At 51.5% G+C, this 57,671-nt stretch carries 54 protein-coding genes and 1 other RNA gene (1 of these 55 cut by a window edge); 25 read left to right on the forward strand and 30 right to left on the reverse strand.

What is annotated here, in order from left to right; translation table 11 throughout:
- Positions 1–98, forward strand: a non-coding RNA gene (locus tag JSN25_RS17315) — RtT sRNA.
- A gap of 196 nt (positions 99–294) precedes the next feature.
- Here the strand turns inward: JSN25_RS17315 and narI are convergent.
- The 5 genes from narI to JSN25_RS17340 form a co-directional block, all read right to left on the reverse strand.
- Entirely contained in the window at positions 295–972 is a 678-nt protein-coding gene (narI, locus tag JSN25_RS17320) for a respiratory nitrate reductase subunit gamma (RefSeq protein ID WP_038641116.1), read from the reverse strand.
- Positions 972–1,682 carry a nitrate reductase molybdenum cofactor assembly chaperone gene (gene narJ / locus JSN25_RS17325; RefSeq protein ID WP_087856119.1) on the reverse strand — a complete coding sequence of 237 codons (711 nt, stop codon included), beginning with the start codon at positions 1,680–1,682 and terminating at the stop codon, positions 972–974. The genes narI and narJ overlap by 1 nt, the downstream gene beginning before the upstream one ends.
- Positions 1,679–3,217 carry a nitrate reductase subunit beta gene (gene narH, locus JSN25_RS17330; protein WP_038641118.1) on the reverse strand — a complete coding sequence of 513 codons (1,539 nt, stop codon included), beginning with the start codon at positions 3,215–3,217 and terminating at the stop codon, positions 1,679–1,681. The genes narJ and narH overlap by 4 nt, the downstream gene beginning before the upstream one ends.
- Complete coding sequence (locus JSN25_RS17335) at positions 3,214–6,957, reverse strand: nitrate reductase subunit alpha (RefSeq protein ID WP_137347843.1); 3,744 nt, start codon at positions 6,955–6,957, stop codon at positions 3,214–3,216. The genes narH and JSN25_RS17335 overlap by 4 nt, the downstream gene beginning before the upstream one ends.
- A gap of 514 nt (positions 6,958–7,471) precedes the next feature.
- Positions 7,472–8,863: a NarK family nitrate/nitrite MFS transporter gene (locus tag JSN25_RS17340; protein WP_038641122.1), complete on the reverse strand. Its 1,392-nt coding sequence runs from the start codon at positions 8,861–8,863 to the stop codon at positions 7,472–7,474.
- A 339-nt stretch (positions 8,864–9,202) separates the two neighbouring features.
- On the opposite strand from JSN25_RS17340, the gene narX reads away from it, so the two are divergent.
- A complete protein-coding gene (gene narX / locus JSN25_RS17345; RefSeq protein WP_204525177.1) occupies positions 9,203–10,999 on the forward strand; it encodes a nitrate/nitrite two-component system sensor histidine kinase NarX in 1,797 nt (598 codons plus the stop codon).
- Positions 10,992–11,642: a two-component system response regulator NarL gene (narL, locus tag JSN25_RS17350; protein WP_038641125.1), complete on the forward strand. Its 651-nt coding sequence runs from the start codon at positions 10,992–10,994 to the stop codon at positions 11,640–11,642. The genes narX and narL overlap by 8 nt, the downstream gene beginning before the upstream one ends.
- A gap of 21 nt (positions 11,643–11,663) precedes the next feature.
- On the opposite strand, the gene JSN25_RS17355 is transcribed toward narL, so the two are convergent.
- Positions 11,664–13,049 carry a YchO/YchP family invasin gene (locus JSN25_RS17355; protein ID WP_204525178.1) on the reverse strand — a complete coding sequence of 462 codons (1,386 nt, stop codon included), beginning with the start codon at positions 13,047–13,049 and terminating at the stop codon, positions 11,664–11,666.
- Positions 13,050–13,257: 208 nt separating this feature from the next.
- On the opposite strand from JSN25_RS17355, the gene JSN25_RS17360 reads away from it, so the two are divergent.
- Both JSN25_RS17360 and JSN25_RS17365 read left to right on the forward strand, forming a co-directional pair.
- Positions 13,258–13,611 (forward strand): DsrE/DsrF/TusD sulfur relay family protein, encoded by a 354-nt coding sequence (locus tag JSN25_RS17360; protein WP_038641128.1) that lies wholly within the window; start codon positions 13,258–13,260, stop codon positions 13,609–13,611.
- A gap of 261 nt (positions 13,612–13,872) precedes the next feature.
- Complete coding sequence (locus JSN25_RS17365) at positions 13,873–14,118, forward strand: DUF1883 domain-containing protein (RefSeq protein WP_038641131.1); 246 nt, start codon at positions 13,873–13,875, stop codon at positions 14,116–14,118.
- 53 nt (positions 14,119–14,171) lie between these two features.
- Here JSN25_RS17365 and JSN25_RS17370 read toward each other — a convergent pair whose 3' ends face one another.
- On the reverse strand, positions 14,172–14,867 hold the full coding sequence (locus tag JSN25_RS17370; protein WP_038641133.1) for a gamma-glutamylcyclotransferase: 696 nt from the start codon (positions 14,865–14,867) through the stop codon (positions 14,172–14,174).
- A 196-nt stretch (positions 14,868–15,063) separates the two neighbouring features.
- Positions 15,064–15,294 carry a putative cation transport regulator ChaB gene (chaB, locus tag JSN25_RS17375; RefSeq protein ID WP_038641135.1) on the reverse strand — a complete coding sequence of 77 codons (231 nt, stop codon included), beginning with the start codon at positions 15,292–15,294 and terminating at the stop codon, positions 15,064–15,066.
- Positions 15,295–15,568: 274 nt separating this feature from the next.
- Here chaB and chaA point away from each other — a divergent pair, with 274 nt between their 5' ends.
- Positions 15,569–16,669, forward strand: coding sequence for a sodium-potassium/proton antiporter ChaA (gene chaA, locus JSN25_RS17380; protein ID WP_204525179.1), 1,101 nt, complete (start codon positions 15,569–15,571; stop codon positions 16,667–16,669).
- 55 nt (positions 16,670–16,724) lie between these two features.
- Here the strand turns inward: chaA and JSN25_RS17385 are convergent, their stop codons facing one another.
- Together JSN25_RS17385 and JSN25_RS17390 are read right to left on the reverse strand one after the other, a co-directional pair.
- A complete protein-coding gene (locus JSN25_RS17385) occupies positions 16,725–18,416 on the reverse strand; it encodes an amidohydrolase (protein ID WP_204525180.1) in 1,692 nt (563 codons plus the stop codon).
- Between the two features lie 28 nt (positions 18,417–18,444).
- Complete coding sequence (locus JSN25_RS17390) at positions 18,445–19,035, reverse strand: TetR/AcrR family transcriptional regulator (RefSeq protein WP_038641141.1); 591 nt, start codon at positions 19,033–19,035, stop codon at positions 18,445–18,447.
- Positions 19,036–19,107: 72 nt separating this feature from the next.
- Between JSN25_RS17390 and bdcA the strand changes: the two genes are divergently transcribed.
- The gene (bdcA, locus tag JSN25_RS17395) at positions 19,108–19,821 is read left to right on the forward strand and encodes an SDR family oxidoreductase (RefSeq protein WP_085048084.1); all 714 of its coding nucleotides are present in this window, start codon (positions 19,108–19,110) and stop codon (positions 19,819–19,821) included.
- Between the two features lie 46 nt (positions 19,822–19,867).
- Here bdcA and kdsA read toward each other — a convergent pair whose 3' ends face one another.
- The 6 genes from kdsA to hemA are packed head-to-tail and all read right to left on the reverse strand — an operon-like array spanning position 19,868 to position 25,172.
- The gene (gene kdsA / locus JSN25_RS17400; protein WP_038641145.1) at positions 19,868–20,722 is read right to left on the reverse strand and encodes a 3-deoxy-8-phosphooctulonate synthase; all 855 of its coding nucleotides are present in this window, start codon (positions 20,720–20,722) and stop codon (positions 19,868–19,870) included.
- 35 nt (positions 20,723–20,757) lie between these two features.
- The gene (gene sirB1, locus JSN25_RS17405; protein ID WP_006684256.1) at positions 20,758–21,567 is read right to left on the reverse strand and encodes an invasion regulator SirB1; all 810 of its coding nucleotides are present in this window, start codon (positions 21,565–21,567) and stop codon (positions 20,758–20,760) included.
- A gap of 3 nt (positions 21,568–21,570) precedes the next feature.
- Positions 21,571–21,963 (reverse strand): invasion regulator SirB2, encoded by a 393-nt coding sequence (gene sirB2 / locus JSN25_RS17410; protein ID WP_121529128.1) that lies wholly within the window; start codon positions 21,961–21,963, stop codon positions 21,571–21,573.
- Entirely contained in the window at positions 21,960–22,793 is an 834-nt protein-coding gene (gene prmC, locus JSN25_RS17415) for a peptide chain release factor N(5)-glutamine methyltransferase (protein WP_121529129.1), read from the reverse strand. The genes sirB2 and prmC overlap by 4 nt, the downstream gene beginning before the upstream one ends.
- Positions 22,793–23,875 (reverse strand): peptide chain release factor 1, encoded by a 1,083-nt coding sequence (prfA, locus tag JSN25_RS17420; protein ID WP_038641152.1) that lies wholly within the window; start codon positions 23,873–23,875, stop codon positions 22,793–22,795. The genes prmC and prfA overlap by 1 nt, the downstream gene beginning before the upstream one ends.
- A 40-nt stretch (positions 23,876–23,915) precedes the next feature.
- A complete protein-coding gene (hemA, locus tag JSN25_RS17425) occupies positions 23,916–25,172 on the reverse strand; it encodes a glutamyl-tRNA reductase (protein ID WP_121529130.1) in 1,257 nt (418 codons plus the stop codon).
- Positions 25,173–25,383: 211 nt separating this feature from the next.
- Between hemA and lolB the strand changes: the two genes are divergently transcribed.
- From lolB to dauA, 4 genes are all read left to right on the forward strand, one after another.
- The gene (lolB, locus tag JSN25_RS17430) at positions 25,384–26,007 is read left to right on the forward strand and encodes a lipoprotein insertase outer membrane protein LolB (protein WP_003020792.1); all 624 of its coding nucleotides are present in this window, start codon (positions 25,384–25,386) and stop codon (positions 26,005–26,007) included.
- Positions 26,004–26,855: a 4-(cytidine 5'-diphospho)-2-C-methyl-D-erythritol kinase gene (gene ispE / locus JSN25_RS17435; RefSeq protein WP_204525181.1), complete on the forward strand. Its 852-nt coding sequence runs from the start codon at positions 26,004–26,006 to the stop codon at positions 26,853–26,855. The genes lolB and ispE overlap by 4 nt, the downstream gene beginning before the upstream one ends.
- A gap of 265 nt (positions 26,856–27,120) precedes the next feature.
- Complete coding sequence (prs, locus tag JSN25_RS17440) at positions 27,121–28,068, forward strand: ribose-phosphate diphosphokinase (RefSeq protein WP_001518537.1); 948 nt, start codon at positions 27,121–27,123, stop codon at positions 28,066–28,068.
- Positions 28,069–28,192: 124 nt separating this feature from the next.
- Positions 28,193–29,875, forward strand: coding sequence for a C4-dicarboxylic acid transporter DauA (gene dauA / locus JSN25_RS17445; protein ID WP_204525182.1), 1,683 nt, complete (start codon positions 28,193–28,195; stop codon positions 29,873–29,875).
- A gap of 77 nt (positions 29,876–29,952) precedes the next feature.
- Here dauA and JSN25_RS17450 read toward each other — a convergent pair whose 3' ends face one another.
- Together JSN25_RS17450 and JSN25_RS17455 are read right to left on the reverse strand one after the other, a co-directional pair.
- The gene (locus tag JSN25_RS17450) at positions 29,953–31,416 is read right to left on the reverse strand and encodes a pyridoxal phosphate-dependent decarboxylase family protein (RefSeq protein ID WP_038641161.1); all 1,464 of its coding nucleotides are present in this window, start codon (positions 31,414–31,416) and stop codon (positions 29,953–29,955) included.
- A gap of 15 nt (positions 31,417–31,431) precedes the next feature.
- Positions 31,432–32,817: a diaminobutyrate--2-oxoglutarate transaminase gene (locus tag JSN25_RS17455; protein WP_204525183.1), complete on the reverse strand. Its 1,386-nt coding sequence runs from the start codon at positions 32,815–32,817 to the stop codon at positions 31,432–31,434.
- Between the two features lie 611 nt (positions 32,818–33,428).
- Here JSN25_RS17455 and lysC point away from each other — a divergent pair.
- Complete coding sequence (lysC, locus tag JSN25_RS17460) at positions 33,429–34,790, forward strand: lysine-sensitive aspartokinase 3 (protein ID WP_204525184.1); 1,362 nt, start codon at positions 33,429–33,431, stop codon at positions 34,788–34,790.
- Between the two features lie 121 nt (positions 34,791–34,911).
- On the opposite strand, the gene ychH is transcribed toward lysC, so the two are convergent.
- A complete protein-coding gene (gene ychH / locus JSN25_RS17465; RefSeq protein ID WP_003833480.1) occupies positions 34,912–35,193 on the reverse strand; it encodes a stress-induced protein YchH in 282 nt (93 codons plus the stop codon).
- Between the two features lie 274 nt (positions 35,194–35,467).
- Between ychH and pth the strand changes: the two genes are divergently transcribed.
- Together pth and ychF are read left to right on the forward strand one after the other, a co-directional pair.
- Positions 35,468–36,052 (forward strand): aminoacyl-tRNA hydrolase, encoded by a 585-nt coding sequence (pth, locus tag JSN25_RS17470; RefSeq protein ID WP_038641167.1) that lies wholly within the window; start codon positions 35,468–35,470, stop codon positions 36,050–36,052.
- A 115-nt stretch (positions 36,053–36,167) separates the two neighbouring features.
- Positions 36,168–37,262, forward strand: coding sequence for a redox-regulated ATPase YchF (gene ychF, locus JSN25_RS17475; RefSeq protein WP_038641169.1), 1,095 nt, complete (start codon positions 36,168–36,170; stop codon positions 37,260–37,262).
- Positions 37,263–37,348: 86 nt separating this feature from the next.
- On the opposite strand, the gene JSN25_RS17480 is transcribed toward ychF, so the two are convergent.
- The 5 genes from JSN25_RS17480 to ycgZ form a co-directional block, all read right to left on the reverse strand.
- A complete protein-coding gene (locus JSN25_RS17480) occupies positions 37,349–37,900 on the reverse strand; it encodes a LuxR C-terminal-related transcriptional regulator (RefSeq protein ID WP_204525185.1) in 552 nt (183 codons plus the stop codon).
- On the reverse strand, positions 37,851–38,144 hold the full coding sequence (locus JSN25_RS17485; protein ID WP_204525186.1) for a hypothetical protein: 294 nt from the start codon (positions 38,142–38,144) through the stop codon (positions 37,851–37,853). The genes JSN25_RS17480 and JSN25_RS17485 overlap by 50 nt, the downstream gene beginning before the upstream one ends.
- 122 nt (positions 38,145–38,266) lie before the next feature.
- Positions 38,267–38,533: a biofilm/acid-resistance regulator YmgB/AriR gene (locus tag JSN25_RS17490; RefSeq protein ID WP_038641176.1), complete on the reverse strand. Its 267-nt coding sequence runs from the start codon at positions 38,531–38,533 to the stop codon at positions 38,267–38,269.
- Positions 38,534–38,567: 34 nt separating this feature from the next.
- A complete protein-coding gene (locus JSN25_RS17495; RefSeq protein WP_038641178.1) occupies positions 38,568–38,840 on the reverse strand; it encodes a hypothetical protein in 273 nt (90 codons plus the stop codon).
- A gap of 45 nt (positions 38,841–38,885) precedes the next feature.
- Positions 38,886–39,122, reverse strand: a complete 237-nt coding sequence (gene ycgZ / locus JSN25_RS17500) for a regulatory protein YcgZ (RefSeq protein WP_038641180.1) — start codon at positions 39,120–39,122, stop codon at positions 38,886–38,888.
- A 318-nt stretch (positions 39,123–39,440) separates the two neighbouring features.
- Here ycgZ and JSN25_RS17505 point away from each other — a divergent pair, with 318 nt between their 5' ends.
- From JSN25_RS17505 to JSN25_RS17535, 7 genes are all read left to right on the forward strand, one after another.
- Positions 39,441–40,652, forward strand: coding sequence for a diguanylate phosphodiesterase (locus tag JSN25_RS17505; protein ID WP_204525187.1), 1,212 nt, complete (start codon positions 39,441–39,443; stop codon positions 40,650–40,652).
- 222 nt (positions 40,653–40,874) lie between these two features.
- The gene (locus JSN25_RS17510) at positions 40,875–41,606 is read left to right on the forward strand and encodes a MerR family transcriptional regulator (protein WP_038641185.1); all 732 of its coding nucleotides are present in this window, start codon (positions 40,875–40,877) and stop codon (positions 41,604–41,606) included.
- Between the two features lie 309 nt (positions 41,607–41,915).
- Positions 41,916–42,446: a Csu type fimbrial protein gene (locus JSN25_RS17515; RefSeq protein WP_038641187.1), complete on the forward strand. Its 531-nt coding sequence runs from the start codon at positions 41,916–41,918 to the stop codon at positions 42,444–42,446.
- A gap of 14 nt (positions 42,447–42,460) precedes the next feature.
- Positions 42,461–43,183, forward strand: coding sequence for a fimbrial biogenesis chaperone (locus JSN25_RS17520; protein WP_199965863.1), 723 nt, complete (start codon positions 42,461–42,463; stop codon positions 43,181–43,183).
- Positions 43,184–43,238: 55 nt separating this feature from the next.
- On the forward strand, positions 43,239–45,524 hold the full coding sequence (locus JSN25_RS17525; protein WP_204525188.1) for a fimbria/pilus outer membrane usher protein: 2,286 nt from the start codon (positions 43,239–43,241) through the stop codon (positions 45,522–45,524).
- A 13-nt stretch (positions 45,525–45,537) separates the two neighbouring features.
- Entirely contained in the window at positions 45,538–46,506 is a 969-nt protein-coding gene (locus tag JSN25_RS17530) for a Csu type fimbrial protein (protein ID WP_204525189.1), read from the forward strand.
- A gap of 322 nt (positions 46,507–46,828) precedes the next feature.
- Positions 46,829–48,103 carry a Glu/Leu/Phe/Val family dehydrogenase gene (locus tag JSN25_RS17535; protein WP_038641196.1) on the forward strand — a complete coding sequence of 425 codons (1,275 nt, stop codon included), beginning with the start codon at positions 46,829–46,831 and terminating at the stop codon, positions 48,101–48,103.
- 49 nt (positions 48,104–48,152) lie between these two features.
- Here JSN25_RS17535 and JSN25_RS17540 read toward each other — a convergent pair whose 3' ends face one another.
- Genes JSN25_RS17540 through JSN25_RS17565 form a run of 6 tightly spaced genes read right to left on the reverse strand, consistent with a single transcriptional unit; the run spans position 48,153 to position 54,152 of the window.
- The gene (locus JSN25_RS17540) at positions 48,153–48,848 is read right to left on the reverse strand and encodes a helix-turn-helix transcriptional regulator (protein ID WP_160955569.1); all 696 of its coding nucleotides are present in this window, start codon (positions 48,846–48,848) and stop codon (positions 48,153–48,155) included.
- A gap of 18 nt (positions 48,849–48,866) precedes the next feature.
- Complete coding sequence (locus JSN25_RS17545) at positions 48,867–49,382, reverse strand: fimbrial protein (RefSeq protein WP_121529142.1); 516 nt, start codon at positions 49,380–49,382, stop codon at positions 48,867–48,869.
- A 13-nt stretch (positions 49,383–49,395) separates the two neighbouring features.
- Positions 49,396–50,325 (reverse strand): fimbrial protein, encoded by a 930-nt coding sequence (locus tag JSN25_RS17550; RefSeq protein ID WP_160955568.1) that lies wholly within the window; start codon positions 50,323–50,325, stop codon positions 49,396–49,398.
- Positions 50,326–50,352: 27 nt separating this feature from the next.
- Complete coding sequence (locus tag JSN25_RS17555; protein WP_204525744.1) at positions 50,353–52,863, reverse strand: fimbria/pilus outer membrane usher protein; 2,511 nt, start codon at positions 52,861–52,863, stop codon at positions 50,353–50,355.
- Between the two features lie 29 nt (positions 52,864–52,892).
- On the reverse strand, positions 52,893–53,570 hold the full coding sequence (locus JSN25_RS17560; RefSeq protein ID WP_160955576.1) for a fimbrial biogenesis chaperone: 678 nt from the start codon (positions 53,568–53,570) through the stop codon (positions 52,893–52,895).
- A 51-nt stretch (positions 53,571–53,621) separates the two neighbouring features.
- A complete protein-coding gene (locus JSN25_RS17565; protein WP_087856082.1) occupies positions 53,622–54,152 on the reverse strand; it encodes a fimbrial protein in 531 nt (176 codons plus the stop codon).
- A 357-nt stretch (positions 54,153–54,509) separates the two neighbouring features.
- Here JSN25_RS17565 and JSN25_RS17570 point away from each other — a divergent pair, with 357 nt between their 5' ends.
- The 4 genes from JSN25_RS17570 to dhaL form a co-directional block, all read left to right on the forward strand.
- Positions 54,510–55,172 (forward strand): winged helix-turn-helix transcriptional regulator, encoded by a 663-nt coding sequence (locus JSN25_RS17570; RefSeq protein WP_170973261.1) that lies wholly within the window; start codon positions 54,510–54,512, stop codon positions 55,170–55,172.
- A 39-nt stretch (positions 55,173–55,211) separates the two neighbouring features.
- Positions 55,212–55,862, forward strand: a complete 651-nt coding sequence (locus tag JSN25_RS17575; RefSeq protein ID WP_226809226.1) for a winged helix-turn-helix transcriptional regulator — start codon at positions 55,212–55,214, stop codon at positions 55,860–55,862.
- A 319-nt stretch (positions 55,863–56,181) separates the two neighbouring features.
- On the forward strand, positions 56,182–57,252 hold the full coding sequence (gene dhaK / locus JSN25_RS17580; protein ID WP_160955567.1) for a dihydroxyacetone kinase subunit DhaK: 1,071 nt from the start codon (positions 56,182–56,184) through the stop codon (positions 57,250–57,252).
- Between the two features lie 11 nt (positions 57,253–57,263).
- On the forward strand, positions 57,264–57,671 hold the 5' portion of the coding sequence (dhaL, locus tag JSN25_RS17585) for a dihydroxyacetone kinase subunit DhaL (RefSeq protein WP_038641211.1). The gene runs 225 nt beyond the window's last position; the window shows 408 of its 633 coding nt (coding positions 1–408); its start codon is at positions 57,264–57,266; its stop codon lies off the right edge, out of view.

Below are 57,671 nucleotides of genomic sequence, written 5' to 3' on the forward strand. Positions count from 1 at the left end.
ACTAAGGTTCGATTCGAGCGTCAGCGAGAAAGCGTTGCCGCAGGCAACGACCCGAAGGGCGAAGCGCGCAGCGCGGAGTCATCCTTCCCCCACCACCATCATTTCATAAAGCATCGACACCCAATCCAACTGCAATGCCCTATCGTGCCCGCAATATGCCTGATGCGCTGCGCTTATCAGGCCTACAGAGAGTTGACGTCTGCGTAGGCCGGATAAGGCGGTTACGCCGCCATCCGGCAAACAGGCATAAAAAAACCCCGCCGGAGCAGGGTCTTATCTTACACAGATAACCGATTAGTGACGCGCGCGTACAATCTGGTATTTACGGGTCAGATACTCGACCGGAACGCTCCAGATGTGCACCAGGCGCGAGAACGGGAACAGCAGGAACAGCGTCATACCCAGCACCAGATGCATACGGAAGATAAACGCCACGCCATCCAGATATTCAGACGCGCCGCCGTGGAAGGTCACCACCGTTTGCGCCCAGTTCACCAGTTTCATCATCTCGCTACCGTCCATATGCTGAGCGGAGAACGGAATGGTCAGCAGGCCAAGGGCACACTGGATAACCAGAATGGACAGCACCAGAATATCCGCACCAGTGGTGGTGGCCCGCACGCGTGGGCTGAACAGACGACGTTTCAGCAGCAGCACGCCGCCGACCAGACACATCACGCCTGAGGCGCCGCCCGCAAACATAGCCATCTTTTGTTTCACTTCCAGCGGTAGCCACGCTTCGTACATCCAGTGCGGCGTCAACATGCCCAGAAAGTGCCCGGCAAAAATGCCCAGGATCCCGATATGAAACAGGTTTGACGCCAGGTTCATCCCTTTGCGATCCAGCATCTGGCTGGACGCCGCGCGCCAGGTATATTGTCCATAGTCATAACGCAGCCAGCTGCCGATCAGAAAGACAGAACCCGCGATGTACGGATAGATGTCAAAGAAGAACGTATTCAGGAAGTGCATTATTGCTGTCCTCCGGTGGTGATATTCAGATACTGCGGCGCAACGGCCCCGGCAAAACGACGCTGGTGAGCGGAGATTTCCGACTCACCACACCCCTGATCGGCGAAGAATTTCACCTGCTCTTCTTCCCAGACCGCATCAAGCGCTTGTGGTGTATCATCACGCGCTTCATCCGCAATTTTTTCAGCCACTTTGTCGCTGTCGATAACGGTATTCGCCAGTTTTAGCAGCAGATCAAACAGCACCGCATAACGGCTGTCACGCTGTTGCAAGCGAGCGCTGAGCAAAGCCAGAATCGGCGCGATATCCTGTAAACCACCTAACGCTTCGCTTTTCGGCAACTGCGCAAGGTATTCCAGATACAGCGGCAGATGATCGGGAAGTTCACGGCTGTCGAGCTGCAAACCGTGCTGCTCATACTGTGCCATCAGGTCAACCATCGCCTGACCGCGATCGCGAGACTCCCCGTGAACATGTTCAAACAGCAGCAGCGATGTGGCGCGGCCCCGGTCAAACAGTTCGCTGTAGGCGGCCTGTACATCCAGCATGTCCTGCGCGGTTAAATCGCGCAGGAAAACGCCCAGGGTCTGGGCATCCTCTTTATCCAGGTTCTCAGATGACGCGAGTGCATCGAAAAGCTCCTGCTGATGCTGCCATAAGGCAGCATCCGGGTACTCGAGCAGACGCGAAACAATGACGAGTTCAATCATTGGTGCGGCTCCGTTTTGCTGGTCACATCAACAGCGTCGATGCGGCGGCTGTTGAACAGATTGAATTTGGTATCAGAACCGTGGCAACCATCGCCGAAGGTAAAGCCACAACCGCTTTTCTCCGGGAATGCCTCACGCGCCAATTCACGATGGCTGCTTGGCACCACGAAACGATCTTCATAATTAGCAATCGCCAGGTAACGATACATTTCCTGTGCCTGCGCTTCGCTTAATCCCACCTCTTCCAGCGCACGGGTATCAACTTTTCCGTCAACAGTTTCCGCACGTTTGTAGTGACGCATTGCCAGCATACGTTTCAGCGCCAACAGTACCGGCTGAGTGTCGCCAGCGGTCAACAGGTTCGCCAGGTACTGAACCGGGATACGCAGACTGTCTACATCAGGCAGAATGCCGTTGCTGCCAAGCTCGCCCGCATCGGCGGCAGATTGAATCGGTGACAAAGGCGGCACGTACCAGACCATCGGCAGCGTGCGGTATTCCGGATGCAGCGGCAGCGCCAGCTTCCAGTCCATCGCCATTTTGTAAACCGGAGACTGTTGTGCAGCATCGATGACGCTCAGTGGAATACCATCTTTTAGCGCCTGTTCAATGACAGCCGGATCGTTCGGATCGAGGAACACGTCCAGTTGACGCTGGTACAGATCTTTTTCGTGCTCAGTGCTGGCCGCGCTTTCGATCGCATCTGCGTCATACAGCAGTACGCCGAGATAACGGATACGGCCAACACAGGTTTCGGAGCAAACGGTCGGTTGACCCGCTTCGATACGCGGGTAGCAGAAAATGCACTTCTCGGACTTCCCGCTCTTCCAGTTGAAGTAAATCTTCTTGTACGGGCAGCCGGTGATGCACATACGCCAGCCGCGGCACTTGTCCTGGTCGATCAGCACGATGCCATCTTCTTCACGCTTGTAGATAGCACCACTCGGGCAGGTCGCCACACACGCCGGGTTAAGGCAGTGCTCGCACAGGCGCGGCAGGTACATCATGAAGGTGTTTTCGAACTGGCCGTACATCGCCTTCTGCATGTTTTCGAAGTTCTGGTCCTTGGCGCGTTTTTCGAATTCGCCGCCCAGAATTTCTTCCCAGTTCGGACCGCTGGTGATTTTGTCCATCCGCTGACCGGTAATCAACGAGCGCGGACGGGCAATCGGCTGCGCTTTGCTGCCTTCCGGCGCGGTGTGCAGATTCTGATAGTCGAAATCAAACGGCTCGTAGTAGTCATCCATACCCGGTAGATGCGGGTTAGCAAAGATTTTACCCAGCAGCAGCGCACGGTTACCCATGCGCGGTTGCAGTTTACCGTTGATTTTACGGATCCAGCCGCCCTTCCATTTTTCCTGATTTTCCCAGTCATTGGGGAAACCGACGCCAGGCTTACTTTCCACGTTATTGAACCAGGCGTACTCCATACCTTCACGGCTGGTCCAGACGTTTTTACAGGTCACTGAACAGGTGTGGCAGCCGATGCACTTATCAAGATTCAGCACCATGCCGACTTGTGAACGAATTTTCATTTTACGCTCTCCTGTACCTGGTCATTGCCTTCGCCATCCAACCAGTTAATGTTCTTCATCTTACGTACAACGACGAACTCATCGCGGTTTGAACCGACGGTGCCGTAGTAGTTAAAGCCGTAGGCCAACTGTGCATAGCCGCCGATCATATGGGTCGGTTTCGGCGTAATACGGGTCACCGAGTTGTGGATCCCGCCGCGCTGCTGGGTGATTTCTGAACCCGGCAGGTTAACAATACGTTCCTGCGCGTGGTACATCATGGTCATCCCGGCCGGCACACGCTGGCTGACAACAGCGCGGGCAGTTAATGCACCGTTGCTGTTGAAGACCTCGATCCAGTCGTTATCTTCGATACCCAGGTCTTTCGCATCCGTTTCACTCATCCAGACGATCGGACCACCGCGTGACAATGTCAGCATCAGCAGATTGTCGCTGTAGGTGGAGTGGATACCCCATTTCTGGTGCGGCGTCAGGAAGTTGAGCGCTTTTTCCGGGTTACCGTTAGACTTCTCGCCGATCACCGCTTTCACTGAACGGGTATCGATTGGCGGACGATAAACCAGCAGGCTTTCACCGAAATCACGCATCCACTGGTGATCCTGATACAACTGCTGGCGACCAGACAGTGTACGCCATGGGATCAGCTCATGAACGTTGGTATAACCGGCGTTATAAGACACATGTTCATCTTCCAGGCCTGACCATGTCGGGCTGGAGATAATTTTGCGCGGCTGCGCCTGTATATCGCGGAAACGAATTTTTTCGTCTTCTTTATTTAGCGCCAGATGCGTATGGTCACGACCGGTAAATTCACTCAGCGCAGCCCAGGCTTTAACGGCTACCTGACCGTTAGTTTCCGGCGCCAGGGTGAGGATCATCTCGGCGGCATCAATGGCGGTATTAAGCCAGGGCTGGCCTTTCGCCGGGCCTTCAGCCTTGGTGTAGTTGAGCTTACGCAGCAGATCCATTTCGCTCTGGGTATTCCAGGCAATCCCTTTCCCGCCGTTACCGATTTTTTCCATCAGCGGGCCGATGGAGGTAAAGCGTTCATAGGTTGCCGGATAATCACGCTCTACGGTCATGATGTGCGGCGCGGTAACGCCAGGAATCAGGTCGCACTCACCTTTTTTCCAGTCCTTCACGTCCAGCGGCTGCGCCAGCTCAGCGGCGGAATCGTGCTGAATCGGCAGCGTAACAACGTCGGTTTCTTTACCGAGGTGGCCCACGCACACTTCAGAGAATTTCTTCGCGATGGCTTTATAGATTTCCCAGTCGCTCTTCGATTCCCAGGCCGGGTCAACGGCGGCAGACAACGGATGAATAAACGGATGCATATCCGAGGTATTCATATCGTCTTTTTCATACCAGGTTGCGGTCGGCAGCACGATATCGGAATACAGACAGGTACTCGACAGACGGAAGTCCAGCGTCACCACCAGATCCAGCTTGCCGTCCAGTCCGTTGTCCTGCCATTCCACTTCTTCTGGCTTCACGCCGCTCTGCTGGCCGAGATCTTTCCCCTGAATACCGTGTTCAGTACCCAGCAGGTACTTCAGCATGTACTCGTGGCCCTTACCGGAAGATCCGAGCAGGTTGGAACGCCAGATAAACAGGTTACGCGGATGGTTTTTGCCGTTTTCCGGCTGTTCCGCCGCAAAGCGAAGAGAACCGTCTTTCAGGGCGTTAACGGTGTAATCCACCGGCGTCATGCCGGCTTTCTGCGCTTCTTCAGCGATACGCAGCGGGTTAGTCCCTAACTGCGGTGCAGACGGTAACCACCCCATTCGTTCAGCGCGAACGTTGAAGTCAATCAAATGACCGCTATAACGGGATTTGTCTGCCATCGGGGACAGCAATTCCTGTGCGGTAACCGTCTCATAGCGCCATTGGCTGGAGTGGTTATAGAAGTAAGAGGTGCTGTTCATATGACGAGGCGGACGCTGCCAGTCCAGCGCAAACGCCAGCGGCTGCCAGCCGGTTTGCGGGCGCAGTTTTTCCTGCCCGACATAGTGGGCCCAACCGCCGCCGCTCTGGCCGATACAGCCGCAGAACACCAGCATATTGATCAGGCCGCGATAGTTCATATCGAGGTGGTACCAGTGGTTCAGACCTGCACCGACGATAATCATCGAACGACCGTGCGTTTTATCGGCGTTATCCGCAAATTCGCGGGCGATGCGCACGATTTGAGCGCGCGATACACCGGTAATTTTCTCTGCCCATGCCGGCGTATACGCTTTCAGGTCATCGTAGCTGGTTGCACAGTTTTCATCGTTCAGACCGCGTTCCAGACCGTAGTTGGCCATGGTCAGATCGTAAACGGTCGTCACCAGCGCGGTAGAACCGTCAGCCAGTTGCAGACGTTTAACCGGCAATTTGTGCAGCAGAATGTTTTCCAGTTCAACTTTATTGAAGTGTTCGGTACCTTCGCCGCCAAAATAGGGGAAGCCGACTTCAGCGATGTCATCCTGGCTACCGAGCAGACTGAGTTGCAGTTCGGTTTCATCGCCCGATGTACCGTCGCGCTGCTCGAGGTTCCATTTACCCTTTTCGCCCCAACGGAAACCAATTGAACCGTTTGGCGCAACCATTTCACCGTTGCTGTTGATAGCGACGGTTTTCCATTCCGGGTTATTTTCCTGGCCCAGAGAGTCAACCAGATCCGCTGCACGCAGCATACGACCAGCAGCATAATAGCCGTCGCGCTCTTCGAGCATCACCAGCATTGGCATGTCAGTATAACGACGAACGTAGTCGGTGAAGTACTGGCTCGGGTTATCGAGGTGGAACTCGCGCAACATGACGTGGCCCATCGCCATTGCCATCGCCGCATCGGTCCCCTGCTTCGGCGCCAGCCACAGGTCGCACAGTTTGGCGATTTCTGCGTAGTCCGGCGTAATCGCTACCGTTTTGGTGCCTTTATAGCGAACTTCAGTAAAGAAGTGCGCATCCGGAGTACGGGTCTGCGGGACGTTAGAACCCCATGCAAGAATGTAGCTGGAGTTGTACCAGTCAGCGGATTCAGGGACGTCGGTCTGTTCGCCCCAGGTTTGCGGAGAAGCCGGCGGCAGGTCGCAGTACCAGTCATAGAAGCTCAGGCAGGTACCGCCAATCAGCGACATATAGCGTGCGCCGGATGCGTAAGAAACCATCGACATCGCCGGGATCGGCGAGAAGCCTGCGACGCGGTCAGGACCATAGGTTTTGATGGTGTACACGTTAGAAGCGGCAATCAGTTCATTGACTTCCTGCCAGGAGGAGCGAACGAAGCCGCCACGACCACGCGCTTGTTTGAAGCTTTTTGCTTTGTCGGCGTCTTCGATAATGGATGCCCAGGCATCTACCGGATCGCTGTGCAGTTTTTTGGCTTCACGCCACATCTTCATCAGACGTTTGCGCATCAGCGGGTATTTCAGACGGTTAGCGCTGTAGAGATACCAGGAATAGCTCGCACCACGCGGGCAGCCGCGAGGCTCGTGGTTTGGCATATCTGGACGGGTGCGTGGGTAGTCAGTTTGCTGGGTTTCCCAGGTCACCAGACCATTTTTCACATAGATTTTCCAGCTGCATGAACCGGTGCAGTTTACGCCGTGGGTTGAACGCACGACTTTGTCATGCTGCCAACGCTGGCGATATCCGTCCTCCCAGTCCCTGTTGGTATTGAGAAGCTGGCCGTGCCCATCGGCAAAGGTTTCGCCCTTCTGCTTGAAGTAGCGAAACCGGTCCAGGAATTTACTCATCGGTTTTCTCCTGTAGGAGCCTGACGGCTCTCTGATAAATCGACATTGCTTATTTGCCAGCGAAGGTAACGCTCTGAAAGGGCGTGAGAATTGATAACGATCAAGGCAGACAGGGATGAAAAATGAGGGGCGTTTTTCACATACCCCCTAAGTGGGATATCACTGAATTAATTAAATCATTGAATTTAAATAACTTTTTAAAATCCACTTATCATGTAAATGTTAAATTCTTTATAAGTGGGTATTAAGGGGTATCCCCCTGCCAGGCATATTGCGAGCACCGTTCTCATAGGATGTTGTCATGTCACAACACAAGAGTATGTTGTAACTAATGGCAGGCAAAAAAAAGCGCGGTCTAACGCCGCGCAATGGATAATCAACCTACACTTCATCCTTCAAACTGCCTCTGCGTTGGCTGCGCTCGTTCTCCCCAGTCACTTACTACAGTAAGCTCCTGGGGATTTCTCACTTGCCGCCTTGACGCAATTCGAATGATTTTGTGTATACCACTTTTTTACTTTTTAGAATGACGTCCGTACACCGCCCAGGTGATAACCACGCAGGCGACATAGAAGATCACAAAGACTTTCATCGCATCAACAGGTGAGCCCGTTAACGCCAGGGAAGTACCAAATGCTTTGGGGATAAAGAAGCCGCCAATCGCGCCAATGGCAGAGATAAAACCGAGCGCAGCCGCAGTGTCGGTTGCCGCTTCACGCATCGCCTTCTCTTCTGACCCGCCTTCCGCTTTCACTCTGTCCATCGTCAGTTTGCGGAAGATAACGGAGATCATCTGGAAGGTTGAACCACTGCCCAGACCGGCCGTCAGGAACAGCGCCAGGAACACCGCGAAGAAAGCGGTAAAGTTGCCCCCTACGCCATTGGTTGGCAGCGTCAGGAACAGCAAGGCACTGAAGAGAGCCATCAGCACGAAGTTCACCAGCGTCACGCGAGTTCCGCCCAGACGGTCAGAAATTGCACCGCCAGCTGAGCGCGCCAGCGCGCCAATCAGCGGGCCAAAGAAGGCGTAATGCAGGATCTGTACCTCAGGAAACTGCGTTTTTGACAGCATCGCGAAACCGGCTGAGAAGCCGATAAATGACCCGAAGGTTGCCAGATACAACAGGCTCATGATCCACAGGTGCCCGCGCTTTAGCACCGGCAATTGCGCTTTCAATGACGCTTTTGAGGTTGCCAGTTCGTTCATACCAAACCATGCAGCCAGCGTCAGCACAGCGAGGAACGGAACCCAAATCCATGCGGCGTTTGCCAGATACAATTGCGTGCCATCCGGTTGCTCAACGCCCTGGCTACCAAATGCAGCGAAGATTGACAGTGAGACCACCAGCGGAGCAACCAACTGCATTACGCTGACGCCCATGTTGCCCAGACCACCGTTCAGACCCAGCGCACCGCCTTGCTTTTGTTTTGGAAAGAAGAAGCTGATATTCGCCATGCTTGATGCAAAGTTCGCACCGGCAAAACCGCACAGTAAGGAGATAATAATAAAGGTACTAAATGGCGTGGTGGTATCCTGCACCGCAAAACCTAACCATACGCATGGGACGATCAGGATACCGGTGCTGAATGCCGTCCAGCGGCGTCCGCCAAACAGGGGAACCATAAAGGAGTACGGCACACGCAGCAGCGCGCCGGAAACCGATGGCAACGCCGTCAACATGAACAATTGCTCCGTGGTGAAATTAAAGCCGACTTTCGGTAAGTTCACCGCTACGGCGCTAAATAACATCCACACGCAAAACGCCAGCAGTAAGCAAGGGACGGAAATCCACAGGTTACGGCTGGCGATTCGTTGACCACGCTGTTGCCAGAAGACAGGATCTTCCGGCCGCCATTCTGTAATTACAGCTCCAGATGCCCTTTCCGGGGCAGATGAGTGACTCATAGACACCTCTGATACTTGTTTCGATGCCTGCAACCTTAGGGTTTACAGCTGGAGGTAAGTTGATATAAATCAAAGGAAAAGGTGTCATTATTCATGCCTAAAATTTATTATCACCCTAAATGAGTACATTACTTCGGTAAAAAAGATGTGGTTTTTCACGCTTCTGTCGTCTTCTACTCCCCCCGACCCATGACCTCCCCCTTGGCTGGCAATTAAGAGGTAGCCCGTTTGAGGTATGGGTATACTCCAGTGTATCGCCGAGAATAACGCCACTGCCTGCAGCAGAACCGTTATTCAAAAGGGTTTCTGTTCTACGAAGACCCGAAGGAACAAGTCACCATGTTTAAACGTTGTCTCTCCCCGCTTACGCTGGTCAACCAGGTGGCGCTGATTGTTTTATTGTCTACTGCCATCGGCGTGGCAGGTATGGCTGTCTCCGGTTGGCTGGTTCAGGGCGTTCAGGGTAGCGCCCATGCAATTAACAAAGCCGGCTCGCTGCGTATGCAGAGTTATCGTCTGCTGGCGGCGGTACCCCTGGAAGCCGACGATCAACAGCTACTGGATGAAATGGAGAAAACGGCGTTTAGTCCAGAGTTAACGCGAGCCGCACAGCGCGATGGACAACAGGCGCAGTTAAAAGCATTACAGGATTACTGGCACACTGAGCTGGCGCCAGGGCTTGCCCACGCGCAAACGCCTGATGCGGTAGCGCAAGATGTAACGCGCTTTGTCGTTGGGCTGGATAAGCTGGTTACCGCCTTCGACCATACCACCGAATTACGCATTGAACGCGTCGTCCTGCTACATCGCCTGATGGCAGCATTTATGGCCTTACTGCTGGTCTTCACCATTATCTGGCTACGCGTACGTCTGCTGGAACCATGGAAACAGCTATTGGCGATGGCGCGAGCCGTCAGCCAACGTGATTTTACCCAACGTGCGCATATCAGCGGGCGTAATGAGATGGCGGCTCTGGGCTCGGCGCTGAATAATATGTCGGAAGAGCTGGCTGAAAGTTATGCGGTACTGGAACAGCGGGTGCAAGAGAAAACGGCCGGGCTGGAGCATAAAAATCAGATCCTCTCTTTTCTGTGGCAAGCCAACCGCCGCCTGCATTCTCAGGTGCCGTTGTGTGAACGACTCTCTCCGGTGCTGAACGGCCTGCAGAATTTGACCCTGCTACATGATATTGAGCTGCGGGTTTATGATCTGGAGGATGAAGATAATCATCAGGAATTTACCTGTCAGTCCAATGTCAGTTGCGATGAGAAAGGATGTCATCTGTGCCCACGCGGTACGTTGCCCGCGATAGACGGTGGTATCACGCTGAAATGGCGGCTGACCGACGCGCATACCCAGTATGGTATCCTGCTCGCTACGTTGCCGAACGGACGCCATCTCAGCCACGATCAGCAACAACTGGTCGATACCCTGGTTGAGCAACTGACCGCGACGCTGGCGCTCGACAGACATCAGGAGCGCCAGCAGCAGTTGATCGTGATGGAAGAGCGTGCCACCATTGCGCGCGAACTCCATGATTCTATTGCACAATCGCTTTCATGTATGAAGATGCAGGTTAGCTGTTTGCAGATGCAGGGCGATGCGCTGCCCGAGAATAGCCGCGAACTGCTTAGCCAGATTCGTAATGAACTGAACGCCTCGTGGGCGCAACTGCGTGAGCTGTTAACGACCTTCCGTTTACAGCTCACCGAACCCGGATTGCGACCCGCGCTGGAAGCCAGCTGTCAGGAATACAGCGCCCGCTTTGGTTTTGCGGTTAAGCTGGACTATCAGTTGCCGCCGCGCCTGGTCCCTTCGCATCAGGCGATTCACTTATTACAAATTGCTCGTGAAGCCCTGAGCAACGCCCTGAAGCATTCCCATGCCGATGAAGTCGTCGTGACGGTGGTGCAAAATGGCAAACAGATCAAACTCACAGTACAAGATAACGGCTGCGGCGTACCGGAAAACGCCGAACGCAGTAACCACTACGGCATGATAATAATGCGCGACCGTGCGCAGAGCTTGCGCGGCGATTGCCGAGTACGCCGTCGTGAGACAGGCGGTACTGAAGTTACTGTCACTTTTATTCCCGAAACAAACTTCACAGAAGTCCAAGGAGATACCCATGAGTAATCTGGAACCGGCAACCATCCTGTTGATCGACGATCATCCGATGCTGCGAACCGGTGTAAAACAGCTTGTCAGCATGGCGCAGGATATCACCGTTGTCGGTGAAGCCAGCAATGGCGAACAGGGTATCGAGCTGGCTGAATCTCTTGATCCCGATCTGATCCTGCTTGATCTCAACATGCCCGGCATGAACGGTCTGGAAACCCTCGACAAGCTGCGTGAAAAGTCCCTGTCTGGCCGCATCGTGGTGTTTAGCGTATCCAATCATGAAGAAGATGTCGTTACCGCACTGAAACGCGGCGCGGATGGTTACCTGCTGAAAGATATGGAGCCGGAAGATTTACTGAAAGCATTACAGCAGGCCGCCGCCGGTGAAATGGTACTGAGCGAAGCCTTAACGCCGGTTCTGGCCGCCAGCCTGCGCGCCAACCGCGCAACGTCTGACCGTGATGTCACCCAGTTGACGCCGCGCGAGCGCGATATTCTCAAACTTATTGCCCAGGGCCTGCCCAACAAGATGATTGCCCGCCGTCTGGACATCACCGAAAGCACGGTTAAAGTTCATGTGAAGCATATGCTGAAGAAAATGAAGCTCAAATCACGCGTAGAAGCGGCGGTTTGGGTGCATCAGGAACGCATTTTCTGATAACGAAGTCGTGCATCATGGTTAACGAGGATCATTTGCCGAAACGCTGATAAACGGTTCGGTCAGTGATAGCGTGATCTCATTGGAAGAGACACGCTGGCCCAGTTCATCCTCTACCACTACCGACAGCCGCCAGCGGTTTGTCGCCCCTTCTCTACTGTCCCACTTCGGCATAATAATCGTCCAGCCCTGTGCGCTTCGTGTACTGCTGCCAGCGGTTAAGCTCAGCGCCTGAGTATCGCCCTGCCATGCAAGGTGGCGAATCCCATGCAGGCTGCGCACTTGTACCTTCAGCGCCACCGTGTCTCCCGGCTTGAGATCCCAGGGCGGCGTGGCCAAAAATACCGACAGGGTTTTACGCTGGCGATACTCCAGCGTCGGCAAACTATTCCGCTGCGGATCGTCATAACGACTGCCGCGCAGCGAGCGGCTGTTCGCCACTTCGCTAACCATCAGCTGTTTTTTTAACGGAACGCCGAAACGATAATTCAGCGTTAATCCGAGGTTATTCTGACTGACGCCATTTTCACCCTGCTTATGCTGCGCAGTCATCGTAATCAGCGGCACCGGCGTATAGCTCAACCCGAGGTTCACCGCCACCGGATTGTGATACCCGGTTCCTGAATGAAACAGATCCACCCGGTCGCCAAAATACTGTTCAACACTGACGCTGGTATTGAGATGTTGATAGAACGGCATCCGCATTTGCGCGGTCAGGTCGTAGCCGCGGGCCATCCGTTGTTCCTGTGTGGTGGAACGATTCTGCCAGGAGGAAAACGGCTGGTAGTAGTTAGCAGATAAACGTAAATACTCGCCCCACGCTTCTGCACCTAAGCCGCCCCGGGGCAGATTTTCATCCAACAGATTGTCATAAAACGTGTTGTAACCCAGTAGCCAGCCGTCATGTACCCAGCGCTGCCCAATTCCCGCATTGCTGACTAAGCCCTCATCCTGTTGCGTTAAGCCTAACTGGCTCCAGGTAAGATAGCGCTGATTGTCCTGCCACGGAATAAACCAACTTCCCCGGCTGCCGGTAAAGCTGCCCTCTTTATCAACCTGCAACCCGACGCTGGCATTTCCCCAGGGAGAGAGCCAGGATTCCAGTTGTTGATTCACCTGTTCGCTGACCGTGTCACGTACCTGACCAAACGCGAACTGCTTCGCCTGCTCGCCGGTATCAAGGCCGTTATCGGTCATACTGGCTTCACCGAATGCTTTCACCATTTCGGCGAAATGCTTTTCGCCTGCCCGCGATTCCGGCGCCATACCGAGATCGGACAAGCCATCGCTATTGTTATCGAATGGGTTTTCAGCCTGGTGAATAAAAGAGGATTGTGCGCTGGCAGTACCCCCTGCCAGTGGCAAGAGTGCAAATACGGCGAGAGGGAAATAAATAATACGGCTCAAATCGTTAGTTATTTCTTAAATCAATTAATCAGGCACACTTAACCTAAACCATAACGTCTTCAGCAATTAATTGCAGCCTTTATCCCCGTTTTCGGGATTTTCTGACCCGAATAATCAGGGGTAGCCACATGCTTTCTTTTCGATATCTGGTACAGGGAGTACCATACACGCCAGGAATTATCCCTCCCATCCGACAACAGGAGTCAAAATGCAAAAGATAGTGATCGTCGCGAACGGTGCGGCCTATGGAAGCGAATCGTTATTTAACAGCCTGCGTCTGGCCATCGCCTTGCGTGAACAAGAAGCCTGTCTCGATCTGCGTCTGTTTTTAATGTCGGATGCGGTTACGGCGGGATTACGCGGTCAGAAACCGGCGGAAGGATACAATATTCAGCAAATGCTGGAGATCCTGACAGCGCAAAACGTTCCGGTAAAACTGTGCAAAACCTGCACTGATGGCCGTGGGATCACCGACCTGCCTTTAATTGATGGCGTCGCCGTGGGCACGCTGCCAGAACTGGCGCAATGGACGCTGGATGCAGATAAAGTATTGACCTTCTGACAGCGCCTTACAGGCACGCGCACTGAAAGTGCCGGAAATTTCCGGATTTTATCTTAGATGGGCGCGGTTTCGTTGAACGTTAGCACGCCCTTTCAACCGTCTTGAGGAATTTTGTCACTTTTGTTTAATCGTTATGCCATTTTTTGATCAAAATCAGCATCCTGTTGCTCCCCCTTTGGTGTTATGCAATGAGTGAAATGTGAACAACATCACGCAGCACTTTCGACAGAAAGTACGTTGTTTTCAAGAACGGGGTGAAAAATGGCATTAGTGAAGGCGAGTTTAAAGTTATTTGGTGGCGATACGGTGGTTGTGCGCTGTTCCGAGCGCTGTCACATCCATCTGATGAGCGAGAAAAATCACGTCAAAGACACGCAGTCCGACATCTTAAGCGTGCAGGACCGTGATAACGCATGGTTGACCGTACCTTATACCGGCGTCTGGAACGTGCTGATCGACAGCCACAGTCAGTCGCTTGAGCATTCGATAAGTTTTATTGCAGCGTAATCGTGAAATGCCCGATAAGCACCAACTGTCGGGCACACAACACTCCGCCGACGCTATGCAAAACCTGGTCGTATAATCCCTTCCGGCAGGTTCTCTCCCAACAATCGTTTGACCGTAATCACCAGATCGTTAAGACAATCATCCTGCATTCCCAGCTTCACCAGTTCTTGTTCCAGCGAGAACAGATACTGGGCATTAGTGCCTAAAGGTCCGCTGGCCGCAGCGATAAGCGGCGCGATCACCTGCGCGCGTGTATCCGACTCAAACAGCGGATGGCGCGGATCCATAATAAAGACCAGCGCGTTTACCGTCCGTCCGTCATCCAGCGCCAACTGACACCAGGTCGGCAGGTAGCAACCGGTGATCATTTCACGCTTCCACAGCAGAGAAAGCTCTTGCTCCAGCGATGCGTCTGGTAAGCGATAAGCCACACCGGTAGTGCGTCCACCCTCTTTCAGGGCCAGCATCCGTCCCGGTTGACAGGCCGTTCCTCGCCCCGCCGTCAGACGCAGGCAAAATGCACGGTGCCAACCGACCAATGTTCCGGTACAGGACTCTTCAAATTCTAAGGCCGGGTTCCACATCAACGATCCATAACCGAAGATCCACACCGGTCCATCATCTGGTCGGCAAGCAAGCGTGGCGGCCAGTGAGGCTGCCCGTTGTTCCGCTGACCAGAGTAGTGATTCTTCAATAGCGCCAAACGCCGTCTTACAGTCGGCATTCAATAAAAAATCACGCGTTAACACCTTACACCTCCGCCACTGCAGCTTCCCTGCGACAACTTTTTTGACGCCTTCCGGGCATTTTTACTGCTCATTTTGAAACCAATAGCTGGACAATAGGCAATTCACCGCTCGCTTGCAAGCCAGTAACGGCGCGGCGTAGCACGATTCGCTAACGGATGACTCAGGCTAGTTTATAAAGGCATTATAATTGATACCGTTACGTCTTTTTATGCCATTTATCATCATCACCTTTTTGATAATCATTTTTCACCGCCGCCCACGCCACCTTGTGCGCTGTCTCTTCGCGAGTGGCATCATCGCGACGGTCAGATTTATCTTTATACTGTTCCCAGGCGCTGTTAAAGGCTTCTTTATAGATGTCCTGAGCATGGGATGGCAGAACATGCTGTACGCTGTCAGGCAGATCGCTTTTAGATTTATAGGGCATTGTGAACTCCTCTTTTTGGGCTAAACCTTAAGTGTGGTTAACAATGCTGCGATGCGCCAATAATGAACATTTTTAAATTACTTCTTCATCTAACCTTCTGTTAATTAAATACTCTATAAACAAGACGTTTGTTTTTGGCCACTTAGAGATGGAAAATAAGCGATGCGGTAAAATTTCGTAAAATGTCACCTACAAAACCGCTTTTTCTGTTATTTTTTACATTCTTTAATACTTTTATAATTATAAATACCTGCAGAGATGGAGAATTAACTTAATGACACAACTACATGAGGCGGTAAAAACCCGCCACAAGGAGACCTCTCTCGTCTTCCCGATTTTGGCGCTGGTAGTACTGTTCTTATGGGGGAGCAGTCAGTCACTACCAGTGGTCATCGGCATTAATGCGCTTGCCCTTATTGGTATATTAAGCAGCGCATTCAGCGTTGTCCGTCATGCGGACGTATTAGCACATCGACTTGGCGAACCCTACGGCTCGCTGATTCTCAGTCTGTCAGTTGTTATTCTTGAAGTCAGTTTAATTTCCGCATTAATGGCGACCGGCGATGCCGCGCCTACGCTAATGCGCGACACGCTGTATTCGATCATTATGATCGTCACCGGCGGTTTAGTCGGTTTTTCATTACTGCTGGGCGGCCGCAAATTTGCCACTCAGTATATGAACCTGTTTGGTATTAAGCAGTATTTAATCGCCCTGTTTCCACTGGCCATTATTGTGCTGGTGTTTCCAATGGCGTTACCGGGAGCCAATTTTACTACTGCGCAGGCGCTACTGGTGGCGCTCATTTCTGCGGCAATGTACGGCGTCTTCTTGTTGATTCAAACAAAAACGCACCAGAGCCTGTTCATTTACGAGCATGAAGATGAGGGTGACGACGACGATCCGCATCACGGTAAGCCGTCAGCGCACAGCAATATATGGCACGCCGCCTGGCTCATCATTCACCTGATGGCTGTTATCGCCGTCACCAAGATGAACGCCAGTCCACTGGAAACCTTGCTGACTGAACTCAATGCGCCCGTGGCATTTACCGGTTTCCTGGTGGCGCTGTTGATCCTCTCGCCTGAAGGGCTGGGGGCGCTGAAAGCGGTGCTGAACAATCAGGTACAGCGGGCGATGAATTTGTTCTTCGGTTCAGTATTAGCCACTATTTCACTCACCGTACCGGTAGTGACGCTGATAGCGTGGGCAACAGGAAATGATTTGGTGTTTGCTTTGGGCGCGCCAGAGATGATTGTCATGGTCTCGTCGCTGGTACTGTGCCACATCTCTTTCTCCACCGGACGAACCAATGTGCTTAACGGCGCCGCGCATCTGGCGCTATTTGTCGCCTATCTGATGACGATATTTGCCTGATAACTTGTTTGGCGGGATCCACGGCCCTTTGCAGGGCCGTTTTCTTTTAGCGCGTTTATTGCTCCGGATAAACCTGTTGGCCATCGACAAACGTTAATAACGATTCCGTTTGATGCAGCTTGTCTGGCGCAATAGCCATAATATCTTGATTCAGCACCGCAAAATCGGCGAGCTTACCTGCTTGCAAACTTCCTCTTTGCTGCTCAGCAAAAGCCAGCCAGGCGGCATTTCGGGTATACATTTTTAACGCATCTTCCCGACTTAACTGGCGGGTGTTATGGCGTACTGAGCCGTCGAGCGCTTTACCTGTGACATGATATTCAATGGCATGCCACACTCCCGCAACGCCAATCCGCGTCGCATCTGTACCGCCGGCAACGATTACCCCCTGCTCTAACGCGGGTTGCACTGGCGATGATAGCGCCGCCACCGTTTTACCATTTGCGCGTTCAATGGCAGGAGATTCAAAATATGGCCCCATCTGAACAGAGTAGGCTAAACCGAGTTTCTTCATGCGGGCAATCGTTTCGGGCGTACCGGTATTAAGATGCGCAATCGACCAGCGCAACGGCGCAATATCATGCGATTTAGCCACCTCGCTAATGACATCTAAAATCGCATCCGCACTGTCATCGGTATAAGCATGTATTTCAACGGCAACACCTTCTTTGGCGGCAAGCTGAAGCACCTTTAATTGTTCTTGTTGGGACTCTGCTGGGGATGTGAACCCAGATGACATCCGCACGCCATCATTCATTGCCATCACCAGGCTTTCACCGAAGCCCAGAAAGGCTATTCTGCCGTCATCATGCATTGCCGGGCGAAACGCCAGGCGTTGTTTAAACCATTCCGTTTCATTACCAGGCGGTGCGGATAAACGATATCCAACGCGTATCCTGAGAGGTTGCTGCTGCTGAAGTTTAAAGAAATCACGATAAGCTTGCTCATGCCCGGCAGAAGGATCGATAAACCCGACCACGCCGCGTTTATTTAAATAACGTACAAAGGCGTTAAGGTTCTTTTCCACATCGCCAGTCTGGCTAATCTGGGCGAAAAGCTGGTTAAAACTGCCAATGGTCCCGCGCAATTTCCCCGTTGCCAGCCCTTTATCATCGCGTTCTATCACGATCCCTGCCGGAACATCCGGCTGTGGACTATTAAGTTTTAGGGTCTCGATAGCCTTTTGATTTAACAGCGCATAGTCATAAAGGCTTTGTATATATGCAGGATGATGGGGCAGCGCCTGATTCAGTTCCTGAACCGTCGGATCCCGCTTTTCAGCAAATTGTTCAGGTATCCATGAACCCACCACCGCCACCCATTGCTCAGCGTCTTTCTTTGCCGCAGATTGCGACAGTTTATTTAACGCATCGGGTAAATTTTTAGTATCAAACCAGTAGGTTTCAAATAAAAATGTCCTTCCCCCCCGAATGCCATGCAGATGCGCATCAATTAACCCCGGAATAACAGTTTGCCCCGTAAGATTAATTTCCTTCGTGTTCGGTCCGGACCATTTTTTCACCGTTTCATTATTACCCACCGCAATAATATGCCGCCCTTTTACCGCCAGCGCCTGCGCATTGGGTTGTTGTTCATCCATGGTAATCAACTTGCCGTTATACAAAATAACGTCGGCCTTGTCCTGAGAATGCGCCAGAAATGAAATTCCTATCAGAATTGCGGCCAACGCTACGTTGCGCATAGCCGGAGGGGGAGTATTAAAGCAAAGTCCCAGTTTACCCATCATATTTATCTACCTTTTCATGTGATGAAAATCAGGAAAGCTGATGCAACACCGCCTGGCTGGCGATGTGTGCGCTGGATAGCAAACGTTCGAGCGTATGCCCACAACGGGCTTTTCCCGACAGACCAAGCATCGTGGTACTGATGTAATCGGTCAGGCTATCAGCCACTTCGGGATGGCGCTGTGCAATAAAGTCATGAATTTTATGTTCTGCAACCGAGTAGAAAGCCCGGGCCACCTGCCGCGCCTGCGGATCGTTGCTATGCGTGCCCTCCAGAACCAAACAACCAGGCGCATGCGGATCCGCGGCATAGCGTCGCGCCGCCTCTTCAAGCAACGCAGCAAGGCTTTCGGCAACCGGTCTGTCAGAACGCAAAATGTCATCAAACGGGATCGCATCAGTTTGTACATAGCGACCAAGCACACGTTCATAAAGACCGATTTTGTTCCCAAAAGCGGCATAAAAACTGGGGGGTTTGATGTTCAGGGCCTGCGTAACATCCGCTACGCTCACAGCGTCGTATCCATGTGCGTGAAATAAGGGCTGTACTTTGGCAACAGCCAGTTCCGGATCAAAATTACGTGGTCGGCCTGGGGCGCGCGAACATTTTGTAGTGCTCATTACAAATCCATTGACAGAAAACCATGCACCCATTATATATCGATCACTACATAATTGTTCAAGGAGTATCTCATGTCCCCATTTAACGGCAAATCAGTTCTGGTTCTTGGCGGAAGTCGGGGGATTGGCGCGGCTATTGTGCGCCGTTTCGCCGCAGATGGCGCAGCGGTTACCTTTACCTATTCAGGCTCCGCAGACGCTGCAAAAGCGCTTGCGGATGAAACAGGTTCCCACATGACGCAAACCGATAGCGCCGATCGCGATGCCGTCATTAACCGGGTACGGGAAAGCGGCCCGCTGGATGTGTTAGTGGTGAATGCAGGAATTGTGCTGTTCGGCGACCCGCTGGAGCAGGATCCCGATGACGTTGAGCGCCTGTTCCGCATTAATATCCACGCGCCCTGGTACGCGGCAGTAGAAGCGGCACGACAAATGCCTGACGGCGGGCGGATTATCATTATTGGTTCAGTGAACGGCGATCGTATGCCAATTGCCGGTATGGCTTCCTACGCGTTAAGCAAATCTGCTCTGCAAGGCCTGGCAAGAGGGCTGGCCCGTGATTTCGGCGCGCGTGGCATTACGGTCAACGTAGTGCAACCGGGGCCCATTGATACTGACGCTAATCCAGCAGAAGGTCCATTGAAAGAGCTGATGCACAGCTTTATGGCGCTAAAACGCCACGGTCGACCAGAAGAAGTGGCCGGAATGGTTGCCTGGCTGGCTGGTCCGGAGGCCGGGTTTGTGACGGGAGCTATGCATACAATTGATGGGGCGTTTGGCGCCTGACAGTAATAACAGGCCGGAGACAAGTGCCCCGGCCTGTTCAGCTGTCTTAGTTCTCAGTATCGAGCTCGTCGAAGCTTTTCACCAGGTCATCAATCGCTTTGATCTGCGTGAGGAACTGTTCCAGTTTCGCCAGCGGCAGTGCGGATGGACCATCGCATTTCGCATTGGCTGGATCCGGATGCGCTTCAATAAACAGGCCTGCCAGACCTACCGCCATGCCCGCGCGCGCCAGTTCAGTCACCTGACCACGACGGCCGCCGCTTGCGGCGCCAAACGGGTCGCGGCACTGCAGCGCATGGGTGACGTCGAAAATCACCGGCGAATTGCCAGAGACCTTTTTCATCACGCTAAAGCCCAGCATATCCACAACCAGGTTGTCATAACCGAAGTTCGCGCCACGGTCACACAGGATAACCTTATCGTTACCGCCTTCATGGAATTTATCCACGATATTACCCATCTGACCCGGACTAACGAACTGCGGTTTTTTCACGTTGATAACGGCACCGGTTTTCGCCATCGCTTCCACCAGATCGGTCTGGCGAGCGAGGAATGCCGGCAGTTGAATCACATCCACCACGTCAGCAACAGGCTGTGCCTGGCTGGCTTCGTGAACGTCGGTGATCACTTTTACGCCAAAAGTTTGCTTCAGCTCCTGGAAGATTTTCATCCCTTCTTCAAGGCCCGGTCCACGGTAAGAGTGGATGGAAGAACGGTTGGCTTTATCAAAGGAGGCTTTGAACACGTAAGGGATACCCAGTTTTTGAGTAACGGTTACGTAGTGCTCACAAATGCGCATCGCCAGATCGCGGGATTCCAGCACGTTCATTCCGCCAAACAGCACGAACGGCAGGTCATTTGCCACGTTGATGTCGCCAATGCTAACCACTTTTTGTTTCATAGGATCGCCTTAAACGGTAGGTAAAGTGTCATTAATCAATGCAATACAATTTGTTTGTGCGAAATGGTATTAATCTGCGCACGAATCATTTCGCTGATCGGGTCTTCCGGACACTGCTCAACGAAATAACTTAAATCTGTCAGCGCAACATGTTCACACTCCAGTTGCGCATATATCAATCCCCGATCGCGTATTTCATACGGGTCTTCAGGATTAAACTGTAATAATGCTTCACTGGCTCGCAGCGCCAGTTCCATTTGCCGCTCTTCCATCAGCGATGATTTCAGCGTGTCGAGCAGTTTGCGGATCACTTCTGCGTTATCCGCTTCATCCAGATCTTCATTAAACAGTTCCGCGACCGGGCTGATGTTCCCCTTCAGCCACACTTCCAGCGTGTGTTCATTTAACGTTTCGCCATTGAACGGATTAATTAGCCACATTTCGCCATCAAGCGATTCAATGCGCAGGATGAGTTGTGTCGGGAAAATCACCGGTACCAGCGGCAGATCCAGTCGGTTGGCAATCCATAATAAGATCGCGCCCAACGACACCGCACTGCCCTGACGATTTTTCAGAACCTGGTCGAGCCATAGTGCATCAGAAAGACGATAGACGCCGTGGGTATCCGTAAACCCCCATTCGCCGTAAAAAAGTGCCAGCAGTTTTTCCAGTTGCTCATCCTGAGACAGGAGCTGGCTAATTTCTTCTTGCGCCAGACTGACCAGACGTTCCAGTTCGTCATAGACAGTTTGTGTTGGAAAATCCAGACGGATAGACTCCGACGCCAGGATCATCCCATCACACAATGGCGCTTTATTAAATTCGAAATCAGCTAACGACCTCATGACTTACCCCAGTAACGGTATTTTTGTGGTGGCGAGTTTAATGATGATGTACAGCACCACCAACGCCAGCGGAAATGCGACTAATCGCGCCTGCTGGCTGCGCGCCCGACGGTAATCGAGTGCAATAAAACCCAAAACGATGTAAATGATAACCCCAAACAGCTTTTCAGTCAGCCATGTCCCTTGTTCGGTGAATGGCAGGATGTGCGTTTTAACCATTAACGCCACGCCGCTGACTAATAAAACGGTATCCACCACCGGCGGCACAATGCGCGTCCAGCGGGCACGGGCTAGACGCGCGTCGGTGTAACGCCACCAAAAACGCAGCGTCAGCAGACTAACGGAAAGCGCAATGCTGATGAGATGAACGTTGAGTAACACACTGATGGTACTCATGATGGGATGCGTCCAAGCGTAATTCGCTCGTTGCCGCCATAATCACGGCAGGTTTCAACCGCCAGATAACCGGCGCGCGTAAAGGCATCGCGCACGGCCTCACCCTGCTGCCAGCCATGTTCCAGCAACAGATAGCCGCCGGGCGTTAACACGTGCTGAGACCGATCGATAATATGTACGATATCCGCCAGCCCCCGATCGCCCGCCACCAGCGCCGACAGCGGCTCAAAGCGCACATCGCCCTGCGCCAGATGCGGATCCTGTTCGTCGATGTACGGCGGATTGCTGACAATCATGTCAAACTGCTGCCCCTGTAAAGCGCTAAACCAGTCGCTTTGCAGCACGCGAACATTGTCGATAGCCAGGTGCTGCGTATTGCGCATAGCCAGCGCCACGGCATCCGGCATCCGATCAACCGCCGTCACCGCGCAATCCGGACGCTCGGTTGCCAGCGCCAGGGCAATCGCGCCCGTACCGGTCCCCAGATCGAGAATGCGACATGCACAGGCTGGCAAGCGAGCCAGCGCCTGCTCCACCAGACACTCGGTATCCGGACGCGGAATCAGCGTGGCCGGTGATACAAACAGCGGCAGCGACCAAAATTCGCGAACGCCGGTTAAGTGCGCCACGGGTTCGCCCCGCTGACGCCGCTCCAGTAACGTGTCGAGCTGCTGACGCTGCGCCTCGGTTAACAGCGTTTCGCCAAAAGCCAGAATAAAGGTGCGCCCCTTACCGGTAACGAACTCAAGTAAAATCTCGGCGTCACGGCGCGGGCTTTCGCTTACCGGTAATTGGCTTATCGCTTCACGCAGCCAGTGCTGATAGTCCATTAATCCTGCTCGGACAATGCCGCCAGTTGGTCGGCCTGGTATTCCTGGACAATTGGCTCAATGAGCATATCCAGTTTGCCTTCCATCGCTTCATCCAGACGGTAGAGCGTCAGGTTAATGCGGTGATCGGTCACGCGCCCCTGCGGGAAGTTATAGGTGCGGTTGCGATCGCTGCGATCGCCGCTGCCCAGCAGGTTGCGACGTTCAGAGGCTTCCGCCTGTTGACGCCTTGCCACTTCGGCCGCACGAATGCGCGCCCCCAGCACCGACATCGCTTTCGCTTTGTTTTTATGCTGTGAACGTTCGTCCTGACATTCCACCACGATGCCGGTTGGCAAGTGGGTAATACGGATTGCGGAGTCGGTGGTGTTAACGTGCTGGCCCCCTGCGCCTGATGAGCGGAAGGTATCAATACGCAGATCGGCCGGGTTGATGTCCGGCAGTTCAGCATCCGGCAGTTCCGGCATGACCGCGACCGTACAGGCAGAGGTGTGAATTCGTCCCTGTGATTCCGTCGCCGGTACGCGCTGCACGCGATGACCGCCGGACTCAAATTTCAGTCGGCCATAAACGCCTTCGCCGCTAATCTTGGCAATGACTTCTTTAAATCCGCCATGCTCGCCTTCGCTGGCGCTCATGATCTCAACCCGCCAGCGACGCGCTTCAGCGTAACGGCTGTACATGCGGAACAGATCGCCGGCAAACAGCGCCGCTTCATCACCACCGGTTCCCGCGCGCACTTCAAGGAAGGCGTTACGTTCGTCATCAGGATCTTTCGGTAACAGCAGAACCTGCAGGTGTTGTTCCAGTTGTTCACATTTCTCTTTTGCTTCGCGCAGTTCATCCTGCGCCATTTCACGCATTTCAGGATCGTCGAGCATCATCTGAGCCGTCTCGATATCTTCCTGAACCTGTTGCCAGTCCGTAAAACAGCGCGATACATCGCTTAATTGGGCATATTCGCGCGACAGTGCACGAAAACGTTCCTGGTCTGCGATAGTACCCGCATCGCCGAGCAGCGCCTGAACTTCTTCATGGCGTTCATGCAGGGCTTCCAGTTTGGCAACGATAGAAGGCTTCATAGGCGTAAATGCACCCTGTAAAAATAAGATTGGTGTGCTGCTACTCCAGCCCGAGGCTGTCGCGCAGAATATTCAGGCGTTCACTATCCCCGTCACGGGCGGCCTGTTGAAGTGATTTGGTTGGTGCATGGATCAGGCGGTTAGTCAGTTTCCAGGCAAGATCCTGCATAATGGCTTGCGCATCACCGCCCTGTTGAAGGGCGGCCAACGCTTTGGCGGTCAGTTCATCACGGATCTGTTCTGACTGACTGCGATACTCGCGGATAGTGTCGCTTGCGCCCTGGGCACGCAGCCAGGCCATAAACTCACTGGTTTCCTGCGCTACAATCGTTTCGGCTTCCACAGCAGCCGCTTTGCGCTGCGCCAGGTTATGCGAAATGATGCTTTGCAGATCGTCAACGCTGTACAAGTAGGCGTTGGACAATTTGCCCACTTCCGGCTCGACATCGCGCGGTACGGCGATATCCACCAGCAACATAGGCTGGTTGCGACGGTTTTTAAGCGCACGCTCTACCATTCCTTTACCGATAATCGGCAGCGGACTGGCGGTTGAACTGATAATAATATCGGCATCCTGCAAGCGGGCGTCGATATCGCTCAATGAAATCACTTCGGCGCCGACTTCATTCGCCAGCACCTGCGCGCGTTCACGCGTACGGTTGGCGATGATCATATTCTTCACTTTGTGTTCGCGCAAATGACGCGCGACCAGCTCGATGGTCTCGCCTGCGCCGACTAACAGCACGGTTACCGTGGAGAGCGATTCAAAGATCTGCCGCGCCAGCGTACAGGCGGCAAAAGCCACGGAAACAGCGCTGGCGCCGATATCGGTTTCGGTACGGACACGTTTAGCGACAGAGAACGATTTCTGGAACATGCGCTCCAGCGCACTGGCGTTCTGGTGGCCTTTCTGCGAATCCGCAAAGGCTTTTTTCACCTGTCCCAAAATCTGCGGCTCGCCGAGCACCAGCGAATCCAGACCACTGGCAACGCGCATCAGATGGCTGACGGCGTCATTGTCCTGGTGCCAGTAGAGGCTATTGCGCAAATCTTCTTCATTAAGGTTATGGTATTCGCACAACCAGCGAATCAGCGCTTCTTGCAGGTTATCCTGCTCTTCCACGCTGAGGTAAATCTCTGTGCGGTTACATGTCGACAGCACTACCCCGCCCTGCACCATTGGCAGCGCTTGCAGGCTGTCCAGTGCCTGATCGAGCGTATCCGGCGAAAACGTTACGCGTTCTCGCAGCGATACAGGTGCCGTTTTATGGTTAATACCAAGCGCTAAAAGGGTCATGTGAGCGGGAATAGTACCAGCGTTGATAAGGTTAGACTGGGTGCATCATACAGGATGCGTGCGGTCAATAAAAGAGACAGCCCCCTTTTGGAGTAATAGCTTAGCGCACAAATTTAAGCGATTTAAGATAACTTGAACGTAGACGATGTCAGATGGTGGCGCTAGCATTGAGAGTTATAACTGCAACGTATCTCAAGGATTTGTCATCATTATGACCCTGCCTGATTTTCGCCTGATTCGCCTGCTGCCCCTTGCAGCCCTGGTTCTTAGTGCCTGTACCCTCAACGCGCCGAAAGGTCCCGGCAAAAGCCCCGATTCCCCACAGTGGCGCCAGCACCAGCAGGAAGTACGCGCCCTGAACCAATATCAGACGCGCGGTGCGTTCGCTTATATCTCCGATCAACAGAAAGTGTATGCCCGCTTTTTCTGGCAGCAAACCGGACAGGATCGCTATCGTCTGCTGCTGACCAACCCGCTGGGCAGCACGGAACTGGAACTCAATGCGCAGCCGGGCAACGTTGAACTTGTCGATAACAAAGGTAAGCACTACACCGCCGACGACGCCGAAGAGATGATTGGTAAACTGACCGGCATGCCTATTCCGTTGAATAGCCTGCGCCAGTGGATCCTTGGCCTGCCGGGTGACGCTACCGATTACAAGCTCGACGACCAATATCGTCTGAGTGAAGTGAACTACAGCAAAGACGGTAAAAGCTGGAAAGTGGTCTATAGCGCCTACGACAGCAAAACGCAGCCTGCGATGCCGGCCAATATGGAGCTGTCCGACGGCTCCCAGCGTATTAAGCTGAAAATGGATAACTGGATTGTGAAATGATGAGCCATTGGCCCTCTCCGGCGAAACTGAATCTGTTTTTATACATTACCGGGCAGCGTGCGGACGGTTACCACACGCTGCAGACGTTATTCCAGTTTCTCAATTATGGCGACGAGATTGGCATCAATCTGCGCCACGACGGTGAAATTCATCTCTTAACACCGGTGGAAGGCGTTGCGCATGAAGATAACCTGATCGTGCGCGCGGCGCGTTTGCTGATGAAGACGGCGTCTGCGACCGCTCGCCTGCCCGCAGGAAGCGGCGCGGACATCAGTATCGAAAAACGCCTGCCGATGGGTGGCGGCCTGGGCGGCGGTTCGTCAAATGCGGCCACCGTTCTGGTGGCGCTGAATCATCTCTGGCAGTGCGGGCTTTCGGTTGATGAACTGGCGGCAATCGGCTTGACGCTGGGGGCGGATGTTCCCGTGTTCGTGCGCGGCCACGCGGCTTTTGCCGAAGGCGTGGGAGAAATTCTGACGCCGGTCAATCCCCAGGAAAAATGGTATCTGGTCGCTCATCCGGGAGTCAGTATTCCAACGCCGCTCATTTTTAACGATCCTGACCTCCCGCGTAACACGCCAAAAAGGTCAATAAAAACGTTACTAAAATGTGAATTCGGCAATGATTGCGAGGTTATCGCAAGAAAACGTTTTCGCGAGGTTGATGCGGCGCTTTCCTGGCTGTTAGAATACGCGCCGTCGCGCCTGACTGGTACAGGGGCCTGTGTCTTTGCTGAATTTGATACAGAGTCTCGTGCTCGCCAGGTGCTTGAGCAAGCCCCGGAATGGCTCAAAGGCTTTGTGGCGAAAGGCGTCAACCTCTCCCCTTTGCATAGAGCGTTACTCTAAATCATTCGGGTTTCAGGAAGATGGCGAGATGACGGAGCGCCTGGCGCATACAACAGTATGTACTGGTGTGAGGAATTAACGCCAACGCACATGAAACGCGAAGGATGAAGGGTAAACCGGGCAAGCTGAGTTGCGGTGACAACGTCACCCTGTTCCAGACGTTGCATCGCGCTCTTTAATACACCGCATGGAGAGGATACTGCCTGGCCCGCACAGTTTTCGGCAGATTCTTTCCACCAATGGACGCATGCCTGAGGTTCTTCTCGTGCCTGATATGAAGCTTTTTGCTGGTAACGCCACCCCGGAACTAGCACAACGTATTGCCAACCGCCTGTACACTTCACTCGGCGACGCCGCTGTAGGTCGCTTTAGCGACGGCGAAGTCAGCGTACAAATTAATGAAAATGTACGCGGTGGTGATATTTTCATCATCCAGTCCACTTGTGCCCCTACTAACGACAACCTGATGGAATTGGTCGTTATGGTTGATGCGCTGCGCCGTGCTTCCGCAGGCCGTATCACCGCCGTTATTCCTTACTTCGGCTATGCACGTCAGGATCGTCGCGTACGTTCCGCTCGTGTACCGATTACCGCTAAAGTCGTCGCTGATTTCCTGTCCAGCGTTGGCGTTGACCGCGTCCTCACCGTTGACCTGCATGCTGAACAGATCCAGGGCTTCTTTGACGTACCGGTTGATAACGTATTCGGTAGCCCGATCCTGTTAGAAGACATGCTGCAACTGAACCTGGACAACCCGATCGTGGTTTCTCCGGACATCGGTGGCGTCGTGCGTGCCCGTGCTATTGCTAAACTGCTGAACGATACCGATATGGCTATCATCGACAAACGTCGTCCGCGTGCGAACGTTTCTCAGGTGATGCACATCATTGGTGACGTTGCAGGTCGTGACTGCGTACTGGTTGATGACATGATCGATACCGGCGGTACGCTGTGTAAAGCAGCAGAAGCACTGAAAGAACGTGGTGCAAAACGCGTATTTGCTTACGCAACCCACCCGATCTTCTCAGGTAATGCGGCAAACAACCTGCGCAACTCAGTGATTGATGAAGTCGTTGTCTGTGACACTATTCCACTGACTGACGAAATCAAAGCACTGCCAAACGTGCGTACATTGACCCTGTCGGGTATGCTGGCCGAAGCGATTCGTCGTATCAGCAACGAAGAATCCATCTCTGCCATGTTCGAGCATTAATCGAGCCCGGCTCAAAAACCCGCTGCGGCGGGTTTTTTTATCTGTAATACTTATTTGTATGACTTTTGCCTCCTTCACCTGCCATTTAGTTGACAGATGATGCGCTCATGGATGAAACATTATTGTGAACAGATTATTTTCCTCACATGTGATGCCTTTCCGCGCCCTCATCGACGCTTGTTGGAAAGAAAAATATACCGCTTCTCGCTTTACCCGTGACCTGATCGCCGGGATAACCGTGGGGATCATTGCCATTCCTCTGGCAATGGCCCTGGCAATAGGCAGTGGCGTTGCGCCGCAGTACGGTCTGTATACCTCCGCCGTCGCTGGGATTGTTATCGCTCTCACCGGGGGGTCGCGTTTTAGCGTCTCTGGCCCAACCGCCGCCTTCGTGGTGATCCTGTATCCGGTGTCGCAACAGTTTGGGCTGGCAGGCCTGCTGGTTGCCACGCTCATGTCCGGGATATTTCTGATCCTTTTCGGCATCGCCCGCTTTGGTCGCCTGATCGAATATATTCCCGTGTCGGTTACGTTAGGCTTTACGTCGGGTATTGGTATCACCATCGGTACCATGCAGATTAAAGATTTTCTTGGCCTGCAAATGGCCCATGTACCGGAGCACTACCTGCAAAAAGTTGGTGCGCTGTTTATGGCCTTGCCGACCATCAACTTCGGCGATGCCGCCATTGGCGTTGTAACGCTGGGGATCCTGATTTTCTGGCCTCGTTTGGGGATCCGACTACCGGGCCACCTTCCTGCACTGCTGGCAGGCTGTGCGGTAATGGGAATTGTGAACCTGACCGGTGGTCACGTTGCGACCATCGGTTCCCAGTTCCACTACATTCTGGCTGACGGCTCACAGGGTAACGGTATCCCGCAGTTGCTGCCGCAACTGGTATTACCGTGGAATATGCCGGAGTCAAACTTTACCCTGAGCTGGAGTTCGTTACAGGCGCTGTTACCGGCAGCCTTCTCGATGGCGATGCTGGGGGCGATTGAATCTCTGCTGTGCGCCGTCGTCCTCGACGGGATGACCGGCACCAAGCATAAAGCCAACAGCGAGCTGATTGGTCAGGGGCTGGGTAACATCGTCGCGCCGTTCTTTGGCGGTATCACCGCCACGGCGGCAATTGCCCGTTCTGCGGCCAACGTCCGCGCCGGGGCAACCTCACCCATTTCTGCGGTCATCCACGCGATTCTGGTGATCCTAGCGCTATTGGTTTTAGCGCCGCTGCTTTCCTGGCTACCGCTTTCCGCCATGGCCGCACTGCTGCTGATGGTGGCATGGAACATGAGTGAAGCCCACAAAGTGGTGGATCTGCTGCGCCATGCGCCAAAAGACGACATCATCGTCATGCTGATGTGTATGTCGCTGACGGTGCTGTTCGACATGGTTATCGCCATCAGCGTCGGGATCGTTCTCGCCTCTCTGCTGTTTATGCGCCGTATTGCGCGTATGACGCGTCTGGCGCCGGTCAACGTTGATGTACCAGGCGATGTTCTGGTGCTACGCGTCATCGGCCCGCTGTTCTTTGCCGCAGCGGAGGGATTATTTACCGATCTCGAGTCGCGTATTGCGGGTAAACGCATTGTGGTATTGAAGTGGGACGCAGTCCCGGTGCTGGATGCCGGTGGTCTGGACGCCTTCCAGCGCTTTGTGAAAAAACTGCCTGACGGCTGCGAACTGCGCGTCTCAAACCTCGAGTTCCAGCCGCTGCGTACGATGGCGCGTGCCGGGATCCAGCCGATTCCAGGACGTCTGGCCTTCTTCCCAAATAAAGATGCTGCACTCGCAGACATCATCTAACCCGTCGCGGGTTGTTCCTGCACTACAGGTAAAAAAAATGGCTCCCGCGGGAGCCATTTTTATTGCAACGTAATGACTTAGGCTTTCAGCAGTTGCTCAGCCGTTGCCTTCACGCTCGCCAGCAGGACTTTCACATCCTCCAGGCACACGGTCGGGTTCAGCAGCGTCAGCTTCAGGCAGGTGATGCCATCGGCTTCGGTGACGCCGACGTTGGCGCTACCGGAAGCCAGCAGCACGTCGCCGATGCGCTGGTTGAGCAGCGCAACAAACGCCATATCGTCGCTTGCCGGACGGAAGCGGAACAGCACGCTTGCCAGCTGCGGCTCCATCACCAGCTCCAGATGCGGCTGGGTTTTCACAAACTCAGCAACATCACGGGCCAGCGTGACGCCGTTATCGATAATTTCGGCATACTGCTTTTTACCCAGCGCTTCGAGGCCCATCCACAGCTTCAGCGCGTCAAAACGGCGCGTGGTCTGCAGCGACTTCGACACCAGGTTCGGTACGCCGTGCTCTTCATCGAAATCAGAGTTCAGGTATGCGGCCTGGTAACGCATCAGCTCATAGTGACGCGCGTCTTTTAACAGGAACGCGCCGCAGCTGATGGTCTGGAAGAACTGCTTGTGGAAGTCCAGCGTCACGGAGTCTGCCAGCTCAAGGCCGTTCAGGAAGTGACGATACTGCTCAGACAGCAGTAACGCCCCGCCCCATGCCGCATCGACGTGCATCCAGATCTGGTGCTCTGCCGCCAGCGCCGCGATATCCACCAGCGGGTCGATAGCGCCCGCATCGGTCGTCCCGGCCGTGGCCACAATCGCCATCACCTGTTCGCCGTTGGCTTTTGCCTGGGCCAGCTTGTTTTTCAGGTCAGCCAGGTCCATGCGTGAGAACGCATCGGTCTTCACCTGAGTAACGGAACGGTAGCCCAGCCCCATCAGCGCCATGTTTTTCTGCACGGAGAAGTGCGCGCTTTCAGAGCAAAACACTTTGATTTTGCTCAGGTCGCCGGTCAGGCCATTCTGCTGAATGGAGTGCCCCTGGCGAGCAAAGAACGCGTCGCGCGCCAGCATCAGGCCCATCAGATTGCTCTGGGTACCGCCGCTGGTGAACACGCCCGCATCACCTGCCGCATAGCCTACCTGCTCGCGCAGCCATTCGATCAGTTTGATCTCAATGATCGTGGCCGACGGGCTTTGGTCCCAGGAGTCCATGCTCTGGTTAGTGGCGTTGATCAGCACTTCCGCCGCCTGGCTAATCACCAGGCTTGGGCAGTGCAGGTGCGCCACGCACTGCGCATGGTGCACCAACAGGCTGTCTTTGAGAAAGTATTCAACCGCACGCTCAATAGCGGCCTGGTTGCCCAGGCCCTGAGACGTAAAATTCAGGTTGATACGTTCGCGCAGCTGTTCAACGGTTTTGCCCTGATACATCTCAGGCTGCTTCAACCATTCAACGACCGCTTGCGTACTCTGCTCGATAGCGTCCTGGTAGGCAGCAATGCTCTGCGCCGAGCCGGACAGAATCGGGTTTACGTCTGACATTCGATCCAACTCCGTTTAAACCGGCTTTACGCCAGCGCCCAGCAGGGCGTTTTCGAATTTATCGAGGAACACTTCCAGCTCAGCGTTAGTGATCAGCAGAGATGGCAGCAGGCGCAGTACGCAACCGTTACGGCCGCCACGCTCCAGAATCAGCCCGTTTTCGAAGCATTTTTTCTGCAGCAGCGCAGACAGCTCGCCATCGGCCGGGTAGCAGCCCATGTGATCCTGCGCTTCGTTCGGCTTAACGATTTCCAGACCGATCATCAGACCCAGACCGCGCACCTGGCCAATCACCGGGTAGCGTTTCTGCAGGTCAGCCAGTTTGCCTTTCAGCCACTCGCCCTGGGCGGCAACTTTGTCGGCAATCTTGTCGTCTTTAAGGATCTTCAGCGTTGTCAGGCCAGTCGCCATCGCAAGCTGGTTGCCACGGAAGGTACCGGTATGGTGGCCCGGAGCCCACGCATCGAACTGCTTCTTAATCCCCAGAACCGCCAGTGGCAGACCGCCGCCCACCGCTTTGGACATGACGATGATGTCTGGCTCGATACCCGCATGTTCGAAGGCGAACAGCTTACCGGTACGCGCGAAGCCTGCCTGGACTTCATCGATGATCAGCAGAATGCCGTGTTCCTGAGTGACTTTACGGATGCGCTGTAACCACTCGACCGGCGCCGGGTTCACGCCGCCTTCGCCCTGCACGGCTTCAAGGATCACCGCAGCCGGTTTACGCACGCCGCTTTCAACGTCGTTGATCAGGTTTTCGAAGTAGTAAGTTAATGCTTTCACGCCAGCCTCACCGCCGATACCCAGCGGGCAGCGGTACTGATGTGGATACGGCATAAACTGCACTTCCGCCATCATGTTGCTGACGGCTTCTTTCGGCGACAGGTTGCCGGTTACGGACAGCGCGCCGTGGGTCATCCCGTGGTAGCCGCCGGAGAAGCTGATAATGCTGGAACGGCCGGTTACTTTCTTCGCCAGCTTCAGCGCCGCTTCAACGGCATCGGCGCCGGACGGCCCGGTGAACTGCAGGCAATACTCTTTGCCCTGGCCCGGTAATAAAGACAGTAAATAAGATGAAAATTCATCTTTTAACGGCGTGGTAAGATCAAGCGTATGTAACGGTAAGCCGCTTGTGATGACACTTTGAATGCTCTGCAGCACTTCAGGATGATTGTGACCGAGCGCCAGGGTACCGGCACCTGCAAGACAATCAAGATATTGATTATTTTCTACGTCAGTAATCCAGACGCCCTGCGCTTTCGCAATCGCTAATGGCAGTTTACGTGGATAGCTGCGGACATTAGATTCAAACTCAGCCTGTCTTGCTAAAAAGGTATCATTGCTCTGCGGTAATGAATTAGCACTAAAAGTATCAATACGGACTTTATCCGTCATCATATCACTCCTACAACCAGGTGTAGATTAACGCCTGATTGAATAAATGGTTATAAGGATTACCTGTAAAAAAGCGCGGCTAATATATGTTGTTTTAGCACAGGACTCAATCATTTATTTTCCAACGTCTTAAATGAGCATTTTTACCTTAAAATTCAAAGCATAAAGTACATCTGACATTAGGAAATCATAAACAAATATAGCTATTTATTTTACAAAATTGTTGCCAGTCGCAACGTATACGATGTTATAAAAACCATGAGGTTTTCATGTTTTTATTATTTTTTTACATGTTTTTACCATTAATAATGTACGCGTTTATTCACTACGACATGATTTTTCACTTATTTTTCGATAAATCGAATAAAAAAGTCGATCCCTAAATATAAATCACTTAGTATGGCGCGCTTATTTACAGGCTCTGTAAATAAAGAACTAATGCGCAGCACCCGGTAACGCGTACAGGCGACACGCGTTATCGACAACAGGTATTCCCTGGGTTGTCAGCAGAAATGTTCGCGGGCGGACATTTCGTAAGGAGAACGTACGTTCCCTTATGCCGAGAATGAAAATTTTCTAGCCATACTTTTATGGCGCCCTGATATGAGATTGTTATGACTCGCATTTATCCACCATCCGTCGTTGCCAAATTTGGCGGCACCAGCGTCGCTGATTTTGATGCGATGAACCGCAGCGCCAGCATTGTTCTTGCTGATCAAGATGTCCGTTTAGTCGTTTTGTCTGCTTCCGCAGGCGTAACAAACTTACTGGTCGAGCTTTCTGAAGGTCTGGAAACACATCAACAATTAGATAAGCTTGAGACGTTACGCGCCATCCAATACAACATTATTTCCCGCCTGAAGCAGCCGTCCGTTATCAGCACGGAAATCGATAATCTTCTCAACAACATACGCCGCCTTGCAGAAGCGGCGACGGTTTCACCGTCCGATGCGCTAAGCGATGAGTTAGTCAGCCACGGCGAACTGATGTCCTCTTTGCTGTTTACTGAAGTATTACGTGAACGGCACGCCGAAGCCGGGTGGTTTGACGCCCGCAGCGTAATGCGTACCAACTCGAACTACGGCTGCGCTGAACCGGATCTCAGCACCCTGCACTACCAGGTGGAGACTCATCTGCGCCCGCGTCTTGAACAGGCTATTATGGTTACCCAGGGATTTATTGGTCGCGACGCAGGCGGGCATACCACAACGCTGGGACGCGGCGGGAGTGATTACACCGCCACGCTACTTGGTGAGGCGCTGCACGCCGCACGTGTGGACATCTGGACTGACGTTGCCGGGATCTACACCACCGATCCGCGCATTGCACCACGGGCCAAACGGATCGACCATATCTCATTTTCCGAGGCCAGCGATATGGCCGCCTACGGTGCAAAGGTTCTTCACCCGGCGACGCTGCTGCCTGCCATGCGGAAAAAAATTCCGGTCTTTGTTGGCTCAAGTAAAGATACTTCTGCCGGTGGTACGCTGGTGCACAACACCACCGATAATCCACCGCGTTATCGGGCACTCGCCGTGCGCCGTAAACAGACGTTATTACGATTACACAGTCTGCACACACAACCGCCCTGTGCTTTTCTGGCGCAGGTATTTGCCATTTTATCCCACCACGCGGTGGCAGTGGATTTGGTCACAACATCAGAAAATTGTATTGCGCTGGCGCTGGACGCCACTCATGCGACATCGGGTGAGGACCATATTCTGAGCACGGCATTGTTTACCGCATTGTCCTCCCACTGTCGGGTGGAAGTGGAAACCGGACTGGCATTAGTCACTTTGGTGGGCAATAAACTGACCCAGGCTGCGGGGGTTTGCAAAGACGTTTTTGCCTGGCTCGAAGAGCATACGGTACGCATGATTTGCCACGGCGCATCAAACGATAACCTGTGCATTTTGTTACCGGCCGACGCGGCGGATAGCGCGGTTAAGACGTTACATTATCGATTATTCGAATAACATCTCTGCAAATGCGCAGCGAAGATAAGCGCATTTATCCAGGACGACATGAACAAGCAGAGGACTGGTTTTCAACCAGGACTCTGCCCGCAAACAGTGGCTCTCGCAGCGGAGAGGCTATTTAGTTGTGACGATGATTGGTATCACCGCGACGGCAGCGTTTGTCATAATGACGTACCCACCAGTAACGGTCACTGATTTGTTCGTGCCCGCCGACTCTGGCCCCCGCTAACCAGAGAACTCCGCCGACAAAAATACTGAGCACGGCACCATGTGCGAAAAACTGTGGCAGATTAAATTGCGGCAGTTGGTTTAAAATAGAGTAACCAACGCCACCCACCATCACCACCAACCCTAAAGCCATGAGCACGTTACCGAGTAACGAAGCGTTTTTGCGTTTCATGTGTCACCTCCGGAACTTTGGGTTGTTACAGGGAATACCCCTAATCCTTATGTGTAAAGTATAGACAACACTGCCGTTCGCAAGTGCGGGAGCGATCACAATTACAAACACCCGCGCAACAAAACTTTACAAATAAGCTACTGAACACACTCAATTTCTAATAGTCCAGTTTCGCAATTATTCAGTTTTCGAGGATAAGCACGCAGTTTTTTGTCAAGCGCAGCGCCAGACAGTAAACTACACGTCGTTTATAGATACATTCAGGACAAAACACGTGACGATTAAATTGATTGTCGGTCTGGCAAACCCCGGCGCAGAATATGCGGCAACGCGGCATAACGCCGGTGCTTGGTATGTTGATCTACTGGCAGAGAGACTACGCGCTCCCCTGCGCGATGAGCCGAAATTCTTCGGCTACACCTCCAGGGTTACGCTCGAAGGCGAAGATGTCCGCCTGCTGGTGCCGACCACATTTATGAATCTGAGCGGCAAGGCGGTCGGCGCGATGGCCAGTTTTTATCGCATCAACCCCGATGAAATTTTGGTTGCGCATGACGAACTAGACCTGCCGCCAGGGGTGGCGAAATTTAAGCTTGGCGGTGGTCATGGCGGACATAATGGCCTGAAGGACATCATCAGCAAGTTAGGCAATAACCCTAACTTTCATCGTTTACGCGTTGGAATTGGCCATCCGGGCGATAAAAACAAAGTTGTCGGGTTTGTTTTAGGCAAACCACCTGTTTCTGAACAGAAGTTAATTGATGAAGCGATTGACGAAGCGGTCCGTTGTACCGAGATTTTGTTCAAAGATGGCCTGACTAAAGCAACGAGCCGGTTACATACCTTTAAAGCGCAATAAGCAGCGATGTGCGGCATTTTGCTCGCGTGCTGTGTATAATAGGCGAAGTTATTTACTTTTCTACAATCTGTTTTCCATAACAGATTGAATATCAAAAGATTAAGGTGATTTAAACATGGGATTCAAATGCGGTATCGTCGGTTTGCCAAACGTAGGCAAATCCACCCTGTTCAACGCGCTCACAAAAGCGGGTATTGAAGCGGCAAACTTCCCGTTCTGTACTATCGAGCCGAACACGGGTGTTGTCCCGATGCCCGATCCGCGTCTGGATCAGCTGGCTGAAATCGTCAAACCGCAGCGCATCCTGCCAACCACGATGGAATTCGTTGATATCGCGGGCCTTGTAAAAGGCGCCTCCAAAGGAGAAGGTCTGGGTAACCAGTTCCTGACTAACATCCGCGAAACCGAAGCTATCGGCCACGTGGTGCGCTGCTTTGAGAACGACAACATCATCCACGTTAATAACAAAGTGGATCCGGCTGACGATATTGATGTTATCAATACCGAACTGGCGCTGTCCGATCTGGATACCTGTGAACGCGCTATTCATCGCGTACAGAAAAAAGCCAAAGGCGGCGACAAAGACGCCAAAGCTGAACTGGCTGCCCTGGAAAAATGCCTGCCGCAGTTGGAAAACGCTGGCATGCTGCGCGCGCTGAAAAATCTGACTGACGAAGATAAAGCGGCCATCAAATACCTGAGCTTCCTGACGCTGAAGCCGACCATGTATATCGCCAACGTCAACGAAGACGGTTTTGAAAACAACCCGTACCTCGACAAGGTGCGCGAAATCGCCGCTGCTGAAGGTTCCGTGGTGGTAGCTGTTTGCGCCGCCGTTGAAGCCGACATCGCAGAGCTGGACGACGCCGACCGTGAAGAGTTTATGGCCGAGATGGGTCTGGAAGAACCGGGGTTGAACCGCGTGATCCGCGCAGGCTATGAGCTGCTGAATCTGCAGACCTATTTCACCGCGGGCGTGAAAGAAGTACGTGCATGGACCATCCCTGTCGGCGCTACCGCTCCGCAGGCGGCCGGTAAAATCCACACCGACTTCGAGAAAGGATTCATCCGTGCACAGACTATCGCGTTTGAAGACTTCATCACCTACAAAGGTGAGCAAGGCGCGAAAGAAGCCGGTAAGATGCGTGCAGAAGGGAAAGATTACATCGTGAAAGATGGCGATGTGATGAACTTCCTGTTCAACGTCTAGACGCGTTTAACAATGAGATTTCAAAATCCACGCCACGGCGTGGATTTTTCATTTTAGCCTTTTTTAAATCCACACCTGTAATTTACTCAGGCATGTTCCAGCCAGTGCCTGAATATTGGGGTTTGCAGTATTCCTTGAAAATCAATCAACCCCGAACAACCAAGTTTCTTGATCAGATTTTGCCTACTCAGGTAAATCGTTTTTAAGTGCAGGTTCAGCAAGCCAGAAATTTCAGAAATAGTCCGCCCTTCCCCTAATTGCGTTAAGATGTATTTATCCCGTTCAGTCAGGACGATATTTATTTCAGCTTGCTGGTCGTGTTCAGTATCAATGCTGATAATTTCAGCGATAAATTTTTTGATTGAGGCTACGCCACTGTCTACAGGAAGCCTGTAGAATGAAAGTTCATTGAGGTACTGATACAGATGACCATCAATCAGAAGCACCAGCCGATGCGTCCTGAGATCATAGTTTTGTTTTTTTACAGTGTTGAAGTAGTTGATCGTAAAGAAAACAAGACGCACATTCTTATCTTTATACTCTATATCAGCGAGAATATTCTCCAGACCTTGCCTGATAAAAACATCATCAATCCACAAGTGTGCTTGTCTGGTGTGTTCCTGAACTGTATTCATCATTGATGACCTCTAAAAAATCACAATTAACCTGACGGGGTTCAGAACGAATAGCTGGTTGAAAGTGACTCATAATCTGCATATAAAGATCGGTTAATATAGCATTCTTCTCATTCTTCAGCTGTGCATTGAGCGCCTGAACAAGAACGTCATCACTGACATAACCCATTTTTAACATCACATTACGCTCTAAATTCTTGTATAAAGCGCACTGGAAAATATAATTCTCCGGAATTGAATTAATCATATCAAGCCCATAATAATGTAGTCTAAGAATGAGAAGATGCTATGTGTAGTCTTAATTCAAAGTATACAAATACTCAGCACATACTATGGATGCTGGAGCTTCATGATTATATAATAATTTTATTAGACGTCGTCAGCTGTATAGCGCAACACTATTTCCAGTGTTTTTCTGATGATATCAGCCTGAACAACATCTGTTGTCGATTCCAGTGAAGCTATTAGGCTTAAAATGATGTTTTTATTATTAACATTATCGCCAGCTAAAATCACATTTGTTACTGCCTGCCCCAATACAACGGATTCATCTGCTAATAGCTCACCGGCATTACGGAAGTAACTCGACAAAGCCTTATCTGCAATTGCTCTGTGAACATTCATTTCCTGAAGCATAGTCACCTCGCTTGTATAGTATGGAAAATGGTCTCTAATGTAATTTAGGCTTTTTACTGCCACTGAATACACTCTCATCAACAGTTCTTTCCGGTTTGGGGTTCATCCTTGCCGGATTAGAATCTGTGAAATCATGAATTATGCTGTCAATAAGATGTCTACGCCCGGCATCCACTTCACTCGCCTTCATAAGACGTAATTGCTTAATCAATGCGGGTAATGATATTACCGTGTTCATGCGCAAAATCTGTATAACAGCTAAACCTGTAATTTCGTGTTTCAAGCGTTCATGGTCAGTTTTCTTCATAACTACTTCACTACTTTCCCCATTTATATGTTTTAGGGTGTCCCTTTATTCGAAGAGCAGGCCGATTAGGGCATTGTAATGCTTCTGTTCGTCCTCACCAGATGCTTTTTCAAGACGGTTCAAAAGCTTGGCACAGAGTGACTTTCGGCTCAGGTTGCGTCCATCTTTTAGTATCTCAGTGACGATTTCTCCCAATGTTTCCTGCTGTGTAGGAAGATGCGCTTTTGCAAAGTAACGAGAAATTGCGTTTGCGGAATCAGTGAGAACTCTGTGCTGCTGCATATGTTGCTCCTGTAACAAAATGCTGATGAGTATTAAGTTTTATAACAGTAGCAAAGTTGTACCAAAAATGTGTACACGAAGATAAAGCAAATTTTAACATAAAGTGCTATATGATATTTTTCAATGAATTAGAGTGAAACTAAAAAGTACAACACCTCCAGGTACTGTACAGCCTTTGTTTCCCGGGAGCGGTTAAGGCGTCTGTATAGCCTTACACGTGTAAATTTATGGTTAAAATAATGTATTGAAAATCAGGACATAACCGCGTTTGTCTGATACTGTCCTTACCTCATCTCACCCCTTAATCCCGGACTGTCCATGCTCACGACCATTATTTACCGTAGCCATCTACGTGATGACGCCCCCCTCTGTGCGATTGAGGATATGGTGATGGCCGCAAATCTGAAAAACAGGCGCTCTGATGTTACAGGGATCTTGCTCTTTAACGGTCAGCATTTTTTCCAGCTGCTCGAAGGCCCAGAGGAGCAAGTGAAGGAGATTTATCGTTGTATCTGTAACGACTCACGGCACTACAATATTGTCGAGCTGATGTGCGATTATGCTCCTGCTCGCCGGTTCGGGAAGGTCGGGATGGAGTTATTTGATTTACAAAAACATGAACGGGCTGAGGTCTTACAAGCTGTACTGAATCAGGGGACGTCAAAATTCCAGCTCACCTATGATGACCGGGCATTGCAGTTTTTCCGGACATTCGTACTGGCAACGGAAAAATCGACTTATTTTGAAATCCCTGCTGCCGATTTCTGGGATTTTATCACCGATAAAAGTTGTACAACCCTTAATGAAGCAGAGCTCGCGTCAAATACCGACTACACCTTTGCCTTTCAACCAATTATCGACCCTATGTCACAACGCGTTATCGCTCTGGAAGCGCTTATTCGTGGTAAAGATGGGGAAACTCCGGCAGCGTACTTTGACAAATTAAGCACGGAAGAGATGTACACCGCGGATCTGGAAAGTAAAAAGACGGCATTTGCCATGGCCAGCGCTCTGAATCTTGGTGAAAAAATGTTGTCAGTCAATCTGTTACCCATGACGATGGTGAACAGACCCGACGCTGTTAACTTTCTGATTCATGAAATAGCCGCAAATGGTCTGGTCCCTGAACAAATCATCGTGGAATTTACCGAGAGCGAAGTCATCTCCCGCTTTGATGCTTTTGCACAGGCGGTAAAATCACTTAAAGCGGCAGGGATTTGTGTGGCAGTTGATCATTTTGGCGCGGGTTATGCTGGGCTTTTACTTCTGTCTCGTTTCCAGCCGGACAGAATAAAGATAAGCCGTGAACTCATTGCTGATGTCCATAAAAGTGGCCCAAGACAGGCTATCATTCAGGCGATCATTAAATGCTGTACTTCACTTGAGATTCAGCTTTCAGCCGTTGGCATTGAAAAACCCGAAGAATGGATGTGGCTTGAATCCGCTGGGATCGAGCTTTTCCAGGGTAACTTATTTGCAGCAGCCTTGCTGAACGGTACCCCTTCTGTGGCATGGCCTGAGAGAAAATAAATAGCCACACAATAAATCATTGATATTCAATGGATTATGAAAGTCATTTGTTACCTCCCCCCTTTTCTAAGGTTAAAGCCAGCAATATTCTCACGCGTGATAGTAAAGTAAATCTTAATTTTGCTAGAATGCTCTGTATGTTTTGTACAATTAGATGCATGTTGTACAAAGTGACAGGAACCGCATATCGGTGACGGAGAATCAGGAGTGTTTGGGGGAACTATGGCTTATTACAGCATCGGCGACGTCGCAGAACGTTGCGGGATAAATCCTGTAACCCTTCGGGCATGGCAACGACGCTACGGTTTACTCAAACCTCAACGAAGCGAAGGCGGACACCGACTCTTTGATGAAGAGGATATTCAACGTATTGAAGAAATCAAACGTTGGATTAGCAATGGTACGCCTGTCGGGAAAGTGAAAGCATTACTGGAAACCAGTACCCGCGAAACTGATGATGACTGGAATCAATTGCAGGAAGAGATGATGAGCATTCTGCGGATGGCCAATCCGCCGAAGCTGCGGGCCAAAATGCTCTCTCTTGGCCGCGCGTATCCGGTCGATGCGTTGATTGACCGAGTCTATCTTCCTGTACGCCAGCGACTCATACTTGATCATAATACCTCTCGCATAATGAACAGCATGCTTGACGGCGCGCTGATCGAATATGTTGCGGTACTTCTGTCAGAAACGCGTCGCAAGTCAGGGAAAGATGCCATTCTGATGGCCTGGGATGTTGAAGACAGAACCCGTTTATGGCTTGAGGCCTGGCGCTTATCGCAATCCGGGTGGCATATCGCCATTCTTGCAGAGCCTATTGAAACACCACGTCCTGAGCTATTCCCCGGGCAAACGCTTTTCGTCTGGACCGGTACGGCGCCAACCAGACGACAAAATGAACTGCTGCAACACTGGAATGAGCAGGGATACAAAGTTATTTTCCACGGGCCTTAAGCTGACGGACGCCGTAAAGACAGAATGCGTTGATACGTCCATTCAAAGCTTTCTTCTCCCCCCCTTCTGACCGCTGTACGCATGATGATCTTATCTGCCAGGAGCCTGCGGCACAGGTAGCAGAAAAAAAAACATACTCACTCATTGGTATTATTTTTTTGTAGGTGGCATCACCTTTTTCCTAAGTAAAATTTATTAGATCAACTGGCGGACGACTAATACTTATCCTAGGGTTAAATCATATCTTCTTGTGCCACATTATTGTTTTTCTACAGTAATAAATGTGGTTATTTGAAAAAGGTTAAAGATATGGCTCTGGTCCTGGACAAACGCTTGATTCTTTTATGCTGCACCTTTTCCATTATTTCAGTGGCAAATGCAGCGACGACCAGTGGTACGTTTCAGGTATTGATGACGATTCAGAAGGCATGCACCGTTACCGCCGGTTCAGCTTCAAACATCACTCTTTTGCCTGTCAATTCTACAGCAACAAATACCAGTGCAAGTAATACCATTTCCATTAATTGTTCAAAGACTACCCCCTATTTTATTGGTCTGGCACCTTCAGCCGCCAATGGCGGAACGACGACAGGTTCTGGGGCAATGTCCTCCGTGGCTAACGCCGCCACCAATACGGATAAAGTGCCCTATCAACTGAACCGAACATCAGCAACAGGTCCGGTGTGGGGAAATACCGCCACTGACACCACGCAAGGAAACGGCGTGGCGGCGACGGGCACCGGCCAGGCGCAGACGTTTACTGTTTATGCCACCGCTCCGAGCGCCAACTTCACTCCTGACGACTATGCCGATACGGTAACAGTTAACGTTAATTACTAGCCTCAGGTAACCACATGAGAATAAAACTGCCTGTTCAGCAGTGTGCCTGCGCATGCCTGCTAGGGATGGTTGTGAGTGTAAAATTTGCTGCCGCCAGCGGGCTGCAAATAGCCCCCGTTACGTTAACCTTGCAAGCGACGCAAAACGCCGATGGTATCTGGCTTAGCAACGCAGGGGAAAATATGCTTAATGCCCAGGTTCGGGTTTTTCACTGGACTCAGAATGCGTATAGCGACAGACTCTCACCCTCTCAAGGACTGGTCATTAGCCCACCGATGTTGGCATTAGCCCCCGGAGAACGCCAGTTGATTCGCGTTATTCGCACAGGTCCGCCATCGACACATACTGAAGATGCCTATCGGTTATCAATTGATGAGTTGCCGCCAGCAAAAGTACAAAAAAATAAACTTCAGTTTGTACTGCATTATTCCGTGCCCGTTTTCATCCAACCGGTCTCAACAGCACCAGCAGAAGCAAAACTACAATGGAAATTGCAACAACTCGATGGCAAAAAATTTATTGAAGTCAGTAATAAGGGAAATGGGCATGCACAATTATCTGCTGCAACCTATATAACCCCTAACGGCACTAAGAAAGTTATTACGCCGGGACTGTTAGGTTATGTTCTTCCAGGTTCCACAATGCGCTGGGTAGTCTCTCCGTCGTCCAGTGATACACATTACGGCGGGAAAGTTGAAGTAACAATCAATGGCCAAAAAACAGTACAAGATCTGTAAGAGATCCTGGTTTCTGGTGAGGTTTTGCTTTCTCAATGGAGTATTAATATCGGGAATGGTTTGTGCACAAACGCTGAATAATAATCTGAATGAAAAGAATGTTATTAATGACGCACGCCGACTCGCGGGTATCGATCTCTATCTCGATGTCACCCTGAACGGAAATCCCGTCGGGCTGGTACATTTTGGCTATGACAGTGGAAAGCTCTATGCAGGCACAGACACTCTGCGACAAATGGGTTTCCGCTTTGCGCCAGACGCCATTGACCCTGTCTGCCTGAACGATATCCCCCAGCTAACCGTTGACTACAACGTTCAGTTGCAAACGCTCTCGCTCACCGCGCCATTAAGTTCACTCGACCTTGCTATCACTCAGCTTAACTCGCCTGTAACGCCTGCCCCGTCGGTGACAACATCACGCGGGGCGCTGCTTAATTACGATATATACGCCCAGCAGGGAGATGAAAGCGCAGTGAATACCTTTAGCGAACTACGCGCTTTTAATGCTTCAGGTGTGCTAAGTACAACCCAGTTGACGCAATACTCCAACGAGGAATATGCAGATAACAGCTTTGCGCGTCTTGATACCAGTTGGCGATCGTCATTTCCCGAAACCATGTTAGCAGTGACCATTGGCGATACCCTGACAAGTTCACTCATCTGGTCACGACCAACCCGCATCGGCGGTATTCAGATAGGAAGCGATTTTGGATTGCAGCCTTATATGCCAACTACCCCGCTCCCCGCATACCTGGGCTCAGCGACGCTACCCTCAAACGTGGAACTGTATGTCGACGGCGTCAGGTACTACAACGGAGAAGTCCCTGCAGGGAGTTTCCAGATCAACACCATGCCCAATATCAGCGGCGCGGGGACGGGCCAGGTGATGATGACGGATGCGCTGGGCAGAACGAGTGTGCAAAACTTTTCGTTCTACAATGACCAACAGCTTTTACGGGAAGGATTAACGGCCTGGTCAGCAGAGTTAGGCACGGTACGCAAAAATTATGGTTACTCCTCATTTGAGTATGCCAGCGCGCCAGTGTTAAGTGGGACATGGCGTCGCGGATTCAGCAACACGTTCACGGCAGGTACTCATGCTGAAGCCAGCGATGGACTTATCAATACGGGATTCGGTAACGACTGGATCCCAGGGACCCGTAGCGGGACATTTTCTACCGCCCTGGCCGCAAGTACCGACTCAGGAACAAGCGGATTTCTGTACAGTTTTGGTTATCGTTGGTCCGGCGAACGCTTTAATTTCAGTACCAGTACCACCGCAACATCGGGCGATTATCGTGACGTTGCCACTCATTATGGCGAGCCGCCGCCCACGCTCAGCAGCAACACGGTAATTGGCTATTCGCTGGAAACAGCCGGTAACGTTAGCCTGAGCTACCTGCAGTTTCGTTATCCGCACGAAAACGCGGTGCGTTATGCCAACGCCAGTTGGTTTAAAACCATCACGGATAACATTTCACTCAATGCCGGGTTCAACCAGAATATTGATGATAACCGCGATCGCAGCCTCTATCTGATGGTGACGATAACGACTGAAAATAACCTAAGCGCCAGTAGCACCATACAACGCACCAACGATGAAACCGGCTACCAGTTCAATGCCAGCCGGACGCCACCTGCTGACGGCGGCTGGGGGTGGAATCTGGCAGCCAGTCAGCAGAGTTCCCGGCAAAGTGGTCAGGGTGAAGTAGGATACCTGGGGCGTTACGGCAAAGCCTATGTGGGACTCAGCCGTTTACCGGATAACCATTACGGCTATGCGGGTGCCACCGGATCGCTGGTGACCATGGGAGGCGGCGTGTTTGCAGCGCGAGAAATCAATAATGGTTTTGCCGTGGTATCAACTGACGGTGTGCCCGATGTGCCGATCAAATTGCAAAATAACCTGATCGGTCGTAGCGACGACCAGGGTCTGCTGCTGGTCACCCCACTGAACAGTTATCAAAACAATTTGATCAGTATTGACCCGATGGATCTCCCCGCCAACATGCGGATCGCCCGCGTTGAAACAAATGCAACGCCTGCGGACCGTTCCGGTACGCTGGTTAGCTTCGGCATCACTCCCATACGCGCCGCGCAGGTTATCCTCGTGGACGACCAGGGGAAACCAATCCCGGAGGGGAGTATGGCGTACGCCACCAGCGGAGCAGGACAATCGTCAGTCGTTGGCTTTGACGGCATGACCTGGTTCGACACTCTGGAGCACCACAATACGCTCCGCGTCGATACGGAGATGGGGAGATGTCGCGTGCAATTTGACTATCCCGCCTCAGCGAAAGGGATTGTACAAATAGGCCCGTTGGTTTGCCGGCCACAATAACAGGAGTACGCTCATGAGGTTAAGACAGCTATTACTCATCGCTGCCGTGCTCTTTTATCCGGCGATTAGCCCTGCGGTGACCTGTTCGGTGAGCAATGTCCAACCCATCAATTTTGGCCCGGTAAATCCGCTGTCAGCCACCGGGACTACGTCAACAATGACGTTCAGCTACACCTGTACCAAAGAGCTTGGTGACACGCTGGCGGGGATCAATCTGTGTTTTAATATTGGCGCCTCGGCCGTCAGTGGTCAGGTGACACCCCGAAATATGTCGTTAAGCGGCGACCCGGCCAGAACGTTGACCTATCAACTGTATCAGGGTGCCAATGGCACGAATGTCTGGAGTAGCCAATACCAGACGGGGACCACGTTTCCGATGGTGCAACTTAACTTGCTCAATCTCACGCCTGTCACTGGTTCACTAACGGTCTCTGCCCAGATCGTCACCCCGCAAACCGCAGCTGTCCCAGGAAACTATCAGGATAGCTATACGACGGCGACAGCGTTTGTCACGCTCAATCCCGGCCTGCTTTTCCCGCCCACCACCTGTGGCGATACCGTTGCCGCCAGGTTTCCTTTCACCGTATCAGCGGCTGTCAGCAAACAATGCAACATCACCTCGGCGACTAATATCAGCTTTACGCCAACCAAGGCCACCGGGCGTAATCTGACGGCTTCAAATACCGTGGGCGTCGCATGCTCTAATAACACCCCTTACACCATCGGCTTGCAACCCTCCAATGGGAATACGGCGGGTAGCGGTCAAATGACCGGGACGGGGACGAATGCCGATAAAGTCCCCTACCAGCTTAGCTCAACGCCAGGACCTTCCGGTACGGTCTGGGGCAATACAGCGCTCAATACCGTCGCGGGTAACGGCACGGGTACAACCACGGCGTACCCGGTTTACGCCACCGTTCCCAGCGCGAACTACACACCCGACAACTATGCCGATACCGTTACCGTCGTCGTTACCTATTGACGCCCCGCTAAAAAGCAATAAGGAAAACACATTTTATTATCATATTGTTTACTTTTAGAGGTGCGTCATAAATCTGACAAATTATGAATTTCACAACCAATGCATATTAACCCACTTAAAAAGCAAATATTTTCAATAAACACCACATTGAAAGGATAACTATTCACAGAATATCTAAAGCCCACACTAATAATACAGATAAACCGAGCAGGGCAAGCAGGCCGTCCTTTGAAAAAAATGTTAAATTTAGGTGTATATGGTGAGATTCACTGTATACCACGGCCAAATTAAGAACATATTACTTTTATAACTAAGGTTTATCATGGATAAGTTATCTTACGCTTCAGATAGCAGCACATCTGCCTGGAATACCTACCTGCAACAAATCGAGCGTGTGGCCCCTTACCTGGGCGAACTTTCCCATTGGGTGGATACCCTGCGTCACCCAAAACGCGCGTTGATTGTCGATATCCCGGTACAAATGGATGACGGGACTATCCGTCATTTTGAAGGGTATCGCGTGCAACATAACCTTTCCCGCGGTCCGGGCAAAGGCGGTGTGCGTTTTCATCCTGATGTTGATCTTAATGAAGTGATGGCCCTGTCCGCATGGATGACCATCAAATGCGCAGCATTGAATCTGCCGTACGGCGGTGCCAAAGGTGGTGTGCGCGTCGATCCGTTCTCACTGTCTGAAGGCGAACTGGAGCGTTTGACCCGTCGTTATACCAGCGAAATCGGCATTATTATTGGACCACAGAAAGACATCCCTGCGCCGGATGTGGGTACAAACGGTAAAGTGATGGCCTGGATGATGGATACCTATTCCATGAACCACGGCACCACCGTGACCAGCGTGGTCACCGGTAAACCTATTCACCTCGGCGGCTCGTTAGGCCGCGATAAAGCCACCGGTCGCGGCGTTTTTGTCAGCGGTCTGGAAGTGGCTCGTCGTGCCAATATCGACGTTGAAGGCGCTCGCGTCGCGGTGCAAGGTTTTGGTAACGTCGGCAGTGAAGCCGCCCGTCTTTTCGCGGCAGCTGGCGCACGCGTAGTCGCTATTCAGGATCACACCGCGACGCTGTTTAACGCTACCGGCATCGACATGTCCGCGCTGTCAGCCTGGCAACTGGAGCACAAACAGATTGCTGGTTTCCCGGGGGCTGAAACCATCGCCAGCGAGGCTTTCTGGAGCCTGGAGATGGACATTCTGATCCCTGCCGCGCTCGAAGGTCAGATCACCCGTCACCGCGCTGAAACGCTGACCTGTAAACTGATACTCGAAGGCGCCAACGGTCCAACCTATCCGGATGCCGACGACGTTCTGGCAAGCCGCGGTATTGTGGTTGTTCCTGACGTAGTTTGTAACGCCGGCGGCGTTACCGTCAGCTACTTCGAATGGGTTCAGGACATGGCAAGCTTCTTCTGGAGCGAAGAAGAGATCAACCAACGCATGGATAAAATCATGACCGATGCGATGGTACACGTGTGGGAAAAGGCCGCTGAGAAATCCTGCTCTCTGCGTACCGCCGCCTATATTGTCGCCTGTGAGCGTATTTTGCTGGCACGTAAAGATCGCGGAATTTATCCGGGCTAAGCCCCCTAAGTAACCTTGAGCATAAGCCACTTGCGAAGCAGGTGGCTTTCTATCTGCAGCTCACCGGGATCATGTACAATTCTGCACCAGGTGCAACTGGCCGAGCTATTGTTTCTTCACTCGCTGCGGGTTTCTCTGCGCTGAAAACCCTCTTTTCCTGTGCAGCGATGAGGAATTGTAATAATTCGCAATCCGACCTCAACCTAAATTTGTTCATTAAGGCTCGACGGTGTGCCAGCACCGTTTTCTGACAAATATGCATATGCAAACCAATTTGCTTTGACGTGAGCCCTGACAATAATAAACGAATTAACTGATGCTGCTGCGCTGTGAATGTTTTATGTGGGCAACCTAAGCAAGAGCGCCCCTTATTGGTTAAATTTGCATTTTTCGCTAAGGACCAGTGATGTTTAATCACCGTCCCCATTTGACTGGTCGGAGTATCGTGAGGAATAAAAACAATATGGTTGATACATGAAGGCACTTCGCCACGCGCAGGAATATGCTCCCTGTCAATTAAACCCACAATAAGCCCTGGAGATCGGGTAAAGAATTCTGAATGGCAAAGATAATGTTCACCGGGGCTGAGCATTAAAATCATCACATCATCAGTTGCCCTATTTTTAGATTCAAAATTCTGAATGCTCAGAGTTTGCTGGGCCATTTCCAGTGAAAATATTTTTCTTAGTAATGCGATCAATCCCAATTTATACATATTGTCATCACAGCGGATGCTGATGTTCATTAAGGCGCCTGCTTTAGTTTATTGGTAGGTCATAGAAATAGTAATCGCAGAATTGATGGTTCCAGGCGTTACCAGCCCTTGCTCACTATAGATTCTGGCGCGCAAACGCCATGTATAGCGCTGATTGGAAATATTTGCGGTTAATGATTTTCCGTTGCCAAGGGGCACACCATCGCTCGCCTGTACCTGGATTGCTACGGGTGAGGCGGTACCGATATTCCGGTACATATCATTGGGATGGTCGCTATCGGCATTACCGTTAAATAATACCGTTACACGGCTTGTCCCGGCAGGACACTGTTCAACACTTAATTCAAAAGCGACCCACGGCGTGGTCGAACCCGCGGTGTATAACGATGAAGCGGTGACAGATTGCCCGGGCGTTAAATCAACAGTTTTGGTCACACTGTCGCTGCTCACCTGACAGGGCGCGGTTTTGACATTGCCGTTGATGTTGAGCGTCACAGGATCACCCATCCCCCATACAGGTGATGCGAGTATCATCACTATGGCCGTCCTTTTTCCAGGTAACATTATTTATTCCCTGTTATTGGTAAGTAATATTCAACGTCGCGGTTGCATTGGCGCTTCCCGGTCTGACGACCGGCTTAGTCTGGTAGTAACGCGCTATCAGCGGCAACGTTTCCTGCCCGCCAGTTGAACGCTTCAATACAATGCGATTATTCAGTTGCAACGGAACGTTGTTATAAAGCATTTGTATTCCTACCCCGTCTGCAGTTCCCTGCGTTCCCTGACCGTTCAGCGCCAACACGCTCGTATCGCCTGTCACATCGGGGTTCTGCGTACCCATGAGTTCCACGTTAATGTTGGCGGACGCATCGCAGTTAAGTCCAAGGTTCTGGCTATCGCTACGCGGCGGGTTAAACCCCGATTGGTTAGAGAATTCACTGGCATTAATGTCGCCAAGGTTAAAATTCAGCGTCTGGCTGGAAACAGAGCATGCTAATACCGTTACCTGCGTATTTGCATCCAGGGAAATTTGTGTAAAATAATTATCTGGTGTGACGAACCATCCCTGCATTATTACTCCCGGCGTTAAATACCCAGGGGTTATTTTCCCGGTTTTAATTAACATTACATCGTAAAAACCGAGATTATAAATGTAAGCCATACCGTTGGATGGCAGCACAAAACTACCAGGTAAAACTGATACACGAATTCCAACACCATCGAGGTTAGTGTTAAATACATTATTTATTGGCGAGTTCGTTGCCGATAAGTAATTGAACGTATAACCGCCACTGCATGACGTTGGCCTGTCAGGAGCATCTACTTCAAGCTTTGCATACCCGGAAAGTCTGGCACGCGCAATTTCGCTACCTACCGGCGCATCGCGTTGCACAATAATATTCCCCATGGTAACTGTACCAAATAGCGTCGCATTGACGGAACAATCATCGGCATAGCTCAAACCGGGGAGAAATAATAAAATACAGAGAACGTAAATTCGGTTCATCTTAATAGACTCAATAAATAAAGTGAGTTACCGACACAGACTGTCAGTCACGGTAATACCACGATAATCTTCTTCGCTGTTCAGAGTATATTTAGCCGTACAGTGTTGTTGGTTGTCATTGCCCCAGACAACGTCCAGTACGTTTTGTGACTGCATGCCGCTTAAATAAACCTGGCCATCATCCCCTACAATGAAGCTTTGCCCCTGAACACCTCTGACCGTCACCATCGCACCAAATGGGACAGGCTTTCCGTTATCACGGCGTAACGTGAGCAATGCGCGCAATCCTACGTTGGCCACAAAATCTGTGCGAACCACCGCGCCACGGGTCGGCACCACGATTTTATTGGTCAGTTCCAGCTCAACGTCATCCGCTATAGTTGTCGTCTCCAGTCCGATATCATTTTTGCGATAGGGAGAGACGTTACTGACAACGGTGTATCCACGAAAATCAGTGCGTACGCCACTTTGGTTTTTTATACCGACATTCGCAGCGCCCGGCGCTTTAATCAAGACGTTGGTTTCACCCAATGGCTGTGAAAATGTGACACCATCGGCGTGGGCGAGCACGCCCCCCGCTAGCGAATAATTCACCCGTTGCAGATTGCTATCGTAACTGTAACCCCCGCTGACTTCCGCGTACCCGCCTTTATAATCAGCGTTCAGGCTGCCGGTATAACCCGCATCCTCGGAACCATAACCCTGCCGAATACTCCAGTTCAGAGCATTTCCCTCCAGCGCCATCCCGCTCAAGCCGACGCTGTGCGTTGTCCCACTGTTACGGCTGGTATTCATGCTATAGCTGGCCCAGGAGTTGGTCGAAAAGCGTTCCAGTGGAAGGCTAATGTTCAGTGCCAGCAAACTCTCGCTGTCGTAGCGAGCATTACTGCCCGAATAACCATTTTTACTCTGCATCCAGCTAATCCCATAGCTTATTCCGTGCCAGGTGTTGTTATAACTCAGGCTCCATGACTGCAATGGTTTTGCGTAATGCCAGTAATCTTCCCGCACCGCGCTGAGCGAAAGGGAGCCACCTGACGCCCCCAGAGACTGGTTGATGGTCGCCTCCATGCGATTACGGCGTTTCTCTATCGATGAACTGCCGGCCCTATAAGAATCAAACGTGTCTTGCATCCCGGAATAGCCAGCCGTTGAATAACGATATCCGGCAATCGAAAAGTTTGTCCCGGTTACCACGCTGTTTTTGTTGTAACGAATGCGCCAGGATTGTCCCTGCAGTTGTCCTGTATTCTGTGGCTGGGACCAGGACTGGGTAACATCAGCCGACACCGCCCCCACCACGCCAAGATTTTTACCGATTCCTGTTGCAACAGAACGATAATTATCCGCCCCCTGGACGCCGCCATAAGCCGTGAATCCTGTCGGCAACCCATAAATGAGTGTTCCCTGGACAAAGGATGTCTGCTCAATCCGACTGTCATATGAGCGATAACGTCCGGCGGTCAAGGCATATTTGAGACGCCCTTCTCGTTGCAGCACGGGCAATGAAGCAAACGGAACGGTAAAATGTTGTTCACTACCGTCTGCTTCTTTGATACTCACGTCAAGATCGCCCGCGCCTCCGGTCGGGTACATGTCGGTTATTTCAAACGCCCCCGGAGAGACGTAGTTTTGGTAAATTTGATAACCATTTTGTCGAATGATCACCTGCGCGTTTGTTCGGGCGATTCCTCGCACCACCGGTGCATAGCCTTTCAGCGAATCCGGGATCATCTCATCATCAGAGGCAAGCTGGCCACCGCGAAAAGGAATGCTGTCAAAAACATCGGCTGGCGAAGAGCTGTCGCCCAGTACCAGTTGCGCTTTCAGCGGAATAATATTGCGCTGCACGTAGCTATAGACGGTGTCCCAGTGCGCATTTCCCTGGCTGTCTTTATTCCAGGTGCTGTAGTTACGTAACCGCCATGGGCCAAAGTTAATTCCCGGACGCAGGTTAACGTACTGACTGTTGCTGTTGTTTCCTGTGTCCTTTGTCCGGCTGTTATCCCCACTGAGACTGTAATTGAGCATCATGGCTGTAATACCTTCATCCCACTGTTCTGGCGCAACATAACCGCGCGCCGGTGAAGAAAGCGCGGCCTGCGGAATACTCAATAACAACTTCTGGGAAGAAAATAACAGTTCGCTGGAAGCCTGAGGAATAGCGGACAGATCAGCGCAATTCTCGTTCCCGACAAGCCCTGGATATAGCGCTGTCTTCACACCGTAGCCCACCAACAACTCTGTTGAAAGGCACGGTTCCAGCATTCCCCCTTCCCGTCTGGTAAACACTACATCGTGGGTATCAACATTCTCTCCATTGAGAAGAATATCAACATGATATGTTCCTTCCGCCTGTTGTCCTGTCTCAAAGCCGGAAAGATCAACATCGCCATTTGTGGATCCTGTACGCTCCAGTAACGCAGGGTTAAAGTAATCACGACCTTTTACTTCATTCAGTACATTGGCGACGGTTAATAAAATAAACAGCAGCAATCGGACCGGAGGCGGATTAGTTATCATTTTGGCTATCATCATTGACATAATCTTCCCGTCCGGACTGCGTTTTAGAGTGAGGCGTGATACGCCTCACTTATCCCGCCGTAATCATTAATAATTCTGTAGGTTATTGCTCCACCGGTAATACCTGTCGGTAGTGCGAAACTCGCGCTGCGTCCGGGCGCGACAAACGTGACGTCTTCGATTCTTTTACCTGCCACGGTAATTTCATTAAAATTAATAAAGTATGAGGATGAGTTCGTCACCTGAATAAATTTACCGTCCGATTTCCAGCGTAGTTTTTCTACCTGCGCATCTGGTGTTGACTGGCTTAATCCGACCGGCCTGTAGATCAGTTTTATTCGCGTTTTGATAGCTATTTGTAATGTATTATCTTTACGCTCTGCCGACGGTATCGATTTAATATTGAGCCAGAACAGAGATTCTTTATCTTCTGGCAAATTACCTGCGCGAATAATGCGCATTACGTTTCGCTGCCCTTTATCCAAACGATAAAGCGGTGGAGTAATGATAAACGGTGCTTTCGCCCCGTCATTGCTTCGCGTTTCAATCCAAGATTGAATTAAGTAAGGAACCGCATCAGGATTATTAACGCTCAGCGAAGCCTCTTTCTTTCCGCCATCGTAAATGACTCGGGTACCACCAATTGAGACACCCGCATGCGCAGTAGTAATACCGATCGCCACAGCAACCAGGGGCAACATGCAAAAACGTAATACTCTCATCATAAACCTCTGAAAGGGCCGTTTGCCGGCCCTTAAAACTGCACAGGTAAATCAGTTGTAGTTAACAGTGAAATTAGCCACCGCGTTAGCCGCGCCAGGAAGAACAGGCACAGCGGTTGCCACATAGGCGGCATAGAAATCCAGATTATTATCCGCGGTACTGGATAACATGTAGGTATAACCGTTGTCCTGATTAAGTCCTAAGTTCACACTGTCTGCCGTCTTAAGACGTATTGCCACACCGCCTGCCGACCCGGAACCTTGTGTGATGGCCAACAAGCTACTGTCATTACCGTCATGCGCACCGTCAAATTTCACCTTTGCTGCGGCCACGCTGGCCGGGCAATCTTTCAGCCGTAGCGTAAATTTTGTGGTGGATGCTTCATCGCCAGTACTGACGAATGCTGTTTTAGCGACACGTCCCAGATCGACCATCAACGTATTACTACCACCAATATCAACGGTACAGGCCGAATCGAGGATTTCACCATTAAAAATAACCGTACCATCATAGGCCATTGCGTTTGAGGCCATGAGAATGGCCGCAGCAGACAACGTCTTCGCTATCACATTCTTTTTCATAATTGCTTTCCTTAACTTTTATTTATAGTGCTGCATCGTTATTTACCCTGATGCAAATAACGCCTCATAACTTTATTATTGCCATCACTTTGAAAGTATTGCGAGAAATAACAATCAGCGCAAATTAGCAAGGATGGAATTAGGCTCCATGTAAGTAAAACCGATCCTTATTAGATGCTATTGCTCTTCTGCTTATGGACAATTTTGATATAGATACACATATTTGCTCAAGTTATTTTTCGGTGTAATTTTACACCGTGCGATGGATTCCATTATCTTCCTCTCATTACCATAATTATTAAAACCAACAACATCTTATGTTGTTTTTAGCAGCATATTTATTGAGGAGGGCGACTCATGCCTGAAACAAAAATAATCATTGAATCAAGTATGTATCAAGCCTTACCGATAAAGCCGGTGGAACACATAATAAATATTATTGAAAAGCTAAAGCCAAGCACCAACATTTATGAAACAAAATACAGACAAATAATTAACTACAAGAGCAATAATTCTCATCAATGTTATTTGCTATTGAATGGCACGATTGCCATCTTCAGGCAACGCGACGGCTTTATGCTCAATTCTGAAGTCGCGCCATTTATCTTCGGACTAAGCAATCAGCTTGCAGAATCGGAATATCTCTTTATGCGGTGTGAGGAGTGCTCAACCGTTGCAGCCATTCCTCTGGAAACAGCTAATGAGATTATTGCCGATGAGGATCTGTGGGAGAGCCTGTCCATGTTACTCATTTATACGGCCGGGCGTGTTTATGACCATTGCACTCGCATTTCCGCCCCAACATCTTACGATGTTATTCGCTCACAACTTTATGAGTTGATGCGCGAATCTGACGAGTTTCGGCAGCACATTACCGCCGCAAACTATATTCAGAGCCGCACGTTTCTGTCACGGAGCAGTATCATGAAAATTCTGGCCGAATTAAAAAAAGGCGGCTATATCGTTACCGAGCGCGGCGTATTGAAACAAATACAGCAAAATATTCCCCTGAAGTATTAACCGTACGCTATGCTGCACAACGTAAACGAATGAAAATCTATGCGGGATAACCCCATTATGCCTCATGAATCGCCGATAAACCTGCTCAAACAACCCTCGCCTTATGCTCCGGAGTTGCTGCGACAATTGGCAGAAGAATGCGAGTTCAGGCGCTACCCCAAAGGTAGCCGCTTCGTATTTATCCATTCTGGAGAACATCTGTGTCAGTTTATCCGCCAAGGTACGGTAAGTATTGAAAACCTGGAGAATAATCTGGCTTTAGGCATCGCCTCTGCGCCGGTGTCTCTCGGCTTCACCAGCGCATTATCAGAGAAACTATTGCTCCGCGCCCTTGAGGAATGCGAAGTTGCGACTGTCCCACTGGAAACCGTTATGGCACGCATTGAAGCAAAACAGCTTTGGGAGATCATGGCCCGGCATATGATCATCGTGACAAATAAACTGTTTATTCAAAATGAGATGGTCGCGGCCCCCACCACTTATGATGTGCTGTGCTATCAACTACAGGCTCTGGCCAAAGAATCAGACAACATTCGCCAGCAGATTGCCGCCTACCAGTACATTCTGGACAGGACGCACCTTTCACGCAGTAGCGTGATGAAAATGCTCGCGGCCTTAAAAAAAGGGGGATATATCGAACTTGAGCAAGGAAAACTGGTGGCGATCAACCACCTGCCTGCACGATTTTAGCCTTCTTAATCTGCCTCCTGTTCGTTCACGCCCTTCACCTTGATGAAACTGCCTGCCCCCCTTGCCAACCGTAAAACAAAAGGATGCCCAACGTCGCAGTTTAGGCGAATTTGACGCCATCTTGTTTCAAGATGGAACATATTGAGATAGCAATGTTCCTTATTGAAACACCACCAACAGCAATTTTCTTTTGCATACCCGTGTGCAAAATTACTTTATCGGCAGCGAGCGGTCGCCGTAGCGTTGTACAAACCGATACCCTACATCAGATGGCTGCTGAATTTTGGCAGCATCCAGGACTGTCTGCGGAGCATAAATAATGAAAAAATTGATCAACCGTGTTGAAGACGTACTGAATGAACAACTCGCCGGACTGGCGAAGGCTTACCCCTCCCTGTCGCTGCATCAGGACCCGGTGTACGTCACTCGCGCAGATGCGCCGGTGATGGGCAAAGTGGCGCTCCTCTCCGGCGGCGGCAGCGGACATGAGCCAATGCACTGCGGTTATATTGGGCAGGGCATGCTCGCCGGGGCCTGCCCGGGTGAGATTTTTACCTCACCTACGCCGGATAAAATGTTCGAATGCGCCATGCAAATTGACGGCGGTGAAGGCGTCCTGCTGATCATCAAGAATTACACCGGCGACATTCTTAACTTCGAAACCGCCGCCGAGTTGCTGCACGAAAGCGGTATTAAAGTCACGACCATGGTGGTGGATGACGACGTCGCGGTGAAAGATAGTCTGTATACCGCCGGTCGTCGTGGCGTGGCGAATACCGTATTGATAGAAAAACTGGTCGGCGCGGCAGCCGAACGCGGTGACTCGCTGGAAGCCTGCGCGGCACTCGGGCGTCAACTGAATAACCAGGGACACTCCATTGGGATCGCCATTGGCGCCTGTACCGTTCCGGCCGCCGGGCAACCATCGTTCACGCTGCAGGATAACGAAATGGAGTTTGGCGTGGGTATCCACGGGGAGCCGGGCATTGACCGCAGAGCCTTCACGTCTCTCGACCAAACCGTAGATGAAATGTTCGACACGCTGCTGGAAAACGGCAACTACAGCCGCACGCTGCGTCATTGGGACAACGTCCAGGGCGCGTGGCAGGAAGGCAAAGAAAGCAAGCGGGCGTTGCAAAGCGGCGATCGCGTCATCGCGCTGGTCAATAATCTCGGTGCGACGCCGTTGTCAGAACTCTTCGGCGTGTATAACCGCCTCGAAAGCCGTTGCCAGGATGCGGGGATCGTCATTGAGCGCAACCTGATCGGCTCTTACTGTACCTCTCTGGATATGACCGGTTTCTCAATCACCCTGTTACAGGTGGATGACGAAACGCTGAATTTATGGGATGCACCGGTTCACACCCCTGCTCTCAACTGGGGTAAATAAGGAGATTCATGATGTCCCTCACCAGAACGCAAATTGTTAACTGGCTCTATCGCTGCGGCGAAATATTCACTACCGAAAGTGATTTTCTCACCGGGCTGGACCGGGAAATCGGCGATGCAGACCACGGTCTGAACATGCATCGTGGCTTTAGTAAAGTGGTCGAAAAACTGCCGTCTATCGCCGATAAAGACATCGGCTTTATTTTAAAAAATACCGGCATGGTATTGCTCTCCAGCGTTGGCGGAGCCAGCGGCCCGCTGTTCGGTACCTTTTTCATCCGCGCCGCCCAGGTCACGCAAGCCCACCAGAGCCTGACGCTGGACGAGTTGTATCAAATGATTCGCGATGGCGCAGAAGGCGTCATTAGCCGTGGTAAAGCTGAGCCTGGCGACAAAACCATGTGCGACGTTTGGTTGCCG

It is taken from the genome of Citrobacter cronae (assembly GCF_016893685.1).
GTDB classification, from domain to species: domain Bacteria; phylum Pseudomonadota; class Gammaproteobacteria; order Enterobacterales; family Enterobacteriaceae; genus Citrobacter; species Citrobacter werkmanii.

Excerpts from the sequence above, each read along its gene's own strand:
- JSN25_RS17495 (WP_038641178.1), bottom strand. The coding sequence starts at position 38,840 with ATGAAGAAAACTGACCATGAACGCTTGAAACACGAAATTACAGGTTTA.
- prfA (WP_038641152.1), bottom strand. The coding sequence starts at position 23,875 with ATGAAGCCTTCTATCGTTGCCAAACTGGAAGCCCTGCATGAACGCCAT.
- JSN25_RS17385 (WP_204525180.1), bottom strand. The coding sequence starts at position 18,416 with ATGATGGGTAAACTGGGACTTTGCTTTAATACTCCCCCTCCGGCTATG.
- dhaK (WP_160955567.1), top strand. The coding sequence starts at position 56,182 with ATGAAAAAATTGATCAACCGTGTTGAAGACGTACTGAATGAACAACTC.
- chaA (WP_204525179.1), top strand. The coding sequence starts at position 15,569 with ATGACACAACTACATGAGGCGGTAAAAACCCGCCACAAGGAGACCTCT.
- JSN25_RS17515 (WP_038641187.1), top strand. The coding sequence starts at position 41,916 with ATGGCTCTGGTCCTGGACAAACGCTTGATTCTTTTATGCTGCACCTTT.
- sirB1 (WP_006684256.1), bottom strand. The coding sequence starts at position 21,567 with ATGAGGTCGTTAGCTGATTTCGAATTTAATAAAGCGCCATTGTGTGAT.
- JSN25_RS17505 (WP_204525187.1), top strand. The coding sequence starts at position 39,441 with ATGCTCACGACCATTATTTACCGTAGCCATCTACGTGATGACGCCCCC.
- JSN25_RS17525 (WP_204525188.1), top strand. The coding sequence starts at position 43,239 with ATGGTTTGTGCACAAACGCTGAATAATAATCTGAATGAAAAGAATGTT.
- JSN25_RS17550 (WP_160955568.1), bottom strand. The coding sequence starts at position 50,325 with ATGAACCGAATTTACGTTCTCTGTATTTTATTATTTCTCCCCGGTTTG.
- JSN25_RS17455 (WP_204525183.1), bottom strand. The coding sequence starts at position 32,817 with ATGATGACGGATAAAGTCCGTATTGATACTTTTAGTGCTAATTCATTA.
- lysC (WP_204525184.1), top strand. The coding sequence starts at position 33,429 with ATGACTCGCATTTATCCACCATCCGTCGTTGCCAAATTTGGCGGCACC.
- JSN25_RS17340 (WP_038641122.1), bottom strand. The coding sequence starts at position 8,863 with ATGAGTCACTCATCTGCCCCGGAAAGGGCATCTGGAGCTGTAATTACA.
- hemA (WP_121529130.1), bottom strand. The coding sequence starts at position 25,172 with ATGACCCTTTTAGCGCTTGGTATTAACCATAAAACGGCACCTGTATCG.
- lolB (WP_003020792.1), top strand. The coding sequence starts at position 25,384 with ATGACCCTGCCTGATTTTCGCCTGATTCGCCTGCTGCCCCTTGCAGCC.
- JSN25_RS17520 (WP_199965863.1), top strand. The coding sequence starts at position 42,461 with ATGAGAATAAAACTGCCTGTTCAGCAGTGTGCCTGCGCATGCCTGCTA.
- JSN25_RS17365 (WP_038641131.1), top strand. The coding sequence starts at position 13,873 with ATGGCATTAGTGAAGGCGAGTTTAAAGTTATTTGGTGGCGATACGGTG.
- JSN25_RS17480 (WP_204525185.1), bottom strand. The coding sequence starts at position 37,900 with ATGATGAATACAGTTCAGGAACACACCAGACAAGCACACTTGTGGATT.
- sirB2 (WP_121529128.1), bottom strand. The coding sequence starts at position 21,963 with ATGAGTACCATCAGTGTGTTACTCAACGTTCATCTCATCAGCATTGCG.
- narH (WP_038641118.1), bottom strand. The coding sequence starts at position 3,217 with ATGAAAATTCGTTCACAAGTCGGCATGGTGCTGAATCTTGATAAGTGC.
- ychH (WP_003833480.1), bottom strand. The coding sequence starts at position 35,193 with ATGAAACGCAAAAACGCTTCGTTACTCGGTAACGTGCTCATGGCTTTA.
- JSN25_RS17335 (WP_137347843.1), bottom strand. The coding sequence starts at position 6,957 with ATGAGTAAATTCCTGGACCGGTTTCGCTACTTCAAGCAGAAGGGCGAA.
- JSN25_RS17535 (WP_038641196.1), top strand. The coding sequence starts at position 46,829 with ATGGATAAGTTATCTTACGCTTCAGATAGCAGCACATCTGCCTGGAAT.
- narJ (WP_087856119.1), bottom strand. The coding sequence starts at position 1,682 with ATGATTGAACTCGTCATTGTTTCGCGTCTGCTCGAGTACCCGGATGCT.
- ycgZ (WP_038641180.1), bottom strand. The coding sequence starts at position 39,122 with ATGCAGCAGCACAGAGTTCTCACTGATTCCGCAAACGCAATTTCTCGT.
- JSN25_RS17530 (WP_204525189.1), top strand. The coding sequence starts at position 45,538 with ATGAGGTTAAGACAGCTATTACTCATCGCTGCCGTGCTCTTTTATCCG.
- JSN25_RS17570 (WP_170973261.1), top strand. The coding sequence starts at position 54,510 with ATGCCTGAAACAAAAATAATCATTGAATCAAGTATGTATCAAGCCTTA.
- JSN25_RS17545 (WP_121529142.1), bottom strand. The coding sequence starts at position 49,382 with ATGTTACCTGGAAAAAGGACGGCCATAGTGATGATACTCGCATCACCT.
- JSN25_RS17485 (WP_204525186.1), bottom strand. The coding sequence starts at position 38,144 with ATGATTAATTCAATTCCGGAGAATTATATTTTCCAGTGCGCTTTATAC.
- JSN25_RS17540 (WP_160955569.1), bottom strand. The coding sequence starts at position 48,848 with ATGAACATCAGCATCCGCTGTGATGACAATATGTATAAATTGGGATTG.
- JSN25_RS17560 (WP_160955576.1), bottom strand. The coding sequence starts at position 53,570 with ATGAGAGTATTACGTTTTTGCATGTTGCCCCTGGTTGCTGTGGCGATC.
- kdsA (WP_038641145.1), bottom strand. The coding sequence starts at position 20,722 with ATGAAACAAAAAGTGGTTAGCATTGGCGACATCAACGTGGCAAATGAC.
- narX (WP_204525177.1), top strand. The coding sequence starts at position 9,203 with ATGTTTAAACGTTGTCTCTCCCCGCTTACGCTGGTCAACCAGGTGGCG.
- narI (WP_038641116.1), bottom strand. The coding sequence starts at position 972 with ATGCACTTCCTGAATACGTTCTTCTTTGACATCTATCCGTACATCGCG.
- ychF (WP_038641169.1), top strand. The coding sequence starts at position 36,168 with ATGGGATTCAAATGCGGTATCGTCGGTTTGCCAAACGTAGGCAAATCC.
- bdcA (WP_085048084.1), top strand. The coding sequence starts at position 19,108 with ATGTCCCCATTTAACGGCAAATCAGTTCTGGTTCTTGGCGGAAGTCGG.
- JSN25_RS17450 (WP_038641161.1), bottom strand. The coding sequence starts at position 31,416 with ATGTCAGACGTAAACCCGATTCTGTCCGGCTCGGCGCAGAGCATTGCT.
- JSN25_RS17555 (WP_204525744.1), bottom strand. The coding sequence starts at position 52,863 with ATGATGATAGCCAAAATGATAACTAATCCGCCTCCGGTCCGATTGCTG.
- chaB (WP_038641135.1), bottom strand. The coding sequence starts at position 15,294 with ATGCCCTATAAATCTAAAAGCGATCTGCCTGACAGCGTACAGCATGTT.
- prmC (WP_121529129.1), bottom strand. The coding sequence starts at position 22,793 with ATGGACTATCAGCACTGGCTGCGTGAAGCGATAAGCCAATTACCGGTA.
- JSN25_RS17510 (WP_038641185.1), top strand. The coding sequence starts at position 40,875 with ATGGCTTATTACAGCATCGGCGACGTCGCAGAACGTTGCGGGATAAAT.
- JSN25_RS17565 (WP_087856082.1), bottom strand. The coding sequence starts at position 54,152 with ATGAAAAAGAATGTGATAGCGAAGACGTTGTCTGCTGCGGCCATTCTC.
- narL (WP_038641125.1), top strand. The coding sequence starts at position 10,992 with ATGAGTAATCTGGAACCGGCAACCATCCTGTTGATCGACGATCATCCG.
- JSN25_RS17575 (WP_226809226.1), top strand. The coding sequence starts at position 55,212 with ATGCGGGATAACCCCATTATGCCTCATGAATCGCCGATAAACCTGCTC.
- JSN25_RS17390 (WP_038641141.1), bottom strand. The coding sequence starts at position 19,035 with ATGAGCACTACAAAATGTTCGCGCGCCCCAGGCCGACCACGTAATTTT.
- JSN25_RS17360 (WP_038641128.1), top strand. The coding sequence starts at position 13,258 with ATGCAAAAGATAGTGATCGTCGCGAACGGTGCGGCCTATGGAAGCGAA.
- JSN25_RS17490 (WP_038641176.1), bottom strand. The coding sequence starts at position 38,533 with ATGCTTCAGGAAATGAATGTTCACAGAGCAATTGCAGATAAGGCTTTG.
- ispE (WP_204525181.1), top strand. The coding sequence starts at position 26,004 with ATGATGAGCCATTGGCCCTCTCCGGCGAAACTGAATCTGTTTTTATAC.